The sequence below is a fragment of the Shewanella acanthi genome (assembly GCF_019457475.1).
Classification (GTDB): Bacteria; Pseudomonadota; Gammaproteobacteria; order Enterobacterales; family Shewanellaceae; genus Shewanella; species Shewanella acanthi.
The window spans coordinates 3,748,649-3,806,319 of record NZ_CP080413.1 but is presented as its reverse complement, the minus strand read 5'-3'; the positions used below and the strand labels follow the sequence as shown (position 1 = coordinate 3,806,319).

The 57,671-nt window shown below is 47.4% G+C and carries 53 protein-coding genes and 1 other RNA gene (2 of these 54 running past the window's edge); 28 read left to right on the top strand and 26 right to left on the bottom strand.

What is annotated here, in order from left to right; all coding sequences use genetic code 11:
• The 5 genes from K0H61_RS16325 to K0H61_RS16305 all read left to right on the top strand — a co-directional run.
• A protein-coding gene (locus tag K0H61_RS16325; protein ID WP_220050517.1) for a type IV pilus secretin PilQ crosses the window boundary here: on the top strand, positions 1-278 show its final stretch. 1,774 nt of this gene lie to the left of the window's left edge; the window shows 278 of its 2,052 coding nt (coding positions 1,775-2,052); the start codon falls outside the window, past its left edge; its stop codon occupies positions 276-278.
• A 219-nt stretch (positions 279-497) separates the two neighbouring features.
• The gene (gene aroK / locus K0H61_RS16320; RefSeq protein ID WP_011718623.1) at positions 498-1,013 is read left to right on the top strand and encodes a shikimate kinase AroK; all 516 of its coding nucleotides are present in this window, start codon (positions 498-500) and stop codon (positions 1,011-1,013) included.
• Positions 1,014-1,018: 5 nt separating this feature from the next.
• Entirely contained in the window at positions 1,019-2,098 is a 1,080-nt protein-coding gene (gene aroB / locus K0H61_RS16315; RefSeq protein ID WP_220050516.1) for a 3-dehydroquinate synthase, read from the top strand.
• Positions 2,099-2,116: 18 nt separating this feature from the next.
• Positions 2,117-3,613, top strand: a complete 1,497-nt coding sequence (locus tag K0H61_RS16310; protein WP_220050515.1) for an AAA family ATPase — start codon at positions 2,117-2,119, stop codon at positions 3,611-3,613.
• Between the two features lie 54 nt (positions 3,614-3,667).
• Positions 3,668-4,507 carry a Dam family site-specific DNA-(adenine-N6)-methyltransferase gene (locus tag K0H61_RS16305; protein ID WP_220050514.1) on the top strand — a complete coding sequence of 280 codons (840 nt, stop codon included), beginning with the start codon at positions 3,668-3,670 and terminating at the stop codon, positions 4,505-4,507.
• A gap of 22 nt (positions 4,508-4,529) precedes the next feature.
• Here the strand turns inward: K0H61_RS16305 and K0H61_RS16300 are convergent, their stop codons facing one another.
• Both K0H61_RS16300 and K0H61_RS16295 read right to left on the bottom strand, forming a co-directional pair.
• On the bottom strand, positions 4,530-4,715 hold the full coding sequence (locus K0H61_RS16300) for a DUF2970 domain-containing protein (RefSeq protein WP_220050513.1): 186 nt from the start codon (positions 4,713-4,715) through the stop codon (positions 4,530-4,532).
• Positions 4,715-5,080: a hypothetical protein gene (locus tag K0H61_RS16295; protein WP_220050512.1), complete on the bottom strand. Its 366-nt coding sequence runs from the start codon at positions 5,078-5,080 to the stop codon at positions 4,715-4,717. The genes K0H61_RS16300 and K0H61_RS16295 overlap by 1 nt, the downstream gene beginning before the upstream one ends.
• Before the next feature lie 256 nt (positions 5,081-5,336).
• Between K0H61_RS16295 and rpe the strand changes: the two genes are divergently transcribed.
• Genes rpe through trpS form a run of 3 tightly spaced genes read left to right on the top strand, consistent with a single transcriptional unit; the run spans position 5,337 to position 7,757 of the window.
• Complete coding sequence (rpe, locus tag K0H61_RS16290; protein WP_220050511.1) at positions 5,337-6,014, top strand: ribulose-phosphate 3-epimerase; 678 nt, start codon at positions 5,337-5,339, stop codon at positions 6,012-6,014.
• Entirely contained in the window at positions 6,014-6,715 is a 702-nt protein-coding gene (locus K0H61_RS16285) for a phosphoglycolate phosphatase (protein ID WP_220050510.1), read from the top strand. The genes rpe and K0H61_RS16285 overlap by 1 nt, the downstream gene beginning before the upstream one ends.
• Before the next feature lie 43 nt (positions 6,716-6,758).
• Complete coding sequence (trpS, locus tag K0H61_RS16280) at positions 6,759-7,757, top strand: tryptophan--tRNA ligase (RefSeq protein WP_220050509.1); 999 nt, start codon at positions 6,759-6,761, stop codon at positions 7,755-7,757.
• A 79-nt stretch (positions 7,758-7,836) separates the two neighbouring features.
• Here trpS and K0H61_RS16275 read toward each other — a convergent pair whose 3' ends face one another.
• Positions 7,837-8,712: a LysR substrate-binding domain-containing protein gene (locus K0H61_RS16275; RefSeq protein WP_220050508.1), complete on the bottom strand. Its 876-nt coding sequence runs from the start codon at positions 8,710-8,712 to the stop codon at positions 7,837-7,839.
• 117 nt (positions 8,713-8,829) lie between these two features.
• Here K0H61_RS16275 and K0H61_RS16270 point away from each other — a divergent pair, with 117 nt between their 5' ends.
• Positions 8,830-9,738: a DMT family transporter gene (locus tag K0H61_RS16270; protein WP_220050507.1), complete on the top strand. Its 909-nt coding sequence runs from the start codon at positions 8,830-8,832 to the stop codon at positions 9,736-9,738.
• A 58-nt stretch (positions 9,739-9,796) separates the two neighbouring features.
• On the opposite strand, the gene dolP is transcribed toward K0H61_RS16270, so the two are convergent.
• From dolP to K0H61_RS16250, 4 genes are all read right to left on the bottom strand, one after another.
• A complete protein-coding gene (gene dolP, locus K0H61_RS16265; protein WP_220050506.1) occupies positions 9,797-10,363 on the bottom strand; it encodes a division/outer membrane stress-associated lipid-binding lipoprotein in 567 nt (188 codons plus the stop codon).
• The gene (locus K0H61_RS16260) at positions 10,360-10,953 is read right to left on the bottom strand and encodes a phosphoheptose isomerase (RefSeq protein WP_011070670.1); all 594 of its coding nucleotides are present in this window, start codon (positions 10,951-10,953) and stop codon (positions 10,360-10,362) included. The genes dolP and K0H61_RS16260 overlap by 4 nt, the downstream gene beginning before the upstream one ends.
• A 105-nt stretch (positions 10,954-11,058) precedes the next feature.
• On the bottom strand, positions 11,059-11,385 hold the full coding sequence (locus K0H61_RS16255) for a YraN family protein (RefSeq protein ID WP_220050505.1): 327 nt from the start codon (positions 11,383-11,385) through the stop codon (positions 11,059-11,061).
• Positions 11,382-13,238, bottom strand: a complete 1,857-nt coding sequence (locus K0H61_RS16250) for a penicillin-binding protein activator (protein WP_220050504.1) — start codon at positions 13,236-13,238, stop codon at positions 11,382-11,384. The genes K0H61_RS16255 and K0H61_RS16250 overlap by 4 nt, the downstream gene beginning before the upstream one ends.
• Before the next feature lie 88 nt (positions 13,239-13,326).
• On the opposite strand from K0H61_RS16250, the gene rsmI reads away from it, so the two are divergent.
• The 4 genes from rsmI to K0H61_RS16235 all read left to right on the top strand — a co-directional run bounded on the left by rsmI (position 13,327) and on the right by K0H61_RS16235 (position 16,662).
• A complete protein-coding gene (gene rsmI / locus K0H61_RS16245; RefSeq protein WP_220050503.1) occupies positions 13,327-14,172 on the top strand; it encodes a 16S rRNA (cytidine(1402)-2'-O)-methyltransferase in 846 nt (281 codons plus the stop codon).
• Positions 14,173-14,281: 109 nt separating this feature from the next.
• An RNA gene (gene rnpB / locus K0H61_RS16240) (RNase P RNA component class A) lies at positions 14,282-14,635 on the top strand.
• 72 nt (positions 14,636-14,707) lie between these two features.
• Positions 14,708-14,821, top strand: coding sequence for a DUF6538 domain-containing protein (locus tag K0H61_RS17930; RefSeq protein WP_350355033.1), 114 nt, complete (start codon positions 14,708-14,710; stop codon positions 14,819-14,821).
• A 338-nt stretch (positions 14,822-15,159) separates the two neighbouring features.
• On the top strand, positions 15,160-16,662 hold the full coding sequence (locus K0H61_RS16235) for a hypothetical protein (protein WP_220050502.1): 1,503 nt from the start codon (positions 15,160-15,162) through the stop codon (positions 16,660-16,662).
• Positions 16,663-16,755: 93 nt separating this feature from the next.
• Here the strand turns inward: K0H61_RS16235 and K0H61_RS16230 are convergent, their stop codons facing one another.
• The 3 genes from K0H61_RS16230 to K0H61_RS16220 all read right to left on the bottom strand — a co-directional run bounded on the left by K0H61_RS16230 (position 16,756) and on the right by K0H61_RS16220 (position 20,325).
• Positions 16,756-17,253 carry a hypothetical protein gene (locus K0H61_RS16230; RefSeq protein ID WP_220050501.1) on the bottom strand — a complete coding sequence of 166 codons (498 nt, stop codon included), beginning with the start codon at positions 17,251-17,253 and terminating at the stop codon, positions 16,756-16,758.
• Between the two features lie 31 nt (positions 17,254-17,284).
• Entirely contained in the window at positions 17,285-18,931 is a 1,647-nt protein-coding gene (locus tag K0H61_RS16225; RefSeq protein WP_220050500.1) for a BamA/TamA family outer membrane protein, read from the bottom strand.
• A 173-nt stretch (positions 18,932-19,104) separates the two neighbouring features.
• The gene (locus tag K0H61_RS16220) at positions 19,105-20,325 is read right to left on the bottom strand and encodes a threonine/serine exporter family protein (protein WP_220050499.1); all 1,221 of its coding nucleotides are present in this window, start codon (positions 20,323-20,325) and stop codon (positions 19,105-19,107) included.
• Positions 20,326-20,484: 159 nt separating this feature from the next.
• Between K0H61_RS16220 and K0H61_RS16215 the strand changes: the two genes are divergently transcribed.
• From K0H61_RS16215 to K0H61_RS16195, 5 genes are all read left to right on the top strand, one after another.
• Complete coding sequence (locus tag K0H61_RS16215) at positions 20,485-20,883, top strand: MAPEG family protein (RefSeq protein ID WP_220050498.1); 399 nt, start codon at positions 20,485-20,487, stop codon at positions 20,881-20,883.
• Positions 20,884-21,083: 200 nt separating this feature from the next.
• Positions 21,084-23,369, top strand: coding sequence for a YgiQ family radical SAM protein (locus K0H61_RS16210; RefSeq protein WP_220050497.1), 2,286 nt, complete (start codon positions 21,084-21,086; stop codon positions 23,367-23,369).
• Positions 23,370-23,557: 188 nt separating this feature from the next.
• Positions 23,558-23,926: a YkvA family protein gene (locus K0H61_RS16205; RefSeq protein ID WP_220050496.1), complete on the top strand. Its 369-nt coding sequence runs from the start codon at positions 23,558-23,560 to the stop codon at positions 23,924-23,926.
• Positions 23,927-24,091: 165 nt separating this feature from the next.
• The gene (locus K0H61_RS16200; RefSeq protein ID WP_220050495.1) at positions 24,092-25,489 is read left to right on the top strand and encodes a hypothetical protein; all 1,398 of its coding nucleotides are present in this window, start codon (positions 24,092-24,094) and stop codon (positions 25,487-25,489) included.
• 2 nt (positions 25,490-25,491) lie between these two features.
• On the top strand, positions 25,492-26,529 hold the full coding sequence (locus K0H61_RS16195) for an acyltransferase family protein (RefSeq protein ID WP_220050494.1): 1,038 nt from the start codon (positions 25,492-25,494) through the stop codon (positions 26,527-26,529).
• Positions 26,530-26,630: 101 nt separating this feature from the next.
• Here K0H61_RS16195 and K0H61_RS16190 read toward each other — a convergent pair whose 3' ends face one another.
• The 3 genes from K0H61_RS16190 to K0H61_RS16180 form a co-directional block, all read right to left on the bottom strand.
• The gene (locus K0H61_RS16190; protein ID WP_220050493.1) at positions 26,631-27,215 is read right to left on the bottom strand and encodes a YSC84-related protein; all 585 of its coding nucleotides are present in this window, start codon (positions 27,213-27,215) and stop codon (positions 26,631-26,633) included.
• A gap of 132 nt (positions 27,216-27,347) precedes the next feature.
• Entirely contained in the window at positions 27,348-28,274 is a 927-nt protein-coding gene (locus K0H61_RS16185; protein WP_220050492.1) for a hypothetical protein, read from the bottom strand.
• A gap of 50 nt (positions 28,275-28,324) precedes the next feature.
• Complete coding sequence (locus tag K0H61_RS16180; RefSeq protein WP_220050491.1) at positions 28,325-28,729, bottom strand: nitrous oxide-stimulated promoter family protein; 405 nt, start codon at positions 28,727-28,729, stop codon at positions 28,325-28,327.
• A 374-nt stretch (positions 28,730-29,103) separates the two neighbouring features.
• Between K0H61_RS16180 and K0H61_RS16175 the strand changes: the two genes are divergently transcribed.
• The 7 genes from K0H61_RS16175 (at position 29,104) to K0H61_RS16145 (ending at position 34,543) form a co-directional block, all read left to right on the top strand.
• Positions 29,104-29,913, top strand: coding sequence for a hypothetical protein (locus tag K0H61_RS16175; RefSeq protein WP_220050490.1), 810 nt, complete (start codon positions 29,104-29,106; stop codon positions 29,911-29,913).
• 144 nt (positions 29,914-30,057) lie between these two features.
• Entirely contained in the window at positions 30,058-30,369 is a 312-nt protein-coding gene (locus K0H61_RS16170) for a hypothetical protein (protein WP_220050489.1), read from the top strand.
• Positions 30,370-30,379: 10 nt separating this feature from the next.
• Positions 30,380-31,834: a protein adenylyltransferase SelO gene (locus K0H61_RS16165; RefSeq protein WP_220050488.1), complete on the top strand. Its 1,455-nt coding sequence runs from the start codon at positions 30,380-30,382 to the stop codon at positions 31,832-31,834.
• A 13-nt stretch (positions 31,835-31,847) separates the two neighbouring features.
• Positions 31,848-32,141 carry a DUF3630 family protein gene (locus K0H61_RS16160; protein ID WP_220050487.1) on the top strand — a complete coding sequence of 98 codons (294 nt, stop codon included), beginning with the start codon at positions 31,848-31,850 and terminating at the stop codon, positions 32,139-32,141.
• Between the two features lie 10 nt (positions 32,142-32,151).
• Positions 32,152-33,150 (top strand): serine/threonine protein kinase, encoded by a 999-nt coding sequence (locus K0H61_RS16155; RefSeq protein ID WP_220050486.1) that lies wholly within the window; start codon positions 32,152-32,154, stop codon positions 33,148-33,150.
• Positions 33,151-33,274: 124 nt separating this feature from the next.
• Complete coding sequence (locus K0H61_RS16150) at positions 33,275-33,883, top strand: thiol:disulfide interchange protein DsbA/DsbL (RefSeq protein ID WP_220050485.1); 609 nt, start codon at positions 33,275-33,277, stop codon at positions 33,881-33,883.
• Between the two features lie 447 nt (positions 33,884-34,330).
• Positions 34,331-34,543, top strand: coding sequence for a DUF1107 domain-containing protein (locus K0H61_RS16145; RefSeq protein ID WP_220050484.1), 213 nt, complete (start codon positions 34,331-34,333; stop codon positions 34,541-34,543).
• On the opposite strand, the gene K0H61_RS16140 is transcribed toward K0H61_RS16145, so the two are convergent.
• A complete protein-coding gene (locus K0H61_RS16140) occupies positions 34,540-34,761 on the bottom strand; it encodes a cell division protein ZapB (protein WP_220050483.1) in 222 nt (73 codons plus the stop codon). The genes K0H61_RS16145 and K0H61_RS16140 overlap by 4 nt on opposite strands.
• Before the next feature lie 178 nt (positions 34,762-34,939).
• Here K0H61_RS16140 and K0H61_RS16135 point away from each other — a divergent pair, with 178 nt between their 5' ends.
• From K0H61_RS16135 to K0H61_RS16125, 3 genes are all read left to right on the top strand, one after another.
• A complete protein-coding gene (locus tag K0H61_RS16135) occupies positions 34,940-36,442 on the top strand; it encodes a Na+/H+ antiporter NhaC family protein (RefSeq protein ID WP_220050482.1) in 1,503 nt (500 codons plus the stop codon).
• Between the two features lie 53 nt (positions 36,443-36,495).
• A complete protein-coding gene (locus K0H61_RS16130; RefSeq protein WP_220050481.1) occupies positions 36,496-36,855 on the top strand; it encodes a RidA family protein in 360 nt (119 codons plus the stop codon).
• A gap of 377 nt (positions 36,856-37,232) precedes the next feature.
• Positions 37,233-38,327, top strand: a complete 1,095-nt coding sequence (locus tag K0H61_RS16125) for a branched-chain amino acid aminotransferase (RefSeq protein WP_220050480.1) — start codon at positions 37,233-37,235, stop codon at positions 38,325-38,327.
• 79 nt (positions 38,328-38,406) lie between these two features.
• On the opposite strand, the gene K0H61_RS16120 is transcribed toward K0H61_RS16125, so the two are convergent.
• From K0H61_RS16120 to K0H61_RS16065, 12 genes are all read right to left on the bottom strand, one after another.
• Positions 38,407-42,924, bottom strand: a complete 4,518-nt coding sequence (locus K0H61_RS16120; RefSeq protein WP_220050479.1) for an EAL domain-containing protein — start codon at positions 42,922-42,924, stop codon at positions 38,407-38,409.
• A 271-nt stretch (positions 42,925-43,195) separates the two neighbouring features.
• Complete coding sequence (prpF, locus tag K0H61_RS16115; RefSeq protein ID WP_220050478.1) at positions 43,196-44,389, bottom strand: 2-methylaconitate cis-trans isomerase PrpF; 1,194 nt, start codon at positions 44,387-44,389, stop codon at positions 43,196-43,198.
• A 130-nt stretch (positions 44,390-44,519) separates the two neighbouring features.
• Entirely contained in the window at positions 44,520-47,123 is a 2,604-nt protein-coding gene (gene acnD / locus K0H61_RS16110) for a Fe/S-dependent 2-methylisocitrate dehydratase AcnD (RefSeq protein WP_220050477.1), read from the bottom strand.
• Between the two features lie 120 nt (positions 47,124-47,243).
• Positions 47,244-48,371: a bifunctional 2-methylcitrate synthase/citrate synthase gene (prpC, locus tag K0H61_RS16105; protein WP_220050476.1), complete on the bottom strand. Its 1,128-nt coding sequence runs from the start codon at positions 48,369-48,371 to the stop codon at positions 47,244-47,246.
• A 261-nt stretch (positions 48,372-48,632) separates the two neighbouring features.
• On the bottom strand, positions 48,633-49,511 hold the full coding sequence (gene prpB, locus K0H61_RS16100; RefSeq protein WP_220050475.1) for a methylisocitrate lyase: 879 nt from the start codon (positions 49,509-49,511) through the stop codon (positions 48,633-48,635).
• 72 nt (positions 49,512-49,583) lie between these two features.
• Complete coding sequence (locus tag K0H61_RS16095) at positions 49,584-50,330, bottom strand: GntR family transcriptional regulator (protein ID WP_220050474.1); 747 nt, start codon at positions 50,328-50,330, stop codon at positions 49,584-49,586.
• Positions 50,331-50,774: 444 nt separating this feature from the next.
• The gene (gene yihG / locus K0H61_RS16090; protein ID WP_220050473.1) at positions 50,775-51,719 is read right to left on the bottom strand and encodes a 1-acylglycerol-3-phosphate O-acyltransferase, YihG family; all 945 of its coding nucleotides are present in this window, start codon (positions 51,717-51,719) and stop codon (positions 50,775-50,777) included.
• Positions 51,720-51,730: 11 nt separating this feature from the next.
• Positions 51,731-52,627: a 1-acylglycerol-3-phosphate O-acyltransferase, YihG family gene (gene yihG / locus K0H61_RS16085; RefSeq protein WP_220050472.1), complete on the bottom strand. Its 897-nt coding sequence runs from the start codon at positions 52,625-52,627 to the stop codon at positions 51,731-51,733.
• 98 nt (positions 52,628-52,725) lie between these two features.
• Positions 52,726-54,252: a YifB family Mg chelatase-like AAA ATPase gene (locus K0H61_RS16080; protein ID WP_220050471.1), complete on the bottom strand. Its 1,527-nt coding sequence runs from the start codon at positions 54,250-54,252 to the stop codon at positions 52,726-52,728.
• A 166-nt stretch (positions 54,253-54,418) separates the two neighbouring features.
• Positions 54,419-55,369 (bottom strand): calcium/sodium antiporter, encoded by a 951-nt coding sequence (locus tag K0H61_RS16075; protein ID WP_220052771.1) that lies wholly within the window; start codon positions 55,367-55,369, stop codon positions 54,419-54,421.
• 177 nt (positions 55,370-55,546) lie between these two features.
• On the bottom strand, positions 55,547-57,211 hold the full coding sequence (locus K0H61_RS16070; RefSeq protein ID WP_220050470.1) for an AMP-binding protein: 1,665 nt from the start codon (positions 57,209-57,211) through the stop codon (positions 55,547-55,549).
• Positions 57,212-57,452: 241 nt separating this feature from the next.
• Positions 57,453-57,671, bottom strand: partial view of a RidA family protein gene (locus K0H61_RS16065; RefSeq protein WP_220050469.1) — the 3' portion only. 165 nt of this gene lie beyond the right edge of the window; the window shows 219 of its 384 coding nt (coding positions 166-384); its start codon lies beyond the right edge, outside the window; the stop codon is at positions 57,453-57,455.

The window sequence follows — 57,671 nt, the reverse complement described above, 5'->3', positions numbered from 1 at the left end:
TTACCCAAGACTCTCAGGGCACTACGGTTGATACCCCAACAGGTCCTGCGGTAGCCATCGATACCCAGCGTATCGGAACTCAAGTGCTGGTGGATAATGGTGAAACCATCGTTCTTGGGGGGATTTACCAACAAAATCTCATTAGTCGAGTGAGTAAAGTGCCTGTGCTGGGGGATATACCATTAGTGGGGTTCCTATTCCGCAACTCTACCGACAGTAATGAACGCCAAGAGTTGTTGATTTTCGTTACCCCTAAAATTGTTAACGAGAAACTCTAAAACCTCGTCCTAAACAAAATAAAGCCAGCAATACTTGCTGGCTTTATTGTCTCTACCATACAATTCTAACTAATAATTGTACTCACGACTTGCCAGACAAGACAGTAAACTGAGATAATCCACGGTCAAGTCTCTATAGAGCAAGGTAACATACAGTAGGTCGGCTCGATTTTGGGTCGATATAGGCATACTTTCAAATAAGATTCAGACGTACAAGAAATGGCTGAAAAACGTAATATTTTTCTGGTAGGCCCGATGGGCGCAGGTAAAAGCACAATTGGTCGCCATCTGGCGCAAATGCTGCATTTAGAATTCCACGATTCAGATCAAGAGATTGAGCAACGCACAGGCGCAGATATTGCTTGGGTGTTTGACGTTGAAGGCGAAGAAGGTTTCCGTCGTCGTGAGGCTCAAGTTATTGCCGATCTGTCTGAAAAACAAGGTATTGTTCTTGCAACTGGTGGTGGTTCAGTTCAGAGCAAAGACATCCGTAATCATTTATCTGCTCGCGGTATTGTGGTGTATCTCGAAACTACAATCGACAAGCAGGTTGCTCGTACTCAAAGGGATAAACGTCGCCCGTTATTACAGGTGGATGATCCTCGCGAAGTGTTAGAAAATCTTGCAGAAATTCGCAACCCTCTCTACGAAGAAATTGCCGACGTGATCGTGAAGACCGATGATCAAAGCGCGAAGGTCGTTGCAAATCAAATCATTGAGCAATTAGGTTTCTAAGCAGAATGACAAAACAAATTCAGGTTGATTTAGGTGAACGTAGTTATCCCATTTATATTGGCCAGAATTTGATGAGTGATGGCGAGACTTTGTCTCGCTACCTGCTTAAAAAGCGCATTCTCATCGTTACTAATGAAACCATCGCCCCATTGTATCTACAGCAGATGCAAGCGACGATGGCTTCATTTGGTGAAGTTGCCTGCGTGACCCTGCCCGATGGTGAGCAATTCAAAGATCTAACTCACTTAGATCATATTTTCAGTGCACTGCTGGAACGTAACTTTGGCCGAGACACTCTACTGGTGGCCTTAGGTGGTGGCGTCATTGGCGATATGACGGGTTTTGCCGCAGCCTGTTATCAACGCGGGGTCGATTTTATTCAAATCCCAACTACGCTCCTGTCCCAAGTCGACTCTTCGGTTGGCGGAAAAACGGCTGTAAATCATCCCCTTGGTAAAAACATGATTGGCGCCTTTTATCAGCCGCAACTTGTGTTGATTGATACCCAATGCCTAAAAACCTTGCCTGCGCGTGAATTTGCAGCAGGGATGGCAGAAGTCATCAAGTATGGCATTATGTGGGATAGTGAATTCTTTCAATGGCTTGAAGATAATGTCGAGCCGCTAAAAAATCTCGATAACCAAGCCTTGGTCTATGCTATTTCCCGTTGCTGCGAGATTAAAGCCGATGTCGTGAGCCAAGATGAGACGGAGCAGGGCGTTCGTGCCCTTCTGAACTTAGGTCATACATTCGGTCATGCGATTGAGGCTGAAATGGGATATGGCAACTGGTTACACGGTGAAGCAGTGGCTGCTGGCACAGTCCTTGCTGCTCAAACGGCTCTGTTATTGGGATACATTGATGAGTCAATTGTTCGACGTATCATTGCGTTATTAGCAGCATTTGACCTGCCGGTTACCAAACCTGCAACGATGGATTTCGACAGTTTTATTAAACACATGCGTCGCGATAAAAAAGTGTTAGCTGGTCAGATTAGGCTAGTACTGCCGACTGCGATTGGTCGAGCAGATGTTTTTAGCCAAGTATCCGAATCTACCCTCGAACAGGTTATCCGCTACGCATAAACCTTGTGTGGTGGATGAGTGACATTTCAGGGGCAACTCTTGCTTCCCTCACAGGAAGCCCTCATAGAAAGATTGCATCACGTTGCCAGTTATAGCGACCAATTACTGGTACTTTCTGGCGCGTCAGGTTCAGGTAAGACGACACTTGCCACTGCGCTGGCGACCGATGTCGATGATGCGAATGTCGCCTTAGTCATTTGCCCAATGCATGCCGAAGATGCCGAAATTCGTCGTAAAATTCTGGTTCAATTGGTGTCATCTCCTATCTTTGACGATGAAACACCACTTGCAGAAACCATTCTTAGAGTCGCGCCCAATCAAAGCAAGCCACTGCATATCATCATTGATGATGCGCATTTGCTCTCTAAAGAGTTGTGGGCCGAATGTATTATCCTCAACCAAATTCAATGTGCAGGCAGGCGGATTGCGTTAACCCTAACGGTGCCACCGGCATTTTTAGCGGAGCTATTACCCCAGTTACCCGATTCATTAAGACGTCAGCTGTTGCCCGTCAATGTAGAGCCGTTGACACTTCCCGAGCGTGAAGCGCTTTATCAAACCTTACTGCGTTATAGCGATCAAAATCCTTTTACTCCAAGGGATATAGTGCGAGGTCTGCTAGAAAAGCAGAAAGGTACACCGAGGGAAGTTGTCGAGTTGCTTGAACTCGCACTGCATGGCAGCGAAGCGGCGCCTTCGTTTTGGCAGCGTTACCGCTTCGCCTTTGTTGGCGCAGCAAGTTTGCTGGTAACACTGATAATTTGGTTGTTGTTGGCGAGCCCTGAAGCAGACAAGCAAATATCTGAGCAGGTAACTTACCCCGCATTGGATTCGCCCCAATTTTTACGCCATGGTGAGCAAATTTTGCAGCCTTACTTTAGTGAGCGTGAAGTTGCATTCGCTAAAGCGCTGGCGGATGAAGCTGCACTTAAGGAAGATCCCTTAGCTAATTTCCATGGTGAGGAGCCACAATCAGAGGGGGATGTTGCAACCGCGGCAATTATTGGTGAGGCAAGCCTTAAAGGTGACAGTGCTGAGCAGACTCAGATCGAAGAGGTAAACACCAATAGCGCTCAAACTGACAATACTCAAACCCAAAAGGTTCAAGCCGAAAGTACACAAATAGAAAAGGCAGATGAAAATGCCATTTCATCTAGCGACGTTGTAAGTACGATGACTCAAGCACAAGGCGATGAACTGTCAAGTGTACATCCTCTAACCGTCACATTATCAGATAAGCCGTCAGTGGGGTATGCCATTCAAGTGTCGACAGTACAAAAGCTTTCGACGGCTCAGGCCCTAGCGAAAAAAATTAATACAGTCGCCGATGTGCGAATTACTAAATATAAGCAGTTTTGGGTTGTATTTGTGGGGCAATACAGCGATAAGCAGAGCGCTGAAAAGGCCGCGACGGAATTAGATACACGTTATCACTTAAGCCAACCTTTAATTAAAAATTGGGCCGACCTTGGGAATTATGCGTTAGAAGAAACATTCCCGCATCGTGAAATCTAAGAATAAACAGAGTACAATCATGACCTTTCTTTTTGTCGGTATTCATCAAGTTAAATGATAAAAAAACATAGAGCCTTCCTGAAATGGGCGGGTGGAAAATTTAAATTGGTGGATGAGTTGGCTAACTACTTACCTGCGGGCGAGCGTTTAGTGGAGCCCTTTGTGGGGGCGGGTTCGGTTTTTCTTAACACGGATTATCCGAGCTATTTGCTCTGCGACATCAATCAGGATCTCATCAATCTCTATAATATCGTTAAAGAAAGACCGAGTGAGTATATCGCTGCTGCCAAAAAGCTGTTCGTCGATGAGATGAATCAGAAAGATGCCTACTACCGCGTCCGTACTGATTTTAATAAATCCCGCGATCCTTTCCAGCGCTCAGTGTATTTCTTGTATTTAAATCGTCATGGTTTCAATGGGTTATGCCGTTATAACCGTAAGGGTGGATTTAACGTACCCTTTGGTTCGTACAAAAAGCCCTATTTCCCTGAAAAGGAAATTTTAGCCTTTTCGGAAAAGGCTCAGTACGCCGAGTTTAAGTGCATTGGCTATGAGAAGGCCTTCGAGCAAATTCAAGCGGGGGATGTTATCTACTGCGATCCTCCCTATGCACCTTTGTCCACTACTGCTAGTTTCACGACCTATGTGGGGGCGGGGTTTAGTCTCGATGACCAAGCGCTGCTTGCCCGTTATTCACGCCATATGGCGATAGAACAGGGGATTCCTGTCATTATCAGTAACCATGATATTCCGCTCACACGTGAGCTCTACCGTGGTGCCCATCTTGCGAAAATCCAAGTGCAACGCAATATTAGCCAAAATGGCAGTGGTCGTAATAAGGTTGATGAGTTAATTGCGGTTTATGATGAGAACTACGATCCCCAAGAGGATTAAGTTGCTTGGCCTGTGTTTAGGCTTAGTTCACAACTCGACTGACTAAAAAGATCAAACTCAAGACTAGTGCGATTGCTAGTACAATTCCCATTAGGATATAGGGCATGGGAGAATCAGTCGCAAAATCTCGACGGCGATTTTTATCTGACTGCACCCCAAAAAAGGCGGCTATGGTACTGTGAAATATCTGCCAAATGCGCCCTAACATTAATAGGACATATTGGAGTTGGTTGGTTTAAGGTCATCAATGGGTTTATCTTTATGACCGTGAAGCAGTTCGAGCAAATCGACAAAATGGAACTGGCTGGAACGATTTTTACCTGTAAGCCAAGTCTTCCAGCTGAGGGTTTGCGCTTGGGTCGCACAGCGATTATTAGGATGGCTGCTCGGGAGGCTATTGTTGTAGCTTACATCATTACTACAACTACAGGCTGTGGTCTCATCATTCTGGGTTAGCTTTTCCATACCATAGGCTAATGAAGCGACAACAACCGCAGTGAATGTCAACATCATAGCGGATTTAAAGGTCACCGAACCTAATATATGTGAAACCTGAGTTAACCGTCCCTTCATGCTACGACCCTTGAAATGACTTAATAAGATTGCGACGCGATTATAACAAACTCGCTCAGTTTATGAACAATAATTTATCAATCCTTGGTAAAGTTTTTCCAATCTATAGATTATAAAGACCTTTGGGCAAAGTTGTTTACAGGCCACGCGGTATTAATCTGACTTTTACAGGTGATAAATGTGGTCATGGCTATAGAGGCAGGGCAAGGCTCGGGGTAAAATAAGGCACTTTTTATCCAATAGTTGCGAGTGTCCCATGCGCCCATTTCTTATTGCTCCATCAATTTTATCCGCTGATTTCGCCCGTTTAGGTGACGATGTTAAAGCCGTATTAGATGCGGGTGCTGACGTAGTGCACTTTGATGTGATGGATAATCACTATGTGCCCAACCTGACCTTTGGCCCTATGGTGTGTAAAGCGCTGCGCGATTACGGCATCACCGCCGAAATCGATGTGCATTTAATGGTAAAACCCGTCGATCGCATTATTCCTGACTTTGCTAAAGCCGGTGCTTCGATTATCACCTTCCACCCTGAAGCCTCAGAGCACTTAGACCGTTCACTACAACTGATTAAAGAGTCAGGTTGTAAGGCAGGCTTAGTGTTTAACCCTGCAACACCACTGCATTACCTTGACTACGTGATGGATAAGTTAGATGTGATCCTGCTGATGTCGGTAAACCCAGGATTTGGCGGTCAGTCTTTCATTCCATCGACCTTAGATAAACTGCGTGAAGTGCGTGCCCGAATCGACGCCAGCGGTTTTGATATTCGCTTAGAAGTCGATGGTGGCGTTAAGGTCGATAACATCGCCGAAATCGCTGCCGCGGGTGCCGATATGTTTGTGGCAGGCTCGGCTATCTTTGGCAAGCCAGATTACAAAGCGGTCGTCGATGAAATGCGTGCCGAACTTGCTAAGGTTGAGTCTAACTAATGTCACAGGGTGTGCAACAGCAAAGCAATTGGGGACAAATTAAAGCGATCGCCTTTGATCTTGACGGTACACTCATCGACAGTGTGCCCGACCTTGCGGTTGCTACCCAAGCTACCTTGAGTAAGCTTGGTTTAGTAAATTGCACAGAGGCCCAAGTGAGGACCTGGGTGGGGAATGGCGCGAAAATGCTGATGCGACGCGCCATGACCCATGCCCTTGGCCGAGATGTGGAAGAAGCTGCACTCGATGCTGCCATGCCAACCTTTATGCAGCAATACCAAGAAAACCTAGAGAAGCACAGCGCGCTTTATGCTGATGTGCATCGCGTGTTGCAGGCCTTGTTTGATGCAGGCTATCAGTTAGCTGTGGTCACTAACAAACCCTATCGATTTACCCTGCCATTACTCGAAGCCTTTAAGTTGAGTGAATTTTTTACTGTGGTACTTGGTGGTGACACCCTCGAGAAGATGAAGCCAGATCCCTTGCCATTAACTCACCTTCTCAACGAGTGGCAGTTAGAACCGTCGCAGTTATTGATGGTAGGTGATTCAAAAAATGACATTTTCGCGGCGAAAGCGGCGGGTGTTGCATCAATCGGCTTGACCTATGGCTACAACTACGGTGAAGATATTGGCCTTGCAGGCCCTAATGCCGTGTGTCAGCAGTTTGCTGAGATTTTAAACTGGGTATCAATTGCCTAGTTAGCTTAATCGATTCTTATATTTAATGTGGAGCAATGACGTAATGACTAAACCCATAGTACTCAGCGGTGCACAGCCGTCCGGCGAATTAACCATAGGTAACTACATGGGTGCATTGCGTCAATGGGTTGCGATGCAAGATAGCCACGACTGCCTGTATTGCGTGGTCGATTTACATGCTATTACTGTACGTCAGGATCCACAGGCGCTGCGTGAGGCCTGTTTAGATACCTTAGCCCTGTATTTAGCCTGCGGCGTTGACCCGAAAAAGAGCACTGTATTTATTCAGTCTCAAGTGCCACAACACACTCAGTTAGGTTGGGCCTTAAACTGCTACACCCAAATGGGTGAGCTAAGCCGTATGACCCAGTTTAAGGACAAGTCGCAAAAGCACGCTAATAACATCAACGTGGGTCTGTTCGGTTACCCTGTGCTGATGGCGGCCGATATTCTGCTTTATCAAGCGAATGCGATTCCAGTGGGCCAAGATCAGAAGCAGCACTTAGAACTGACCCGTGATATTGCGACGCGCTTTAACAATGCTTATGGCGAGACCTTCACAATTCCTGAGCCATTTATTCCTGAGCATGGCGCTAAAGTGATGTCGCTGCAGGATCCTCTGAAGAAGATGTCTAAATCAGACGATAACCGTAACAACGTGATTGGTCTGCTTGAAGATCCAAAAGCGGTCATGAAGAAACTCAAGAAAGCCATGACCGACAGCGATGAGCCGCCAGTCGTGCGTTTCGATATGGAAAACAAGCCTGGTGTATCTAACCTGCTAAGCCTAATGTCGGGTATCACAGGTCAAAGCATTGCCAGCCTCGAAGCCGAGTTTGAAGGCAAAATGTATGGTCATTTAAAAGGTGCTGCGGGTGAAGCCGTCGTTGGCATGTTAGAGCCACTGCAGGAGCGTTACCGTGCGCTACGTGCAGATCGCGCTTATCTTGACCAAGTGATGAAAGCCGGCGCTGAAAACGCACAGGCACGCGCCGAAGTGACCCTGAAAAAGGTATACGAAAAGATTGGTCTGTTAGTCTAATCTAACAACAAGAGAATTGAATAAAACCGCCGCTAACCTGCGTTAGTGGCGGTTTTTTATTCTCAAGCAGATGCTATTTCTATGAGGCTTGGGTTTTAAGCCAAGAAGAAAAGGCGGCAATGGCGGGCTCAGATAAACGCCGCTGCTTACACAGAAAATTAAACTCAAATCCCGTATGCACGTCAGGAAGATTAACCGCTACCAGTCGACCTGTATCTATATCTCCAGTGACCATAAAGTCAGGCACGAGTGCGAGCCCTTGTCCGGCAATCGCCGCTTCAATCGCCATAACCACATGGCTAAAAATATGTTGCTGCTCGTTATTTAGCTGTATTTGATGCGCCGCCGACCACTTATGCCAATCCAGCCCGAGCGGCCCTTCATCTACAATGATTAATGCCTGCTGCTGAAAATTGCTTAAGTTAATATCACGCCACTTAGGGTAAAAACTGGGGCTGCAGACTGGGATAAGTCTTTCCTTGTGTAATAACTGCTGCCAGTAGCCCCGTTGATTTAGCTTCCCCGCAATAAAAATGTCCGCCGTATTGGTACTGAGATCGGGATCTTGAGTGATCATTTCGAGGCGAATTTTGACACTAGGATATTGACGCCTAAAGTCTGCCAGACGCGGTATCAGCCATTTCACGGCGAACGAGCTGTAAACCGCGAGGCTTATCTGCTGATTGGGGGTATCACGGAGTTTAAGATTCAGATCGCCTAGTTCATTGAAGATGCGCTCTAATTCCACGAACAAGTTTTGCCCTTTAGGGGTCAGTTGTAGTTTGCGTCCTTGGCGATCAAACAGTTGTTCGCCAAAGTATTCTTCTAATACGCGTACTTGGTGTGAGACGGCGCTCTGAGTAACAAATAACTCCTCAGCAGCTTTGGAAAAATGCTGTTGGCGCGCGGCAGCCTCAAACACCTGCAGTGCCCTCAGTGGTGGAAGCTTTCTCATAGGGACTCGATATTCACAATTTAATATGAATCTAATTCATCTATCATTAGAAAGCATCATTTCAGTTTGTACAAAGCTCACATTATCATGCCGCCATTCGGATTTTGGGATATTAAAATGCAGCGCCCTGTAGTCATTGGTTTGGTTTTATTGGTAGTGGGCAACCTCTTTAGTGCTTTTTATGACGTGTCGGTTAAGTGGTTACCCGAAGACGCTCAAGCGGGCACTTTTCTATTGGTACGCCAACTCACATCGATGTTGATGTTATTGCCAATTTGGTTGTATGTAGGTCGGCCAACTACTTCGAATGTTACTATTCATCTATGGCGCGCCAATATTGGTTCAATAGGTGCTGTGTGTTTGATTATCGGCTTGATGGCTTTGCCATTGGCGACGGTTAGCTCGTTGTTTTATACCGCACCGTTAATGATCATCCTGATGGGATTTTGGTTTTTACGTGAGCGTATTAGCGCGGGGCAAATTGCCTGTACTGTTCTGGGGTTTATCGGGGTGCTGATTATTTTGCGCCCTAGTGAGATGAATTGGTTTGGTATTGCGGTGTTATTTGCTGCTTTCACCTTTGCGGTAAATCAACTGAGTCTGAAGAAACTCCCCTATGCCGAGCATCCTGTTATGCCATTGATGCTTTATAACCTGCTTGGGATCCCTGCGACGTTAATGATTGTGTGGATTCAAGGCCTAGGTGAGCTAAGTTGGGGGCTTTTAGCGGTTGCACTGCTAAGTAATCTTTGTTTACTCAGCTATCACTGGCTGTGCGTATTGGCCTACCGTAAAGCGCAGGCGAGTGATATCGCCATTGCGGAGTATGCGGGTCTCCTGTTTATTGTGTTTTTGGGTTGGCTGTTATTTGACGAGTGGCTCGACGACTTAAGTTGGTTAGGCGCAGCAATGATTGTATTGCCGTCATTACTTTTGCCTTGGATTGGGGTAATCGTTGCGAGATTTTCAAGGGGGAACGCTAAAACATCAAAGGCGATGGTGCAGCTGCGGGGTGACAACGGATAAATAGAAGCTGAAAATGAGCCTAAATCAAAACACTTCGGTTAATTTAGGCTCTAGGAACTTACTCGATATATTCGAATACACGAACTACTTTGCGGACACCAGCGGTATTACGCGCAATTTCCACGGCTAAATCCGCTTGATTACGATTGATTAACCCAAGCAAAAAGACTTCGCCATTTTCGGTGATCACTTTAATACGGGTGATATCCAAATCCTTTTCGTTCAGCATGCGTCCCTTTACCTTAGTCGTGACCCAAGTGTCGTTACTACGGGTCGTAAATGAAGTGGGGTTGCCGATACGGATTTGGTTGTGGATCTTGCCGCCAAGCTTAAGATCTTGAACGACCTTAATCGCCTTGTCCCTCAACATAGAACTCGGCGCCTGACCGATCATCAGTACGTTACCATTTACTGACACACCTGTGATGTTGGTTTGCTTCTTAAGATCTTCTTGCTCAAGCAGCGCACTAGTAATTACAAAGTCGGTATTGGTGTCGTCGAGTTGAGTTTTAACCGAGCGCTCGTCATTGGCCATCTTAGCGCCACTGACTGCGCCCACCATAACGGCGCCAGCACAACCTTGTAGCAACATGCAAACCATTAATAGTGGGGCGGCTAATCTCATTGTTGCTCGTCCTGCGGGAAGAGGGTGCGGTCAATGTTGTCGCACAGGCAATGGATAACCAGTAAATGCACCTCTTGAATACGGGCAGTGACGTTTGACGGTACGCGGATTTCAACATCGCCAACGCTCAACAGGCCTGCCATTGCGCCGCCATCCTTACCCGTTAGGGCAACGATAGTCATATCGCGGCTTAGTGCAGCCTCCATTGCCTTAATCACGTTGCCAGAGTTACCACTGGTCGAAATGGCTAATAAAATGTCACCAGGTTGGCCTAACGCTAGGATTTGTTTTGAGAAAATCTCATCGTAACTATAGTCATTAGCAATTGCTGTGATGGTTGAAGTGTCGGTTGACAGGGCGATTGCTGGTAATGGCGGACGCTCAATTTCATAGCGGTTTAATAACTCGGCAGAAAAATGCTGCGCATCGCCGGCGCTGCCACCGTTACCACAGGCAAGAATTTTATTGCCGCCTAAAAGACATTGCACCATCATCTCGGCCGCTTTGGCGATGGACTCAGGTAGCGCTTCGGCTGCATCGATTTTAGTCTGGATAGACTCAGTAAAACTGTCTTTAATGCGTTCTAACATGGATACATCCTTCAGGATAAAGTGCTGCTATGATGCCATATTTCCCCGAGGGAGTTGAGGCATTAGCGTTAAAAATAATTCGATTGGCTTTGTCTTACAATTCGTTTAAAAGGCATCGACTAGCCATTGGATTTGTGTGCCATCAATGGCGACGACATCGAACCGACAGGGTACGTCAAGCTTATGCTGCTGCAGATAATGGCTGGCGGCCATCCGAACCCTACCAATTTGTGCCTTGCTAAGTGCTTGTAATGCTCCGCCAAACTGATTTGATGAGCGATATTTAACTTCAACAAATATCCATTGGCGCGCTTGGCGCATCACTAAGTCGATTTCTCCAAAGGGATAGCGGACATTACGTTCGACAAAGCTTAAGCCTTGTTGTTCCAAGTAATGTTGGGCGAGTGTTTCAGCCTGCTGTCCAAGTGTCATAGCTGACGGAAACTGCCCCTTTGATAACGTCCCCAGCTCAGTTGACGGTTGATTACGCCATCTGGGTAGACCGAGAGCACCCCGCTGCGGCCATCGAACTGATAGCCACTAAAGGAGCGCATTTGAACGAGTTTATTCACCAGATCCATGGCGTCATAGCCCATGGCAAACAGGCGTTTTTGTCCGTTATTCCAGTTAGGCCAGAGGTTATTCACCATCAGGTTCTCTTCACTGTTTTGCATCAGCCATGGGGCATCACTCATGGTCAGGTTATTTAAATCCTGAGCAGTCTGGCTTGACTCGTTATCAATACGACTGCGGCTTGAGGTGTATAGCGGTACTGGTTGGGTAAATACGCTGAAGTTAACGTCGATAAACGCTTTCAGCAGGGTTAACTCTTGTGGCGTTGAAATCATATAAATTGCATCAATATCTTGGCGCGAACGGAAATCCGCCTGCACATTATTACCGAGCAGCTCTTTAATACGGGCTATACGCGCCTGACTATCGCGAACGCCAAGGGCATCCTGCACTGTCGTCTTCATTTTATCGCCACCATCGTAGTAATAGACTTCGACGGGGGTATCGCTTTTCTTTTTCCAAGCTTGGATAAAGCTTTCGGCCATACGTTTACCGATGGCATCATTACTGGCGAGTAATAGCGGTATGGTTACACCATCTTGGTACATACGAGTTGCTGCATCCGCCGCTTCTTGAGCGGGAGAAAGTGCAAAGTAGAATTTATTGAAATCGGGTGTGATTTTATCTGTCTGATTCAAAAATAGCTGCGGAATCGAGGTTACTGGTGCACTCGGCGCTGTCGTGCTGGCACTCGTGTTCATTGCCTGTAATTGCTCGATTTCGTTCGGCAATAAAGGGCCAATGATAAATTCGGCTCCCGCATTAACCGCTTGTTGATAGGCAGAAACGGCACCATTTGCAGTATCGAAAAAGTTTACCGACACTTGATCGCTCTGCTTAGCCATATAGCTTGCCAGTATACCCTGGCGAATTGCATTGGCTGCACTGGCACGACTACCACTTAGAGGTAACAAAACTGCAATGTTTTTAGGTGTATAGGGCTTGGAGTTCAGCGCTCTGTCTAAATCAGCGGGTAATTTTGCCGCGGCAGGGTGATAGGGATTTTGTTTCTGCCATTCACCTAAATAACGCACGAGCTGACTTGGGTCGACGGCATAATGCTTAGCGATATAGGCCAATTGCAACCAACCGGCAAAGACTGGATTGCTAGCTTCACGGGTATAGGTTTGTACCGTTTGCTCTGACATAGGTTGTAACACCTGCCAGATTTGATTGTTAACTTCATTGGCCTGCGCAGGGGGAAGATAAGTTGTTAATAAGCTTAGCTCTCGCGCCTGCTCCATCGGTTGCTTACTCAGTTGGAATAAGCGGGCTCTTTGTTGATGATATGCGGCCATTTGCCAGCCAGGTAATACCCAAGACCTTGGGTAAGTGAGTACATTCAGCGCAGCTTGATATTCCGCAGTGTGCTCTAGTACACGAGACGTTAAATATCTGTGCTCGGCCTGCAGCGTCGGCGTCTGGCTTAAATTCGCTTGCATTGATTTAAGTAGTTTTTGCGCCGAGGCAAAATCCTTACCATTGATATAGGAATGGGCCGCCAGCAATAAATAAGTATCCCGCTGCTCGGGATCTTTGCTATTTGCTGCTTGGGATAAATAGACATTAGGCGCCAGCGGCGCAGTCGCTAATGAGGTTGCCACTGTGGGGGCAGTATCTTTGGTGGTGGGCGTAGAACTGCCGCAACCCGCCAACACTGCGGATAAAATGGCCACGGAAATAAACTTAGTTGTATTCAGGCTTTTTAACACTGGGCTTCACTCTGGTAAGATGCTGTATCTAGTTTAACCTTCTCTTGCGCTTGACGAAAGTCTTGGCACTGTCATTACAGAGGTATATATGGACCAAAGCGTCGCACTCTACATCGTTCCCACTCCCATTGGTAATTTGGGGGACATGAGCCCGCGGGCCATAGAAGTGCTCAGTCAGGTCGCATTGATCGCCTGTGAAGACACGCGCCATAGCGGCAAGTTACTCAGTCATTTTGGCATTGCGACGAAAACCATCGCACTGCATGACCATAACGAACGCGCACGCGCCCAATGGATTGTAGACCAATTAGCGGCAGGTCAATCGATTGCCTTGATTTCAGATGCGGGCACGCCGCTGATTTCTGACCCTGGTTATCACTTAGTCTTACACGTGCGTCAGTCGGGTTATCGTGTGGTGCCGTTACCTGGCCCATGCGCCGCGATTACGGCGTTAAGTGCATCGGGTTTACCTTCAGATCGTTTCTCCTTCGAAGGCTTTTTGCCATCGAAGGAAAAGGCGCGTGCCGACAAACTTTTAGAATTGAAAGAAGATCCGCGCACATTGATTTTTTACGAATCACCACACCGCATCGAGCACAGTCTGACAACTATGGTCGAGGTTTTAGGTAATGATCGTCAGGTAGTGATGGCGCGTGAAGTCACTAAAACCTTCGAAACCTTCCTCTCAGGCCCAGCGGCTGACGTATTGGCAGCTGTGAGTAGCGATCCAAATCAGCAAAAGGGTGAGATAGTGCTAATGGTGCATGGTCACCGAGCTGCAGACGATGACGAGGCCATTCCTACCGTGGCTATCAATACCCTAAAGCTTTTGTGTGAAGAATTACCTTTGAAAAAGGCTGCGGCCATTGCCGCACAAATCCACGGCCTGAAGAAGAATGCCCTCTACAAGTTCGGTTTAGAAGCGGATTTATAGAGAGCAATTAGGCGAACGATGAGCGGATTTTTCAACTAATGGCGGGTCTTCGGCGTATTCAAGCCTATTAACTGTGGTGTGCCAAGGACGCTTAGGCTATAATCCGCGCCGAGTTGGCCAGACAGTCGCTGCGCTCGCAAGAGCGGGGAGGAAAGTCCGGGCTTCAAAGAGCAGGGTGCCAGGTAACGCCTGGGCGGTGTGAACCGACGACAAGTGCAACAGAGAGGAGACCGCCATCCTAGCCTCGGCTAAGGTGGTAAGGGTGAAAGGGTGCGGTAAGAGCGCACCGTGCGGCTAGCAATAGTCCGTAGCAAGGTAAACTCCACCCGAAGCAAGACCAAATAGGGTTCCGTATGGCGTGGCTCGCGTTGGAACCGGGTAGGTCGCTTGAGCCTGTGAGCGATTGCAGGCCTAGATGAATGACTGTCCAAGACAGGACCCGGCTTATCGGCCAACTCACCAAATCAACCTAAAGCGCTGTTTTTACATTGTTTTTTATTTTATTTGATACCGCTGAAGCTTAAGTGGTACACAAATGAGACATTTACAATGCAGAAATGGCGTTTTTTATTTTCGTCAGAGACGTCCTCATCATCTTGTAGCTATCCTTGCAAACACAGAGATTAAGTATTCTCTTTTAACCAATTGAGCTTAAGATTGTCCTGTTTCAACGCAACAGTTCTGCCCTCCTATTATTTGGCTATCTCCTTCGATAATTCCCCAAATTAACTCTAAAATTCGCTTAAAACGATAGTCCAATTTCATCGTTTTAAATTTTTATCTATAAATTCAAGCACTAAAAAACTTGTATATCTCGCCATTACCGACAACACTGTAAAAACTTCATTACATTTAAGGAGATGGATTTACGCCAATCTAGCGCATGAATCAGTGTTGCTAGACGTTAGTGGTCAATTCATGTTGAACACTAAAATGCGAACAAATGAAACTTACAATATTCTTAAAAACAATCACAAGGAGGTGTAGATGACTACTCATCTTACATTCAAATCAATCCTAACTTATCCAGTAATGGCAGCCGTGTTTTTATCCACTTTAGTTGGTTGCGGTGGTGGCGGTGGTGATGACTCGGAAGAAGTAGATCAAGTTACAGTCGGGGGGAAAGTCGTCAATTTGAATAGTACGCTCAGTATACAGTTCATTAAAAATGGCCAAGATTGGGAAACTATTTCTGTAACAGCCAGTGGCCAAGATGTGCCATTTAAATTTGTTCAAGCGCAGGATGTTGGGACAAATTTTGGTATTAGAATTCAAAGTATCACCCCAGAAAACGTTCAAACATGTTCAATCACCTCTGGCGGAAGTGGAGTCTTAACTGAAGCGAATGCTCAATCTACCGTGATCACTTGTACCGACATGGCCGCTAAGGTGGGGGTTTTTGTTGATAGTGAAGTGGGTAATATAGAATATTCAACCGAAACATTAGCGGGTTTTACAAATGAGCAAGGAGAGTTTTCCTATTTAGAGGGTGAAACCGTGACCTTTAAATTGGGCGAGGCTAAATTACCCCCAGCGAAAGCCAAACCCGTTCTAACACCACTTGATTTAGCGTCGACAGACAGTGTTGATGATCCTAAAGTCGTGAACTTAGTTCGTCTTCTGATGACATTAGATACGAATGGCGATCCTAGTGATGGTCTTTATTTGGATAGCGCTTTAAGTACGAATATTCATCAGTTAGATTTTGGATTATCGATTGATGCATTTGCTTCGTCTGCCGCGATTAAAGATATCCTAGCTATGGCTAACTTACAGCAAACGAAGACGGATTTAGTCAGCATCGAAGAGGCAAAAAACCATATTATACAAACGCTGATAGAGCAAGGTTTATGGCCAGATCCTAATGATACCTGTAACGAAGATTTAGTCTTCAATCTTTTAGGCCATGACATAATTACCCAACCTAACGGCGAAATGCAGCAAACGCCACTCACTGGCACCTTAACTGTTACACCGACATTAGGGTGTACGCTCGCGGTAAATGAAGGTTATAGTGGCGGTTGTGTGATTGATGGCGATGCATTTAGCGCCTTCAATGGTGCTATGTTGGGCACGGTCAGCAATAAGCAGGCGACGCTAGTGGTTAAAAACCATAGTTCAGATGGTGAGGATGTTGCTGTTTATTTACGCGGTGATGCGCAGAATAACTGTTCTGCGAAAACCATTAACGATGGTCAATACAGTATCTCAGGTACCGAAGCTGTTATCACAACCGATAATATGCTAAAGACCTACAAGAAATATCGCGTTAATGCGACATTGACGATTAATAATGGTGAATGCTCAGTGGTGTCCAGCGAAGGTGCTTTTAGCTGCTCTGTCAATGCTAATAGTTTTCAAGGGCTTGGTGACGCCTCTTATTTACAGGGGACGATTAATGAGCAATCGGTAAGTTACTTTTTACCCGTCGTCAGCGATGAAGCTGAGACCTTTTATGGCCAATATCACGGTCGTCGCGATAGCGAGTAAACGCTCAGTCACTTCAAATAAAAGCCCGCTTATCAAAAGATAAGCGGGCTTTTTATTGTCTGCCCCTGCAATTTAATGACGGCTCTGTAGCTTTTATTGAAGTGGCTCAAGTTTTTCTTCAGCAAGTACTTGGGCTATGTTCATTAGGTTTTGCGCCAGCTCTTTGGCCTTATCTTCAGGAAATTTGCCCGCCAGTGAGGTCTGCAGTGTTTCCCTGAGGTTGTTAATGGCTGTTTCCCTATCGAAATCTGAAGCGGCCTGTTTCAGGTTCGCTATACCGCTTGCTAGCGTTTGAAGCTCAGGGAATAACTGGGCATTTTTAAGTGGGGCGAGCAGTGCTAAATCCTTGAGGTCGACATCCTTTAAGCTGGCGTTATCCACTTTGTCGTCTAAGGTCACTAAAAGATGGTCGACTTTATCGAAGGTCTGTTCGCTGCGCTCAATGAGAGGGGCTATAGCGCTATCATCGATGAGTCCTGTGAGTTTCGCGACCGAGGCATAGAGTAGGGCTGCGACGAGGATTATCGGCAGCATAATGCCTGAAATAAAACCGACCCAATAGTTGTTAAACCCTGCACCGAAGTTTTTCATACTCATCCCTTAAAAACGTTAAATCCTTTGACTAGAAGCTGTTTTTGACTAATACCCGCCATTCCCAATCGCTTACAGAGTTACCACCCGTAAGAGGAACTGAAAAGTCGATATGGGCAATATTGCCGTAACTCGAGCGTGATGAGTAAAGCCTTGCGCCAATACCAACACTTGAGAGCACGCCTTGGTATTCATTGTTGTCGGCAATCGGCCCGCCAGTGGCCTGGCCCACATCCGCAAACACCGCCCAACCGAGTTCGGCGAGTTGATAGAGGTTAATGTTTGGATAGTTACGGATCTCAGCAGTCATGCTCCATTGGTTATCCCCTTGTTGGTACTCGTTGGGATAGCCTCGCACGCCGGTTTCATCCCCAAGGCCCTTTTTAAGATCCAGATAGGTGTTGTTCGAAAAACTGGCCCATGCTTTGGTATAGGCAGTCCATTTTCGATTGATTTGATAAAAAAACTCACTTTGGATAGAAGCTTTGTAAGTATCTTTCTGGGTTGTGCTTAAGTTACTGCCCGCCCCCATTTCCAGTAACCACAGGTGTTCGTCGAACTGAAACCCTTTAGTGGTTAACCAGTTAAAATGGTAACCCATGGGGCTATTGTCGCGGATATCCTTAGTCTCTACACCGAGTTTAACGAAATGGTGCCAACCTAGGTTAAAATCTTCGTGGTTCGCAATCAGGTGCACATTCCTCAATACCTTAAAATTATCTTCGATAAATTCATAGACTATCCAGGGGTACATAAAATCCCTGTCATCGGGCAACTCGCTGGTGGGGAAGCTGTCTGAATTGGCGAACTCGCTTTTATCTTGGGTGAAACCGGCGATGATGCGTGACAGGTTTTGGCGGTTTTTATTGATTAACCAGCCGTACTGTAAGTCGAGGTAATCGACAGTATGCTCGAACTCATTTACGTCGCTACCGTTTTGCCTAATGATGTCGGTGCGGGTATCGTCTAAAAATTCTACCGTATACATGGATGTAGTATCGAGCGCGTAAAAGGGTTTACTTAGGTAGGCATGCTTGGCTTGGCCGTCACTGTTATCGTAAAACTCCGCCGCGACAATACCGTGGTCAATGAGGCTTATCGGTGCCTCGAAGGCGAACTTGTAACCGGTGCGGGATTCATCGGATTGGTATTTCACTCGGGTGCGAATCCCCGTACCAAACAGGTTGTCTTCCTTCATCCCAACTGAATACCGCGAGTCACCTCCTGAATGGCTAAAACTGGCGGTAGGCAGCAATGACCAGTTATCCCAAGTTTCGATGATGACCGATTGATCCTGCAAATTGGTATCAGCCTCGGGATCCTTCTCGCCGACATAGACCTTAGCATCACGAATATAGGGTTCAGCTCTGAGCAGGCGTTGTGATTCATCAAGATCCTTTTGGCTGACGGTTTCCTTCTCATCGAAGGTGAGCCTATCGAGAATCACATAATCTTTGGTGTTGACGTGAAGGTAGTTGGCCCAGCGGTGAATGAAAAAAGCGTCGGGGTCGGATTCATCGAAAATAGGATTGCTGATAACAACAATCTTGTTCACTTTGATGTTTGCCTCGTCCGTTGAGGCAGGTGTTGCTGTCGCAGTATCGTCGGCTCTGGCAATACCTAAAGAACTACTGAGGCAGCAAGCTAGAATCGATGCATACTGGGTAAACTTCTGCATAAACCACTCCCGCAAATTAGATGAAACAGCTTTATTATTTTGCTTAGCTTCACAATTTAATAACACACGGGAAGTGCTGAATAGTCAAGGCGACTTTTGAATAAGATTTTGATTTAGCTTAAGGTTAACTTAAGAATAAGCTGGATTTTGGTTCCCGCTTATTCTTAAAAATATTACAGTGTGCGGCGTGGCGGTACTACGACGTTAGCAAAGATAAGTCCTGCGATCAGCGACATAAAAATTAAAAAAATTTGCGAGCCGATGTGAGATTGATTCAGCATGGTCTCACCCGAAATGAGCGTGTTAAGGCCGATATAGGTTTTACTGCCAGGGACCAAGATAACAATCCCCTGTAGCAGGGCGATGGAGGCGGGAGCCTTCATCCAGCGAGCAAAGAGGTTCGAGTAAACTCCTACTGCCAAGGCGCCAAAGAAGATCCCAACCGAATCCCCAAAAAAGTGACCTCCTAGCATAGCGGAAAAAAACGCTACAATCCCCGCAAGTACTCCCCAAGGCGAGTCCTGCATGCGTGCCTTAAAGATAAACACTAACGCCATAGATAGAATAGGCACTGCCGACCAAATCGCCCATTTAGGCAAGCCTTCGGGCTCGATATGAATGGCTTCACCGAAGAAGGCTTTGCCAATCGCCATCCCTAAAACGGCGCCAAAATACAATTTAAACAGTAACATACTGGCATCCATAATCCGCGCAGTACCTGAAATCAAATCCCGAGCCGCGAGTTCTGCCAAACCTAAGGTCAGGGCAAGGCCTGGGATAAAGATGATGATCGCCGAGAGGATCACCACAGGGATATTGATATTGGGGTCGAAGCGAGCAATTAGGCATGCCGCAATCGCGCAGACAATGGTTGCAAAGGGTTCGAGGACTTCGGCCATCCGGCTCGAACGCTCAGCGCGGTAAACAAAGCCATAAACCATGAGCCCTAGCAGCCCTGACCAAAAAACATCGTGCCAACCTGTACCCATTAACATGGCGAAGGCTGCTGCTGAAGCGCCAAAGGAGAAGCAGGTTAAAAGTGGGCCATAGGGATTGGGCTTATTGGCAATTTCTTCGAGGCGGTCTAGGGCTTCGGCAAGGGTACGTTTACCCGAACTCAGTTCATCGACTAATTCATCGGTTCGCGCAAGCGAACCTAAATCCAGCTCCCCGGGTTTCACCCTTGCCACATGGTTATACTCCTGATCGGTATCGTGCTGAAGCACAAAGGTCATCGAGGTTGGGGAAATGAGAAAATACCCTTCTATCCCTAGGGTGCGGGACACGGTTTGTAGATGGGTTTCAAGACGGTAAGCGGGGGTGCCAAATTTATGTAATGCTTTACCTAGCTTAATGATAAATTTACGCTTTTCTAGAAACTGTTCGTTGTCCAATCGGGGTATTCGCTGTTATAAAAAACGGTGGATGAAATGACGCGCGCATATTAACCTAACTTGCTGTTAAAAGGTTAATGGCTTTTAAGTTTAATACAAATAAATTGCAGATTTTTTGCGGTAGTTAACAACCTAGGTTGGGATTATGGGGAGAGTGTTATGTCGTTAATGGTGACAGGCTTTTACGCCAGTTTGACTGCGTTGTTGATGATAGTGCTGGCCTATCGCGTGGTGAAGATTCGTCGCCGTGAAAAAATTGGCATTGGTGATGGCGGCAATAAGGAGCTGGTGTTGGCAGGGAGAGTGCATGCTAACTTGATTGAAAACGCACCTATTGTCTTGATCTTATTGGCTCTGGCCGAGGCTAATGGTTTAGCACCTTTGTATTTGCATTGCCTAGGTACTCTGTGGATTGTCGCCCGATTACTCCATGCCATTGGCTTAACACTTGGCCGTGGTGGATATCATTTTGGACGGTTTTTTGGGGTATTGTTCTCTTGGTTGGTGAGTTTAATCTTGGCGTTAATTAACCTTGGGCATTTTGTCTCGGGTCTTTAACGTAATATTGGCGCTAAACCATATCCTTAGCCAATTTAAGGGTATTGGAGCTTTGCTTTAAATACCCCTAAAAATACCGCAATTGGTGATTTTTTAATCGCACATCTACCCGATTGCCTGCTATACTCCGCGTCCCTAAATCGGCGCGGCTCTTTTTCTTCTGCGCCTTTGTTTGACAATACGCTTTTGGGTCACAATCGATGCAAGTTGAATCCACACTGTTTAGCCATCCCAAATATTGGGCCGAGTGCTTTGGCACCGCGCCTTTCCTGCCGATGTCCCGCAAGGAGATGGAAAAGTTAGGCTGGGATAGCTGTGACATTATTATCGTCACCGGTGATGCCTATGTGGACCATCCAAGTTTTGGCATGGCGGTTATTGGCCGTATGTTAGAAGCCCAAGGCTATCGTGTGGGGATTATCTCCCAGCCCGATTGGTCAAGCAAAGACGCCTTTATGCAGCTCGGCCGCCCGAATCTGTTTTTCGGTGTTACTGCGGGTAATATGGATTCTATGATTAACCGCTACACTGCCGATCGCCGTATCCGCAGCGACGACGCCTATTCTCCAGACGATATTGGTGGCAAGCGTCCTGATCGTGCTGTCACTGTATACACCCAGCGCTGTAAAGAAGCCTATAAAGACGTGCCAGTGATTATCGGTGGTATCGAGGCGAGTCTGCGCCGTATCGCCCACTACGATTACTGGTCAGATAAAGTGCGCCGCAGTGTGATTTTCGATGCTAAGGCTGACATTCTAATGTACGGCAACGCCGAGCGTCCACTGGCCGAAGTGGCCCGTCGTTTAGCCGCAGGCGAAGCGATTGCCGACATTCAAGATGTGCGTGGTACCGCCGTTATCCGTAAGGAGCCAATGCCAGAATGGCGTGGTATGGATTCACGAAAAATCGACCAACTGCACAAAATTGACCCGATTCCAAATCCCTACGGCGCCGACGATGTCGGTTGCGCTAATTTGTCGGGACCGTCGGATGTTAAGATTTTCGACAACGAGGCGCCTAAACCGATTAGTGTGCAGCCGCCGCGTCCAAAGCCGTGGGAAAAAACCTACGTGCTGTTGCCTGCCTTTGAGAAGGTCTCGGAAGACAAATATTTATACGCCCATGCTTCGCGGATTTTGCACCAAGAGCAAAACCCAGGTTGCGCTCGTGCGATTTTTCAGCCCCACGGTGACCGCGGTGTGTGGGTGAACCCGCCGGCATGGCCGCTCAATACCGATGAGATGGATGCGGTATTCGATCTGCCGTACAAAAGGGTGCCGCACCCTGTCTATGGCAAGGCTAAAATCCCTGCCTATGACATGATCAAAACTTCGATCAACATCATGCGTGGCTGTTTTGGTGGCTGTTCTTTCTGCTCGATTACCGAGCATGAAGGCCGCATCATTCAGAGCCGTTCGCAAGAGTCGATCATTAAAGAAATCAAAGATATTCAAGATAAAGTCCCAGGCTTTACCGGCGTTATCTCGGATCTTGGTGGTCCAACGGCCAACATGTATCGCCTAGGTTGTACCAGCGAGAAAGCGGAGAAAACCTGTCGCCGTTTGTCCTGTGTGTATCCATCGATTTGCGGCCATTTAGGCACAGATCATAAGCACACTATCGATTTATACCGTGCCGCTCGCGCCGTGCCTGGCATCAAGAAAATTCTGATTGCATCGGGCGTGCGTTACGACTTAGCGATTGAAGATCCTGCCTATATTAAAGAGTTAGTGCAGCACCATGTCGGTGGTTACCTCAAGATTGCCCCAGAGCATACCGAAGAAGGGCCTCTCAGCAAGATGATGAAACCTGGCATGGGCACCTATGAGAAGTTCAAGGAACTGTTTGACAAGTTCTCGAAAGAGGCGGGTAAAGAACAGTACCTGATCCCCTACTTTATTTCGGCCCACCCAGGCACGACCGATGAAGATATGGTGAACTTAGCACTCTGGCTTAAGGAGCGTAAGTTTAAGCTCGACCAAGTGCAAAACTTCTATCCATCACCGATGGCAAACGCAACCACGATTTACCACACTGAGCTGAACTCGCTGAAAAATGTGAAACACAGCAGCGAAGTGGTTCCAGTACCGAAAAAGGGTCGTCAGCGCCGTCTGCATAAGGCATTGCTGCGTTACCACGACCCAGCGGGTTGGCCAATCATCCGTGAAGGCTTAATCGCCATGGGTCGTGAAGACCTAATTGGTAATAGTCCAAATCAACTCGTGCCGCCTGAAGGCCGTAATGAGCGTGCTCCTAAGTGGATCAAGGATGCAAACCAAGGTCAGAAGGCGGTCACTCGCTTCTCTAACAATCAGTTTGATGACCGCAAGGGGAAAGCGGGGACTAAGCCTTCGGGAAGTAAACCGAATCGCCTTGGTGCCAAAGCGCCGTTTGGTCAAGCGGTCTCGAAGGCTGGTGGCAATGGTGGAAAAGGCTCTGCGCCATCCCGTGGTGGTAAACCATCTTCTGCACGTAAACCTGCTTAATTAGCTGTTTTATGAGTTTTTATCAAAGGCCATTCCAGTAGCTGGAGTGGCCTTTTTGTTCATGCACTTCAATTATCCTTTTCCGCAGGATGCGCTTTTCGTACTTATCCCCGCCTGACACTTAAGATTTTGCGAATTACACTCTAGATAACTCGAAAGCTTGCCTAACGACTTGATGGGGTAAACGGATGGTGGAAGACGAATATACCGAAACGGGCTTTTGGAACAAGATTAAGCTCTTTGGCAAACAGGCGGGGCGCGATGTAGTTGAGCGAGCCCTTTGGCTTTATTATGCGGCGCAGCAACCTAATACGCCCGCTTGGGCAAAGTCTGTCATCCTCGGAGCCTTGGCCTATTTTATTTCACCAATCGATGCGATTCCCGATCTCACACCGCTGGTGGGGTTTACCGACGACCTAGGCGCACTCGCTGCGGCCATCACTATGGTGACACTCTACATCGATGATGGGGTGAAAACCCTTGCGAAGGAAAAGTTAGTGCTTTGGTTTGGCGATGATGCACAAAGCTCAAAAAACGATTCGTCACGACCCGAGTAACAAGTGTAAATTGAAAGTTAAAGTGCTAATTTTGTTGCTAGTTTTCCATTGAAAAATAAGCAGTGAGTGGGCGGTTGAAAATATTTTTTTGTAGGCGTTCCCTATTGCCGATTTGCGCTATATGCTAGCGCTGTTTTGTGGACCCTTTGTGTGTTTAGGCAAAAAATGAAAAATCTTTTGGCGGTGTTCCTTGGCCTTTTCGGGTTCTTAACCGCCGTACCTGTGTTCGCCGATAAAGCCTCTGCCGAACAGCTCGCCCGCCTGTATCTCGATTATATGGTTCAAAGTAGTCGCCAGAGTGAATCCCTATGGCCGGGATTTCGCCTCGACGACAAAGTTCACCTGTTCAGTGTCGATGGTAACGTGTGGCTCCGCCAACCTGGGGGAGAGATTATCCAAGATAACAGTGTGTTAGAATTTGTTAACTTGCACTCTGGTTTTACTGTTAACTTCGGCTTTCCCCAATATCAGGGGCAGGCGGGAGTGTTAATTCAGCTAGAATCCCCCCATATCCCATTTTCTAGCGAGGTCAAAACCTCGGATCTGCCCTTTTTAATTTGGGCCGGTAACGGAGTGCATGAGGCGTTTCACTTCTATGCGCAGTCTGAGTGGCGGGTATTAGAAGAAGCGATGCACTTCGAGGGTGAGGTGTATCCGCTTAACCTTGAAGCCCGTTTTTATCGATTACAACTGTTTAATGCGCTCATGGCGGCGTTATTGCAGCCTGAACAACAGTCACTCCAATTAAGCTATGCCGCCTATTGGTTACAACTTTGGCGCCTCGAGGCTCCTAACGAGGATAAAGTTGGCTATGTGAATGATTTAGTCGAGGGCAGCGCTAGGTATATCGAGTTGATTGCTGGCGCGCGATACTTAAGCCAGAATCAAACCTTCCTCGGTTACCAGCAAATCCTATTGCAGTATGTGCGTGATTATTATCAGCAACAACAAATGCAAGGCGGTTGGACAGCGGAGGCAGAAAACATTGGCGCCTTAGCAGGAATATTGCTCGATAGCTTGCAGGAGCCGAGTGTTTGGAAGGAGTCCGTTATGTCGGGCATGCTGCCGGTAGATATCCTTTTAAACCAAGTGAAACCCGTTGTGCCACCACAGGCAACGCACAATGCTGAACGTAATCGATTGCAGCAATTATTGGCCTACTATCCAGCCACTCAACAGAAACTCGCCAAGCTGCTGCAGGATGTGCAGGATCCTAAGGTGCCTTTGTTAGTGATGCCAAGCCTCAGTGATGGCAGCAGCTTTATTGATGTGGGTGATGTACGCTCAGGGTTTTATGTGGTGCCCTTTCAGGAAGAACTGACTCAAGCCTATTTAGGAATGAGTTCGCAATTCAGTAACTTGAATGTTAATGGCATACCGTTACTGGATGTGTCCTTACAAAATTATTGTGAGGGTATTGAGGCTGCAACCCTGTTACCTCTGGGGTTTACTTTCCAACGTGAAGGGCAGTATTTGGTATTCAACGAACCTGAGATCCACGGGACTATCAGAGTTTCTGCGAGTGTTGTTGAGGGAAGAACCCTCTACTGTGCGATGAATTAATCATGAGAAAAAATCAGCTCGAATTTACTTACATGCGTGGCATAGCGATTATTTTTATCGTACTGGGCCACAGTATTTATAACTCCGGTGAAGGCTTCCCTCTGCTGCTCGAAAACCTATTGCGAGGTGGTACGGCACTGTTCGTGTTTATCTCGGGCTATTTTTTTCATCGAATATTTTATAAGGATTTCGACTACGGCAAGTTTATGAAGAATAAGGTGCAAAACGTGCTTTATCCCTTCCTGATCGTGTCCTTTGTCGGGTTATTTTGTTTTGTTTTGCGCTGGATATTCCTTGAGCATCAGCCAGTTGAAAAAGTGCTGCTCTATATCTATTACACAGTACGTAACGGCTATATTTTATATCCGCACTGGTATATTCCCTTCATCATGGCGGTGTTTCTGTTTTCGCCAATTTTTTTATGGTTTATTCGCTGCTCACAGCAGATGCGCTGGACGCTGTTTATCATAAGTTGTGTGGTGGCGATTTTAATGCACCGCCCTATAGGTAACGTCAACTTCATACACTCGCTTGTTTACTTTATGCCTTTCTATTTAATTGGTATTTTGTATTCCCAAGACGAGCATGTGGTGTCGCGTTATGGTTCAATTTTCAGTGCCATCGCCGCGATTTTAGTGTTGGTGAGCCTAGTTGAACAGAGCTATATCTCGGTTCATATCGGTAACTATCATAAAGCTCCATTTGAATATAACGGCATCGATTGGCAGTTTATTCAGAAGCTTGGCCTGTGTATTCTCGTGCTGAATTTCTGTGAGTGGCTATCGACCCGAAGTCGCTTACCTTGGCTGGTTGAAACGGCGGAAATGAGTTTTGCGATCTTCTTCATTCATCCACTGTTCGATCTATTATTTAACTCGACAATGACAGCGATACGTTACCGCTTACCGCCAGGCTCTTGGGTAACGAGCATACTGTTTTCGGCTGGGATTTTTATCTTTTTGATGGTGGGAAGTATTTTAACTGCCAAGTACCTCAAAAAGCGTTTAGGTAATCGTTCGCGTATGGTTATCGGCTGGTAGACATAACGTGTAATTGCATTTTCAATAAAAAACCTCTTCCACGAATGTGTGAAGAGGTTTTATGTTTAAGGCTTAGTCACTTAACATTTCGCTATTGTCGTTTATTTACCTAAAGGCTCGAAGGAGAATGCCTGACCCGCAAGCGACGCCTCATACATCAAGCCGCCCTTTGCAGCGGTAAATACCGCCATGCCATTTACATAGGATCCTTTGGCTTTTTGGCTACCGCCTGATTGCCCTGCACCAGCAGAATTGCCAGTTGTCCCTGTTTGCGCATTCACCCCCATATTGATGGCAACGGCAGAAGCTTGGGCACCAAATTCAAACGTGCCACTGGTGAAGTCCTTGAAGGATTTTTCGTCTTCGAAGAAAATAATTTCGCTGTAGGCTTGCCCACCGAGTTGCAGGCCGATAGAGAGTTGTTTTAGGCTCGATTCACCCACAGCCCGTCCATCTTTAAAGACTTTGCCTTTGCCATAGGCACCACCGATACCTATGCCGCCTTTACCCACAGTGGGGAATAGCGCGTAACCATAGGATTCATCGAAAAATTTGGCTGTTTCTTCAGCGTGTTTGAAATTGTTTAGCGCTTCTTCATAGCTTTCTTCACTGGCCATTGCAGTGGGAATGATTAAGCTGGCAATCAGGTAACTTGATACAGCAAGCATAAATAACAACGATTTCATGACTTTGACTCCTTAAGTCTGCGTTCATAGGGGCGCAATGGCTGCTAGATACACCCGAGCTACCCCTGTCTAGGTTCCGTTTATTGACGAAGCTATCAGTATGGCAGCTGAGCGGAGTAGTGCCAGATAGGCCTAAGGTTTTACGCTGTTTTTACTAGGTACTTTTTTGGAGGATTCTTTAGGTTCTATTTGTATTTGTTGAATAAAGTCGAGCTCTTCAGAGGTGAGAATATCTCCCTGCGAAGGCGCAGTTTTACTCGGGGCAGACAAATGCCCTCTGATAAAGGCCGCATGGGTAATTTGTTTGAGCCCAAATGCGGCAAGTACATAAAAGCTGAGCATCAAACTTAAATGTGGCAGTGCGAGTGATAGCATGGATAGTGAATCGCCAAAATAAAAGGGCAATACGACCAAAAATACCCTGAGTAACCAATTAAGTAACATGACAATTGTCAGCATTAACAGCCATTGGAAACGGAGAGATTGCAGGGTTGTAATATCCTTATTGACAGCAGTTGTTGACCTGAGTTTATAGGGTCTTAATAGCATAATCAGTGCGACAAAATAGCTGGCGGTTTGAATGAGCAGTAATAGGGGTAATATCAGACTCCAGTGGCTGACATCAATATGTTGTCGAAATTCAAAGAACTTTTGGACAAACTCGCTGGCATGAATGTGCAAATTAAAGCGCAGCATGATATCGAGTAGTGCAAATCCTAGGCAGATTAATGACAGCAAAAAATGCTTTGAAAATCCAATGGGTGTTTTGCGCTCTTCCAAGGTGCTCTTACAGTAGAGGTAAAGCAGGGGCATCACTAAAAAATAAATGGGATTGAGTAGATTAAATATCAGATGCATTGGTATCGGAGCATTGTCACGATTAACCATACCCGTGAAAAAATACAATGCGATAAGAGCCAAAAAAGCAGCGAGCAGGCGCTGATTAATGTCGGCACGAAAGCGGATGCGAATATAAAGTGCCAGCCCAAGGCTGTGCAGGCCACCGAATAACGACAGCCACCAATAGGCTTGAGTGAAAAACGAATTAAATTGATCCATTTCGGCACCTCAATCCTTGTTATAACAGGGAATTGAAGGGCACAAAAGCACTACACAGGTTTTTTCTGAGTACACGCCAAACGCTGATGGCGATTCGAAGCGGCTTCTGGGACGGTATCAGGAACAGGACTTCGCTCAGCCAGTAAGTGTTTGATTGCACGAATTGGGTGCGTCAACAACATCCGCGGTCCTGCAAAGATCATCATCTCTTTAACCTGTTGCTTTTGATTAGGTTTGTAGCAATGAACTGGGCATTTGTTGCAGGTGGGTTTGTTCTGGCCATAGGGGCAGCGGTCTAATCGCAGCGCCGCGTATTCCAAGAGCGCTAAACACTCAGAACACAAGCCTGCCTCAGTTTGGCCTTGATGATTTGCTTTGCAAAAAATCTTTGCCATGGCGCTAATGGTCTGGTGCTCGTATTTCAGTTTGCCGCTAAGCAGTGTCGCGGAATCCATGAAAATACCTTACTAAGTGACTCGGATATCCCATGATATGCAGTGATGATGGCAGGTTCAAAACTGATACGCGAATTTTTGAACATGCGCACAATATGTGGCTTTGCAATACCCATTGCAAATAATTTGAATGTCGTTGGTCATTGGCGAAGCGAAAATCACGATATCCTCCTTAAGGTTTAACCGATATAACGAATTGCGCGCAAGATCCGATAAAAAAGTATAAAAACTTGATTTATACAGACGCAATAGACTTTAATAGCGGTTAATATCTGCCCAATTAATTGTAACTCATTGCTGGTCATGCATATTGTCTTGACTTAGCACCCGTTGACATTGCTTCTGTTTGGAAGCCACATCAAAGGTGATAGAGAATGAAGGTCATTGTCGTTCTAGTACTGCTTGCTATCGGAGTGTTTTTGTTTCGCCGCGCCCAGCGCTTAGCGAAGGAAGAGCAAGATGCAATGATGGCGCAAAGAACAACGGAAAAAACGGTTGCAGAGTCTGCATCAAAGGCTGCGGAAGTTAATGAGGCTAAAAGTGTTGAACCCGCCCCTAGTCCAGAGATGGATACGGTAAAGGAGGTTGAGGCAGAATTGATGCCGAGGGAGTCGGAGTCTCAGCCAAGTGTCGATATCAGTGACGATATTATTGAAGTCGATGTTGAAACGACAAAAACTGAGGCTGAGGTCGAATTTCAAACTACCCCTGTATCGGTTGATGTTGTGGCCGTTGAAGAGGTGACACCAGCGCCTGCCATAGTAGCGAGTGCTCCTTCTGTGAGTCATGTAATTGAAGCACCGGGTTTATGGGCAAACGACACCTTGAATCAGATTTTTTCAAGTTATCAACAGGCAACCTTTGCCGTCGAGCGTTATAACGCGGTGCAAAACTTGATTGCCGAATGTTACAAGCAGCGTAAAACACCTGACTATCTTCACTATGGCGCCAACTTAAGCTCCCAGTATTTAGCATTATTTCATGATGTAAGTGCTGAGGCCGAGTTAAAAACCACCGGCTTTATGCACCTTGCGACTCTGCTGAACGATACTCATGCTTTTGATAAGGCAATTGCATTGTGTAAACAAGCGCTTGCGTTAGGTTTAACCGACGGAACTGTGACAGGATTTGAGGGCCGCATCAACCGCATCGAAAAAGCTCAGGCAAAGGCGGCAGCGGTTTAATCTGCAAGTTCAGGTAGTTTAGGAAGCCCTAGGGCTAAAAGCGGTTATCTAACTGGCATAAGCCGTGTAAAATCTCATTACTTAATACGCAGAAGGCGAACTAAGGTTCGCCTTTTTTATGGGTGATAACTTTGGGTGATAACAATGAAACGATGTTTGGCCATCCGGCCAGTTTTGCTCATGCTTGGCATATTGAGCTTAAGCGGCTGCTTCAAAACCCCTGAGTGGACCCTGTTCTATTATCCCGATGTGAGCGCCTTGCCGTTGACTCCTTTGCAAACCAAAGACATTAATGGCTATTTCGACACCCTTGAACAGTGCCAGAGCAAGGCCCATGGCTTGCAGCGCTTGAGTAGCTCAGGCGTGAGCGGTTTTGGTCTTGGGGTGTATCAGTGCGGGCAGCAATGTCAGTTCGATGACCAATCTGTGTTGCAGTGTAAGGCATTAAGCCAATAGGCGGTTTTTGATGAAGTTAAAGCAGGATTTTTTTACTGAGCTGCCGGGATTTTATTCCCAAGTTTACCCTCAAGGTTTAAGCAACCCCCATTGGCTTGCGTGGAGTGACGATGCGGCGCAGCTGATTGGTCTGACTAAACCAACCGATGAGTTGTTACTTGGTCTGTCGGGCAATGCTGCTGTCGAGGGAGCAAGTTACTATGCCCAAGTCTATAGCGGTCACCAGTTTGGCGGTTATACCCCGCGACTTGGGGATGGCCGCTCAATCATCTTAGGCGAAGCCTTAGGCCCCAATGGTGCTTGGGACGTGGCGCTTAAAGGTGGCGGCCCAACGCCTTATTCCCGCCATGGCGATGGCCGCGCAGTTATGCGCTCAGCCGTAAGGGAGTTTTTAGTTTCAGAAGCCTTGCATCATTTACACATTCCGACCACCCGTGCCTTGGCCGTAATTGGCTCCGACACGCCGGTTTGGCGTGAGAGTGAAGAAACCGGTGCGATTACCGTTCGTTTGGCGCGCAGCCATATTCGTTTCGGCCATTTTGAGTATTTCTGCCATAGCGAGCGTGGACAGGCCGATAAGCTCACCCAATTACTTAATTTCACAATTTGCCAGCATTATCCCCACCTAAGTTGCGATCTCGCAGGTTACAAAGCTTGGTTTCTGCAGGTGGTAAAAGACACCGCGCAGATGATTGCCCATTGGCAGGCCGTCGGCTTTGCCCACGGGGTGATGAATACTGACAATATGTCAATTCTGGGGGACAGTTTTGATTTTGGGCCTTTTGCCTTCCTCGATACCTTCCAAGAGGACTTTATCTGCAATCATTCGGATCCTGAGGGGCGCTATGCTTTTGGTCAGCAGCCGGGGATTGGTCTGTGGAACCTACAGCGCTTAGCGCAGGCCTTAACGCCGATTATCCCGTCCGATGACTTGATTGCCGCCCTGAATCAATATCAAGGGGCATTAGTGCAGCCATACCTTAAATTAATGCGCGCTAAATTGGGTTTACCCGAGAGAGTATCACCTACGCCAGATCAGGATCAGCAGGACTTAGAGCTGATTGGTCAGTTCACTGTGCTGATGGAAAAAAATCAGCTGGACTACACCCAAACCTGGCGCCGATTTGGCAAGCTGGACCCAAGCGCTAAGCATTCGAGCCTGCGGGATGACTTTATCGATATCGCGGCTTTTGATAGTTGGTATCAGGCCTATCAAAGTCGTTTAGGCCAAGTGGCCGATATCGAGCGCTGGCAAACAGAACGTAATCAGATAAACCCTAAGTATATTTTGCGTAACTACCTCGCCCAAGAGGCGATAGTGGCGGTTGAAGAAGGGAATTTAGCGCCGCTGGAACGCTTACAACTAGTGCTGCGTAATCCCTTCGATGAGCAAGTTGAACATGAAGACTTGGCCAAGCGTCCACCGGACTGGGGTCAGGGACTGATTATGTCATGCAGTAGTTAATGGAGCGGTACGGATGAAACTACAAGCAATTCATTTAGATAAAAACGCGCTAAGTTTAAGCTTGAGTGCGGATATCGATTTCGACCACTTTGAGGCATTTGCTGAACCATTAGCCAAGGCACTGGATTGCCGCGTGCGAGAGCGTCAATGGGGCGCAGATCGTCACCAATGGTTGCTGGAGTTTGAAGGCTGTCAGCTTTGGCTTAACTTCGAGTTTTACGGCAATATCTGCTGGTTGAGTGTCGAGCGCGAAGCTGATTTCGAGGTGCTCGAGTACCTTGCGACGTTACTGAAATCTTACCTTTAGGTGAATCCTTATGAGTCAAGATAGCCATTCGGCCTTTGATTTCCATAGCCTAACGCCCGATTTAATCCTCGATGCAATTGAGAGTCTCGGCATCTATCCCGAGACAGGGCTATTAGCACTCAATAGCTACGAGAATCGCGTTTATCAGTTTCGTAGTGATGAGGGCAAACGCTATGTGGTGAAGTTTTATCGTCCCGAGCGTTGGAGCGATGCGCAAATTCAGGAAGAGCACGATTATGCCCTCGCCTTAGCGGCGGAGGATATCCCCATGGCGGTTCCCGCCATTATCGATGGACATACACTGCATCATTATCAAGGGTTTAGATTTGCATTATTTCCTTCCATTGGTGGCCGCGCATTTGAAGTCGATAATCTGGAGCAATTAGAATATGTCGGCCGTTTTATTGGCCGCATGCATCAATATGGAGCTGAGGTTGGCTTTAAAGAGCGCGAGCCGCTGAACCCACAAATTTTGGGCGATGAGTCATTCGCTTGGCTCAAGCAGTCGGGCCTAGTGCCAAAGTCACTTGAAAACGCTTTTTTTATCGTGGCAGAACAGGTGCTCGCAAAGGTCAAAAGTATTTGGTCGCAGCATAAGTTTAAATCGATTCGTCTGCATGGGGATTTACACCCTGGCAATATCCTTTGGACACCGGATGGCCCAGGTTTTGTGGATTTGGATGATGCCCGTATGGGGCCTGCCATTCAGGATATCTGGATGATGCTAACCGGCGACAGGGCGCAGCAGTTATTGCAACTGGAAATTTTGCTCGAAGGTTATGAAGAGTTCTGCGAATTTGACTCGCGCCAATTAGTGTTAATCGAGCCGCTTAGGGCACTACGGATGCTGCATTACAATGCATGGCTTGGCAGGCGTTGGCAGGATCCGGCTTTTCCGATGCATTTCCCTTGGTTTGGGGACGAAAAATACTGGGGGCAGCAAATTTTAGCCTTTAAAGAACAACTGGCATTGCTGGATGAACCCCCATTAAGCCTGATACCCTATTAGCCTAAAATGTGTAATCGGACTTTGCCAAGTGAGATAGGATTGAACTCTTTGGTGGCAATTACACTCAAAAAACGAAATATGTTAGGCTCCAGCTAGTTTTTTATAATTGATTTAAGGATTTTTCATGAAAAAAGCATTACTTATGGCGGCTGCGCTATTACTGGCACCATTAACCTTATCGGCGGCAGAATACAAAGAGGGCGTACATTACACAGTGATTAACGACGGTCCTGCGACCGCTAAGCCAGAAATCACGGAGTTTTTCTCTTTCTACTGCCCACACTGCTACAACTTCTCTAAAACTATCGTGCCAAAAATTTTGGCAGAAAAGCCTGCTGATGTCGCTTTCAACCAAACCCATGTCGATTTTATCGGTAAGGAAATGGGCGTTGAAATGTCACGTGCCTTCGCAGTCGCGCACCAATTGAACGTGGATGACAAAGTTGATGCAGCCCTGTTTGCTGCCATTCATGATAAGAAACAACACTTCACCAGCCGTGATGATATCCGCGCACTATTTATTGCGAATGGTGTAGACGGTAAAACCTTCGATGCTGCTGCGGATTCTTTTATGGTGAAAGCGCAAATGGCTAAGATGAAACGCGATACTGAGAACGCAAAAATCTCTGGTGTGCCATCACTGGTGGTTAACGGTAAATACCGTATCGAAAACGGTTCAATCAAGTCATACGACGAATTATTAGCGATCGCTTATTATTTGGCCAAAATGTAAGCGATTCAGCTGGATAGACCTCTGGATTATCATATTCGTGTAACTTAAGCCGATGATAATCCTCGACCATCAAAGGAGGAGCCTAGCGCTCCTTTTTTGTTGTCTGCTGTTAGTAGGACTGACCAAAAAGGGATGTGGGCAGTGAAAATCGTCTTGAAGATGGCTAAAAAAAAACCGTACCTTTGTTGAACAAAAGTACGGACTTGAGCCAGAGGACTCATTTTTACCCTGAGTAACATGTTAAATTTAACATTTGGTCAAAAAAATGACAATCGATGTTAATTTGACGAGTGTAAATATCGCGTAAATTTATGCAAATATTTTCATTGGCTTAGATAGTGTTTGTTCGCTATTGCGAAAAAAATAGCCGAATGATGAAACTCAAGCGCAGGGTTTTCTGTCAAACATCTGTAACCAAAAACAACAATAAAAGAGGTAGGGGGTTATATGCGAGTTTTTCCTGTTTATGCACCTAAGCTAATCGCGAAACATGCGCGTATTTTTCTCACTGGCGTGATCTGGGTGAAGGATCTGGGTCGATTAGAATTTGAGAAGGGGCGTTTTTTACTGCCAAGAAAAAGCCTGCCCAAAGTGAAGCAGGCTATCCTAGAACTGAATGAATTGATTGAATCGCAAAATTATCAATCCAAAGCAGTTTAGATTTCGCTGTTAAGCAGGCCAACCAGTCCGGTGACTTTTTCGTTCCAAGAGGCGAGCTCTTGTTGCATTTGTTGGTTTTGCTCATTGAGCTGTTGATTGTGCTCATTTAGCGAAGTGGTCTTTTGTTTCTCTTCTTCTAGCTCCATTTTGAGAAGCTCGATCGTTTCGAGAGCAGTCTGGATTTTGCTTTCCAGTTTGGACAGTAATTCAAGGCTCATCTGGAGAGTCCTATAGTTTCTGGATGGAACAGTGATTCTAACAGTGCCAAGGGCATAGGGAATAGCGATGGCTGTCGTTTGAGCAAAAAACACCCTATATCTGTGAGCTTATTGAAGTTTTTTTGCACTTGTTATTGAGTTGTTAGTATTCTGGGCTTTATTTCCATTGGAATAGCCTATGCTGCCGAGCATTGTAACCCTTTTACCCCTGTTACTAACTTTGGTATTGGCCCTGTGGCTAAGGCGAACCTTAGTCGCCCTCGGCGCCGGAATTGTCTTCGGGGCATTACTCTTATCCCATTTTAATCCGCTACAAACTTTTAGTTATCTCACCCAAGGCGCTATTAAACAGTTCTATCAGCAAGATGCTTGGCAATGGTGGCATTTGAATGTGCTGTTTGCCATGTTATTGCTCGGCAGCATGACCCAGCTATTGGCCCGCAGTGGTGCGGTAGGGCAGTTTGGTGATTGGTTATTCCTGCGTATTCGCAGTGGACGACAGGCGAGGGTTGGTGTGGTGCTGCTTGGTTGGTTTGTGTTTATCGATGGGATTTTCAGTTGTCTTGCAGTGGGGCATGTGTGTCAGCCCTTGAGTCGCCGCTATGGTATCAGCCATGCACAACTTGCCTATTTGGTTGATGCTAATGCATCGCCATTGTGCTCCTTATTGCCCTTTTCCAGTTGGGGGCCCTATGTGATGGCGCTGATCGCTGGGTTAAGTTTTTTACCCGTGTCACCCCTTGAAGCCTTTATCGAGGTCGCTTGGTGGAATTTTTATGCCATTATGACCCTTGGTATTTCACTGATCGCCGCCTGGTTTGGGATGGGATTTAGACCCATGAATAAACTGGAGCTTAGGATCGAGGCGCAGGCGTCACATTCCTCGGTGCAGGGGAGCCCTTGGTTGTTAGCACTGCCTATGTTAACGCTGTTATGCGCTTCGGTGGGATTCACCCTCTGGTCGGGCGCACAGCAAGTACAAGGTTGGGATCTCTCGCTCTGGTTGGCGAAGTCCGATATCGGTGCTGCGATGCGTGACGCTTGTCTGCTTGCCACCTTAGTAACTGTGGTCATGCTAAAACGTTCCGGTCGAACTTCACTGATGCTTGCGGCGGATTTTTCTCATGGTCTTCGCTTGATTGCTTTTGCCATCGCCATTTTGCTGTGCACTTGGATGATAGGCGCCGTTATTGCAGATCTTGGGGTGGCAAGCTTGTTGGCCTCATGGGCAAACCTGTATTTATCCTCAAAATTGCTGGTGGCAGGGATGTTCGTACTCTGCGCGTTAATGGCCTTTGCTACGGGTTCTAGCTGGGGCACTTTTGCGATTATGATCCCGATTGGTGGCGAGATTGCCCAAAATATTGAGCCCGCGTTATTGTTACCGACGTTAAGCGCTGTGATGGCCGGTTCGGTATTTGGCGACCACTGCTCGCCCATCTCTGATACTAGTGTGTTAAGCGCGACGAGTTCAGGTTGTTTGCCCCATGAGCATGTTGTGACTCAGCTGCCTTTTGCTTTGATTGGCGCCTTAGCCGCTTTGGTGGGCTTTCAGTTAGTGAATTTAGGTTTGAGTGGCCCGATAGTCTGGTGTGGGGTAATAGGTTCTGCCGTGGGATTGTTGCTTGCCGCTACACGTTTATATTCGCCTTGGCGCAAAGCTGCCGCGCAGACAAACTAAGTTGTTATGGTTAGAATGGCTCTCAAAGTGTATGGCTTAGAAGAGAAAACCCTATGAGTATTACCCGTTTAGATGTCGGCACCCGCATGAGCAGTATCGTTATCCACCAAGGCACGGTTTACCTTTGCGGACAAGTGGCTAAGGATAAGTTCCAGAACATTACCGAGCAGACAATCACTATGCTCGAAGAGGTCGATACCCTATTAGCCCAGGCGGGGAGCTCCCGTGAGCATCTGTTATCTGCCACTATCTACTTGAAAGATATGCAGGATTACGATGCCATGAACGCGATATGGGATGCTTGGGTGCCAACAGGGCATGCGCCTGCGCGCGCATGTGTTCAGGCTGCGATTGCCGAACCTGAGTATTTGGTTGAGATTTCGGTGGTCGCAGCGGTTGCCCAGCCAATTTAGCATTAAGGAGGTTTAACCTCCTTGTGGCACGATTTTAGTCTGAGCTTCATGTTAATTTTGGCCCCAGATAAATCACGCTTTGACATAACCTTGGTGTAACGTTGGGCCATTTGGTTAGCTATAACCTCCTAGGCTTGTTTCGTAAGATGTTATGTCACATGTGAAAAGTCACATGAGAAAATATCAAGCGCGGTTAGGGGGGCGAAATGTTGGAGTCAATAGCGGAGAAAAAACTTGCAAGGACTGTATGCGGCAAGGATAGGTGACAAGTTTAAAACCGCTATGCGCCTAGGGCAGTGTGTTAAGTTAAGCAGCGGCTATTGACTTTATTCTTGCCGCTACCTAGTCTGCTTGTTCAGTAATCAAGGTGGTATGCAATGGACATAAAATACGATTTAAAACCTGCGTCAGAGCGCCGTACTGAGCAATTCAAGCCTGAAGGAAATGTGGGTTTTGGTAGCCTCAGAACCGATCATATGTTTTTAATGGATTATCGCGATGGGCAGTGGTGCGATCCACGAATTGTGCCCTATGGCCCGTTTGAAATGGCGCCAGGCGCGATGGCTCTTCACTATGGTCAGTCAATCTTCGAAGGCGCTAAGGCCTTTATGCACGAAGACGGTGAGATTTATACTTTCCGAATCAATAAAAACGCCGAGCGTATGAACCGTTCTGCGGATATCGTTTGTATTCCTAATATCGATGAGCAGATGCAAGTCGATGCGATCAACGCCTTGATCGATGTCGATCGTCTCTGGTTTCCAATGCAAGAAGGCGCGTGTCTATACGTTCGTCCATTTATTTTTGCGACCGAAGACCGACTCTCGGTAAGCCCAAGTTCTCGTTACACTTTCTGTGTGGTATTGAGCCCAAGCGGTGCTTATTACGCAGCGGGTGTTAATAAAGGTATCCGTTTACTGATCAGCAAAACCTACCACCGAGCGGTATCGGGGGGCACTGGTGCTTCTAAGGCAGCTGGTAACTATGCTGCATCTTTGCGTGCTGGCAAAGCGGCGGCGCAATTTGGTGCATCGCAGGTGTTGTACCTTGATTCTACTAACCAACAGATTGAAGAAGCGGGTGCGATGAACCACTTTCACATTCTGAAGGATGGCACCATCATTATTCCTACCTTTACCGATACCATCTTAAAATCCATCACCTCGCAATCCATTATGGAGTTGGGTGAGATGCTAGGTTGTGAAGTACGCCAAGAGACAGTGATGCTCGACAAATTTATCGCCGATATTGAATCCGGTGAGATTATCGAAGCAGGCGGTTTCGGTACTGCTGCTGTGGTATCTGCCGTTGGCGAGTACATTTTTGAAGACGGTAAAATCGTGACTGTTGGTAATGGTGGCGTGGGTGAGCACATTCAGCGCATCTACAAACTCTATACCGACATCCAAAAAGGCCATATTCAAGGACCTGCTGGCTGGGTAAAACGCGTCGAACGTATTGCACCGCTGTAAGAGATAAATTGTCAAATTGAGGCTCCTAAATAGGAGCCTTTTTATATCCTTAAGGTGAGGGATTCACAGGTCAAGCAATCTATTTGAATCTGGTCTGTAACAGCTTTAGGCAATCATTCGCATCTAAGGGCTTACTGAGCAAAAAGCCCTGTACCTGATCGCAGCCCTGTAGTCCTAAAAAGTTAAGTTGTTCTTGGCTTTCCACTCCTTCGGCGATGACGTTCAAATCTAAGCTGTGGGCGAGGGCGATGATGGCGCTGGTTATGGCTGCATCATCAGGATCGTTGATAATATCGCGCACAAATTCTCGGTCAATTTTAAGCGTGTCGATCGGAAAGCGCTTAAGATAACTCAGGCTCGAATAGCCAGTGCCGAAGTCATCAATGGCAATAGACAGGCCGAGTGCTTTAAGCTGGGATAGGATGCTCGCGGTTTCCTGTGGGTTTTCCATGATCATGGACTCGGTCAGCTCTAGCTCTAAATGATTTGCTGAAAGTCCCGAGTGTTTTAGTGCAGCCTCTATGGTGGAAATAATATTCGTTTTTAGTTGCTTAGCGGATAAGTTGACTGCAATACTGATATTTTCAATCCCAACTTCTCGCCAATTAGCCATTTGTTCGCAGGCCTGATTGATTACCCAATGGCCAATCCGATCGATAATGCCGGTTTCCTCCGCGAGCGGGATAAATTCTACCGGCGAAATTGGGCCTAATTCGTTATGGTGCCAGCGCAAAAGAGCTTCGAGTCCCGTGAGCGAACCATCACGCAGACTGAACTTAGGTTGATACACTAGGCTCAATTCATTGCGCGAAATTGCCTGTTTAAGACCACTTTCGAGCAACACATGACGAGTCGCCACTTCGTTTAATTCATTGGTATAAAATTGGAAGTTATTTCTTCCCAGTGCTTTGGCGTGGTACATGGCCGCATCGGCAAATTTAATTAGCGAGTCGACATCTTCAGCATCATTTGGATAGAGGCTAATCCCAATTGAGGTCGAGATAATGAAGGACTTATTGTCGAGGATAAAGGGAGTCTGAAAGGCATCGAGCACTTTTTCTGATATTAAGGTAGCGGCTTGGGTTTTCGCAACACCTTCTAAAATAATGGTAAATTCATCGCCTCCCAAGCGGGCAACTGTATCGCCTTCACGTACAGCCGTTTGTAGCCGTTCTGCCACCTCCTTAAGCAATAAGTCGCCGATATGATGCCCCATGGAATCGTTAATATGTTTGAACCTGTCGAGATCTAAAAACAACAGAGCAACGATATCTTGCGATCGATGGGCTTGGGAAATGGCATGAGTTAACCTGTCTTGGAATAGGGTACGATTTGGTAGGCCCGTAAGTATGTCGAAACTGGCTAGGAAGCGTAATTCCTCCTCTACTTTTTTACGTTCTGTGATGTCGGTAAATACCGCCACAAAGTGACTGGTTTCACCTTTTATATCAATAACCTGGTTAATTTCGAGCCACGCTAGTATGGGTTGTCCTTGGCGATTTCTGATTTGTATTTCACCCGCCCAGTGTTTATGGCGCAGTAATTGCTGTTCGACCCCACTAAACAAATCTTTTTGTTTACGGCGAAAGGCAATTTGGATCAGCGGCTTATTGATGATCATTCTGTCGCTATAGCCTGTGATAGCGGTGAAGGCTGGGTTTACAGAACGAATTCGATAGTCTAACCCCGCGACCACGACCGCCTCGTTCATGCTATTGAGTACTTGAGAGGAAAGAATAAGTTCATTCTCAATCAATTTACGCGACGTGATATTACGACTGGTGCCTGTCATCCGTATTGCTTGTCGCTGGGGGGTACTCTCGACCACTTTTCCACGGTCCAACATCCAGATCCAGTTTCCTGGTGAGGTTTCAATTCGATATTCCACCTCAAAGAAGGGGCTACGCCCTTGTATATGTTCTGTGAGTTCATGTTTGAACTTCTCGCGATCCTCAGGGTGGGTTTTATCGTGGAGTAAGCTGTTGTGATTCCATTGGGATACTGCCGTATCCATATTGGTGCGATACACGAGGTTTTCTTTGATATTCCAATCCCACAGTCCATCACCCGTTGCCCAAAGTGCGAGCTTGAGGCGCTCCTCCGAGGCGCGAATGCTGTCGTTATGCTCAGCTTGTAGTTGGCGTTCTTGTTTGCGTTTTAGAATGAACCAAGCAAGCAACGCCATTATCAACATGTAATAAATAACATAGGCAAATGTCGTGCGATAGAAGGGAGCTCGCACCTTTAGGCTGACTTCAAGCGCATAAGTACCTTCGCTGTTGTACTGCAGAGCATGGCGCACACGGAGTAAGTAGTCGCCAGGTGGAATATTGGTAAAGGTGATCTCGTTACCCGATGGCAAATCGTGCCAGTGATTGTCAAAACCCTCTAGAAAATAGCTGAACCGGTTTTTACCCGTATAGCTAAAATCCAAAGAGGTAACATCGAAACTAACCAACTGATCCGTATAGTTCATCACAATTTCTGGAGGGTGAGCTAAATCCAGAATAGTATGATTGTTACCTGCTATTTTATAACCCGTGAGTGCGACCCTTGCTTCGCTGCGTTGTGCAGGAATGTTCTGTGGGTTGAAGCGATTGATCCCATTTATGCCGCCAAACCAAAGATCGCCATCGTCATCGGTCAGCTTGACGCCGCCGTTAAATTCAAGAGCCTGAACTCCTTCCTGCTCATTAAAATTAATCACTTTACCGCTCGTAGGATTAAGTTTGCCAATGCCAGCATTACTGCTAAACCAGATGTTGTGTTCCTTATCTTCGAGCAGGGCATAAATGGTGTCACTGGGTAGCCCGTTAGCCTTAGTAAAGTGGCTAAATCCAAGCTCTGGCTGGGCGGTTGAGAGTTTACTAATCCCGCCATGGGTGGCAAACCAAGCATCGCCGGAGTCGGAAATTAAAATGTCTCGAATTCGGTTATTGATAATGCTGTTATTATCTTGTGGCTGATGCACATAAACCTGCCCCTGCTGTCTAGTCATGTCATATTTGATTAGGCCATCTAGGGTGCCAATCCATAGGTTGTCTCTATCTGGGAGCAGGGTAAGTAAAAGATTTTTTACTGGATTAAATCCAGGTATATCTACCAAGGGCACAGGGGTAAATTCGTCTACCCCATCTGTTTTGACATAAAGAGCATGGGACGTCGCTAACCAAAGTCTATCTTTGTCATCAATCTTCAAACTGCGGATATGATTGGCTTCAGTGTCGCGAACTATGCTGGCGGCTAGCCGTATTAAGCTCAAATCCCCCCTTTGGGATATTCGCCCAAGGCCATAGTTAGTGGCAATCCAGAGCACTCCCTGTTTATCCTGAATAATGTCTCTAACGATAAGATTGAGATGCCTAGGGTCAAGTGCGAGTGCTTTAGCAAATTGCGCTGTGTAGTGCTCATATTGTCCAGTATTAAAGTCTAAGCGTTTGACTCCGGCACCATCTGTGCCTATCCAAAGTGACTTATCCTGGCTGCGGTATAGGGCGCGGATATTGTTGTTCTGTTGACGGACATCCTTCGCGAATTCATAAAGATGCTGAAAGTATTGCCTGCGGGTGTTGATTTTGTTCAGGCCTGAGTAACTTGCTCCTATCCAAAGGTTACCAAAAGGGTCCTGAAGTAAACTTAAAATATTGTTTTCACTAATACTATTTGAACGGCCTGGATCGTAAGTGTGGTTTGTTACCGTATATTGTTTATCCTTTTGATCTAGCTGGATCAATCCCGCCTCGGGGCCGACAATCCAAATGCGGCCTAAGGGCGTTTGAATAAATTCTCGAATAAATGACAGACTGTCAGGAGCTTGCCAAAATATCTCACCTTCCTGAGACATCAAATCGTATTGCCATAGCTGATTGCCAAGTGCCAAGGTGATTGCACGGATAGACTTGGCTTGAATATGGTGGGCGGTTAAATCCTGCGGCACGTTAAGCCGAGTGATGGCATTGGGGCTAACGACAAAAGTACCGCTGCCCAAGGTGCCTGCAATAAGATGGGTATTTTCGACATTGGCAAGGCTAGTGATCTGAGGCTCGGTATTGCTGCCTAAACTGATTGCTGTGATTCGCTTGGTTTTTAATGACAGGGAAAATAATCCACCTTGAGTACCAATCCAGAGCGTATTGCCAACAACGCTAAGTTTAGTGACTCTAGGGTCTGTGAGCCCCTGTTCTAGGTTAAATTGTTCAAAAACTCCAGTTTTTAAATCCAGTCGATTCAGCCCTTGGCTAAAAGTGCCAATCCAAAGATAACCCTTATTGTCCTCAATAATGTCTGTGATGTAGCTTTCTGAAATACTGCTGGAATCGTTTGGTGAGTGTAAAAACAGGTTAAAACTGTAGCCATTATAGCTGTGCAGTCCATCCTGAGTACCAATCCATAGCATTCCCGCATTGTCCATAAATAGGCTGGTAATAGTGTTTTGATTGAGTCCATCTTCGCTGCGAATATGTTCAAATTTGAGTTGGGTGTTGACAGCATTCAGAGGCAGGCAGTAGCCAACTATGGGCAGCCAAAGGCTGCCGAAGAGGCAAATTAACATTTTAAATAGCCTATGGAATGGATAACTCAAATTTGCCCCTATCAAAAATTGACTCAGCCCCTAAGGAGCTTAAATATTAAAAAATGATTTATGGTGAGTCCGGATTAAGTATTTGAATAATGCAAAATCAATGTAATTTTTGGGTCTAATACTCAGTATATTCACTGATTTTTGGGCTGCAAAATGCCGATTAAACATCCCGCCGCATTGAAGCTTAGCAGTTTTAGTCGGCCCTAAGAGGGCTAAGTTATTAAAACAAAAAGACCCCGCTAATTGGCGGGGTCAGATGTTGAAATTGAGTTTTATCTAGCTTGAATTATTGCGCAGGGACTCGGACAAAGCCTTCCATCAACACACGCGCACTGCGACTCATAATGGCTTTTACCACTGTCCACTCACCATTTTCTTGTGTGGCCTGTGCGCCGACGCGAAGGGTGCCTGAAGGATGTCCAAAACGCACAGCTTCCTTCTCGCCACCACCCGCGGCCAGGTTGACTAAAGTACCCGGGATTGCGGCTGCAGTGCCAATGGCTACGGCGGCGGTACCCATCATCGCATGGTGTAATTTACCCATTGAAAGAGCGCGCACGAGAAGATCGATTTCTTCTGCCGCGACGGCTTTTCCACTCGATGACACATAACTCTTCGGCTTCGCAACAAAGGCCACTTTAGGCGTATGTTGGCGTGATGCGGCTTCATCAATATGCTTGATAAGCCCCATACGCACCGCGCCGTGGGCGCGAATGGTTTCGAACTTGGCAAGGGCGGCGTTATCGCTGTTGATATCATCCTGCAGCTCAGTGCCCGTGTAGCCTAGGTCTTCGGCATTGATAAAGATGGTCGGGATGCCTGCGTTAATCATGGTCGCATTAAAGCTGCCAATGCCTGGCACCTCGAGCACATCCACTAAATTCCCCGTGGGGAACATGCTGCCACCGTCGCCGTCTTCATCGGCGGCAGGATTCATAAATTCGATTTGTACTTCGGCGGCGGGAAAGGTCACGCCATCGAGCTCAAAATCACCTGTCTCCTGCACCATGCCATTGGTAATGGGCACATGGGCGATAATGGTTTTAGCAATATTAGCCTGCCAAATACGCACCGTGCAGATACCATTTTGAGGAATGCGCTCTGCATCAATCAGTCCATTGCTGATGGCAAAGGCGCCGACGGCGGCTGTTAAGTTGCCACAGTTACCGCTCCAATCCACAAAGGGTTTGTCGATAGACACTTGGCCGAACAGATAGTCAACATCGTGGTCGGCTTGTTTGCTTTTAGACAGGATCACGGTTTTGCTGGTGCTTGAGGTGGCGCCGCCCATACCGTCAATCTGTTTACCATAGGGATCTGGGCTGCCAATCACACGAAGGAGCAGCGCATCGCGTGCAGGGCCAGGCACTTGGGCTGCTTCGGGTAAATCCAATAGATTGAAAAACACCCCTTTACTGGTACCGCCGCGCATATAGGTGGCGGCTACTTTAATCTGGGGCGGGAAAAGATGATTACTCATGCTATTAACTCCAAGGGGAATAGCGATTTGTTAAACGCTGCGTTAGTCGCAAAGTGCGGCGCCTCGGTGTCGAGTCGCCGCCCATTGTGCGATGTTACTGGTTTTGCGAGTGTTATTTGTTTTGCGAAAACTACTTCAGGTTTGACTCTAAAAAGTCCTGCGCAAAACGCTGTAATACGCCGCCAGCAGAGTAGATAGACACTTCTTCTGCGGTATCTAAACGACAGGTCACAGGCACTTCGACGCGCTCACCATTTTTACGGGTGATGATAACGGTCAGATCTGCACGTGGCGCGATGTCACCATAGACATCAAACACTTCAGTACCATCGATGCCATAGGTCGCGCGATTCTCGCCCGCTTTAAATTCCAGCGGTAGCACACCCATACCCACTAGGTTAGTGCGGTGAATACGCTCGAAGCCTTCGGCAACAATCGCCTCAACGCCCGCTAAACGCACGCCCTTGGCGGCCCAATCACGGGATGAACCCTGACCGTAGTCGGCGCCAGCGATAATGATCAGCGGCTGCTTGCGATCCATATAGGTTTCAATGGCTTCCCACATGCGGGTCACTTGGCCTTCGGGTTCGATACGCGCCAGAGAGCCTTGCTTCACCTTGCCATCGACAATCGCCATTTCGTTTTTGAGTTTAGGGTTGGCAAAGGTCGCGCGCTGCGCGGTTAAGTGGTCGCCCCTGTGGGTGGCATAGGAGTTAAAATCTTCCTCGGGCAGACCCATTTTGTGCAGGTATTCGCCCGCCGCGCTGTCCATCATAATCGCGTTCGATGGCGATAAATGGTCGGTGGTGATGTTGTCGCCTAATACCGCGAGTGGACGCATGCCCTTGAGGGTACGCTCGCCCGCTAATGCGCCTTCCCAGTAAGGTGGGCGGCGGATATAGGTCGATTGTGGGCGCCAGTCGTACAGTGGCGTGACCTTATCGCCGTAGTCGACGCTTAAATCAAACATCGGCTCGTAGACTTTACGGAACTGCTCAGGCTTAACGCTTTTTGCAATCACGGCATCAATTTCGGCATCACTTGGCCAAATGTCGATAAGGCGAACTGGGTTGCCGTCTTTATCGTGACCTAACACATCCTTCTCGATATCGAAGCGGATGGTACCTGCGATCGCATAGGCCACCACTAATGGCGGTGATGCGAGGAAGGCTTGCTTAGCGTAAGGGTGAATGCGGCCGTCGAAGTTACGGTTACCGGATAATACGGCGGTGGCGTAAAGGTCGCGATCAATCACTTCCTGCTGGATAACAGGGTCGAGGGCGCCGCTCATGCCGTTACAGGTAGTGCAGGCAAAACCGACGATACCAAAGCCTAGGGATTCAAGCTCTGGTAACAGACTGGCTTCTTCTAAATACAGTTGCACTGCCTTAGAGCCGGGTGCGAGTGAGGTTTTCACCCAAGGTTTACGGCTTAAGCCCTTGGCATTGGCATTGCGCGCAAGAAGGCCCGCCGCAATCACGTTGCGTGGGTTACTGGTGTTGGTGCAACTTGTGATGGCCGCGATAATCACGGCGCCATCAGGCATTAAGCCTGGCTCGTTTTCAACGATGCCGCTGATGCCGCGCGCGGCAAGCTCTGAGGTTGGCACGCGCGCATGTGGGTTCGATGGGCCTGCAATGGTGCGCACAACCGATGATAGGTCAAAGTGCAGGGTACGTGGGTACTCGGCATGCTTGAGGTCATCGCTCCATAAACCTGTGGTCTTAGCGTAGGTCTCAACCAATTTCACTTGCTCGTCACTGCGGCCCGTGAGGGTTAAGTAGTCCAGCGTTTGTTGGTCGATGTAGAACATGGCGGCGGTGGCACCAAACTCTGGCGTCATGTTGGAGATGGTTGCACGGTCGCCGAGTGTTAGGGCCTCAGCGCCTTCGCCGAAGAACTCAAGGTAAGACGAAACCACTTTTTCCTTTCGCAGGAATTCGGTCAGGGCTAAAACGATATCGGTTGCGGTAATGCCAGGCTGTGGTTTACCCGTTAACTCAACACCGATAATGTCCGGCAGACGCATATAAGATGCGCGGCCTAACATCACGCTTTCGGCCTCAAGACCACCCACACCGATGGCGATAACGCCCAGTGCATCTACATGTGGCGTGTGACTGTCGGTGCCCACTAAGGTATCAGGGAAGGCAACGCCGTCACGGGCATGCACCACAGGCGACATACGTTCTAGGTTAATCTGGTGCATGATGCCGTTACCCTGTGGGATAACATCGATGTTTTTAAAGGCTTTTTGCGTCCAGTTGATGAAGTGGAATCTGTCTTCGTTGCGTCTGTCTTCGATGGCGCGGTTTTTCGCAAAGGCGTCCTTATCGAAGCCGCCATATTCCACTGCCAGCGAGTGGTCAACAATCAGCTGCGTTGGCACGACGGGATTCACCTGCGCAGGATCGCCACCCTTAGCGGCAATTGCATCACGCAGACCCGCAAGGTCAACCAGCGCGGTTTGGCCCAAAATATCGTGGCACACTACGCGGGCGGGGAACCAAGGGAAATCCAGTTCTTGTTTTGATTCAATAATTTGATTTAGTGAGGCGGTAAGCGCCTCTGGCTCGCAGCGACGGACTAAGTTTTCAGCCAGAACGCGAGAGGTGTAGGGCAGTTTCACGTAGGCGCCGGGGGCAATAGCTTCAACGGCTTCACGGGTGTCGAAATAGTCGAGCGCAGTGCCCGGTAAGGGCTTGCGATATAAGGTATTCATGGCTGTGGTCATAACCTAACCTATTACTTCAGTTTTTATTGCTTCAGCGAGTAAGTATCTGTGTTTGCAAATCATTTACGCCAGGGTCTTATATTGAAACTGACGCCTAGGCGCCAGTTTCTGTTGTGTCGATTAGCGGTCCGAAATTGGCACGACTTTACGTAACGCCACGCCCACATAATCAGCACTTGGACGAATAATGCGGTTGTTTGAACGTTGTTCCATCACGTGCGCCGTCCAACCCGATACACGCGAACATACGAAGATCGGGGTAAATAACTTAGTTGGAATGCCCATGAAGTGGTAAGCGCTGGCGTGGAAGAAGTCAGCGTTACAGAAGAGTTTTTTCTGTTCCCACATCAGTTCTTCACAGGCGACCGATACGCGGTAGAGGCGATCGTCACCAAAGTCGGCAGCCAGTTTCTCAGACCATTCTTTGATGATGGCGTTACGTGGATCCGATTCACGGTAGATGGCGTGGCCAAAGCCCATGATCTTCTCTTTACGCTCGAGTTTACCCATCAGCACATCGCGGGCATCGGCTTCATCTTTCATGTCTTGGATCAGTTCCATCGCCGCTTCGTTAGCGCCGCCGTGCAGCGGGCCGCGCAGTGAGCCAATAGCACCAGTCACACATGAATGCATATCCGACAGGGTCGATGCACACACACGGGCAGTAAAGGTTGATGCGTTAAACTCATGCTCTGCATACAGAATTAACGATACGTCCATTACCTTAGCGTGCAGTGCCGATGGCGCTTTGCCATGCAGCAGGTGCAGGAAGTGGGCACCGATTTGCTCGTCGTTAGTTTCGGTTTCGATACGCACGCCATCGTGGCTAAAGCGATACCAGTAGCAGATGATCGATGGGAATGCCGCCAGTAAACGGTCGGCAATGGCGCTTTGCTCGTTAAAGCTGTGCTCGGCTTCGAGGTTGCCCAGCATTGAACAACCGGTACGCATCACATCCATTGGATGGGCATCGGCTGGAATGCGCTCTAACACTTCTTTTAATGCTTGTGGCAGGCCACGCATGCCTTTTAATTTGGTTTTATAGGCGGTCAGTTGTGCCGTGGTTGGCAGTTCACCGTAAAGGATGAGGTGAGCGACTTCTTCGAAGGTCGCGTTTTCAGCCAGATCTTTAACATCGTAACCGCGGTAGGTCAGGCCGCTGCCCGATACACCTACGGTACTTAATGCGGTTTCACCCGCGCTTTGTCCACGTAAACCTGCGCCTGATAATTTTTTTGCGTCTGACATAATCCTTCCCTTCCGTTAACTCTATGTGATTATTACGGGCAAGCGCGTTTACGCTTGCCTTCTTTATGGGTTAAAGCTGCAATCTGGGCGGGTGTTCCTGCCTCTGTAGGGTTGCAGCATTGCGGTGATGGTTGCTCGTCCTTTGAGGTCATTAAGACGAGTTGTTTAACAACAGTGGCAATCCATCTGGGTATCAGTAACTTCATGAAGCTTGAGCTTCTACTGACCATCCATTGTCTCTTGCTTAACGCGTTAGCCGCCTTACTTATCTTGGCTAAATAGTTGATCTAACTTGTCTTCAAAGGCGTGGTAGCCTAAGTATTGGTACAGCTCTTTACGGGTCTGCATGGTGTCGACCACGTTGCGTTGATGACCGTCATTCATCAAGGCTTGCATCACTTTCAGCGCAGCTTGGTTAGCCGCGCGGAAGGTACTTAATGGGTACAGCACCATATCTGCCCCAGCTTCGGCTAGCTCTTCTTTATTGAACAGTTGGGTTTGGCCAAACTCTGTCATGTTTGCCAGAATCGGCGCGTTTACATGGGCTTTAAAGTGGCGATATTGGTCAAGTTCAGTTAAGGCTTCGGCGAAAATCATATCCGCGCCGGCGGCGATATAGGCCTTAGCACGCTCGATACCCGCTTCTAAGCCTTCAACGGCCACCGCATCGGTACGCGCCATGATCACAAAGTTAGGATCGGTACGGGCATCGACGGCGGCTTTGATACGGTCAACCATTTCTTCGGTGCTCACCACGGCCTTGTTCGGTCTGTGGCCGCAGCGTTTTTGCGACACTTGGTCTTCCATGTGAACGGCGGCAACGCCAACTTTTTCAAACTCTTTAATAGTGCGTGCTATGTTAAACGCGCCACCCCAACCCGTGTCGATATCGACCAGTAATGGCAGCTTAGTTGCAGAGGTAATACGGCCCGCATCGATTAGCACGTCGTTCATTGATGTCATGCCTAAATCCGGTAAACCGTAGGAGGCGTTTGCCACGCCAGCGCCCGATAAGTACAGGGCTTGAACACCGGTTTGCTCCGCCATCAGGGCGAAATAGGCGTTAGTGGTACCCACGATTTGCAGGGGTTTTGAATTGGCTAGGGCTTGGCGAAAACGGAGTCCGGCGCTTTGAGTCATGGTCTTGTCCTTGTCTTTATCAGTATTTGTGTCGAGGCTCAGTGAGCATAGTTAGTTGGCCTTTGCCGCTTATCAGCTATGGCTGGCGGCATTGGCTTGTAATTCAATCAATCGTAATTCGGTATTTTTACGGCCTTGCTCGATATGGCGGCGCATCAACAGCCCGGCTAATTCGCCGTCGCGTTGGGCGATGGCTTCGACGATACGTCTATGTTCAGCAATGGCTTTTACTGGGCGATTTTGGTTAGTGCATTGGTAGCGGTACATCCGCAGCAGGTGGTAGAGACCACCTATCAGGGTTTCCTGCAGGTGTTTATTGCCGCTGGCCTGAATGATTTGATAGTGGAAGTCGACATCGCCTTCCTCTTGGAAATAGGTGTCGCCATTGGCTAAGGCGGCTTCTTGCACGGCGAGCAGGTCCTGTAATTTCGCAAGTTGTTCAGGGGTGATGCGGCTTGCGGCAAGTTCACAGGCCATGCCTTCGAGTACACTGCGCAATTGGTAAAGATCGTTAAGTTCACTCACTGTGAGCTGGGCAACGCGGGCGCCCACATGGGGAACGCGTACGACTAAGCGTTGTCTCTCAAGGGTTTGCAGTGCTTCGCGGGTAGGACCACGGCTGATGCCGTATTTCTCGGCCAGCGTTTGCTCGTTGATTTTACTTCCTGCGGGGAGTTCACCCTTGATGATGCTGGTTTGAATTTGCACCAAAATTTGGTCGGCTAAAGTGGTCGACGATTTTTCACCTCCGATTGGCTTCAGTTGGCTCACTGAAGACGGGGGGTTATCGTTGGGGAGTGTGGTCTCTTGCTTTAGCATCTTGCAAATCACTTTCTGCGGATTGTCGACAATGCAGAAAAATAGTCCTGTTTAACTATATTGTCAACAATCCGTTTGGGTGGTGTTTTAGTCTGTTAAATGGTGATTTTGATTTAGTTGGTTGTATTTGTTTGCTTATTTTTGTTTATTTAAACGATTTCGAGAAAATTTTGAATATAGTAAAAATAATAATTGTCGACAATATTGGTTTTTAAGGTAATTTTTGGGGTGTTTTTAAGGTGTGAGTAATGGCAGGTTTTGCTAGAAGGCGGCATTAAACTCATTGCTGAAATACTCGAGGGGATTAATTGAGGAAGCTTAACGGGATAAACAACGTGGCTGGATGTTTGCTGAAGGCTAATAAGCAGCTTTGTGAAGCGCTGAGCGGTAACAACGATAAGGGATAGAGGTGAGGGCAAAGGTATGTCTCTGCCCTCGATAGTATTAGTCTGCCTGAGGATGATTGTCGCTAGCGCCGCGATTTGGGAACTGTTGATGTTGCTGCAAAAGAGCGTGAATTTGCTCATCCTTGTCGGCCCAAAGTTGGTTTAACCAACGCTGGAACTCAACTCGATAGTCGGATTCGGCAAAGTAACGGTCGGCGTCGACTTCTGGCACGGGCAGGGCGCGTACGCGCACTACAATCTTGTGCACCTTACCGTTCATTACCGCGCTTAACACATCCTCTGGCGCATCTGGATACACTAAGGTCACATCGAGTACATTGGTAAACTGCTCACCCATGGCCGACAGGGTAAAGGCAATCCCGCCCGCCTTTGGGCGAAGCAAATGGCGGTAAGGTGAGTCCTGACGCTGGCGTTTATCCTCGGTAAAACGACTGCCCTCAACATAGTTGATGATAGAGGTTGGGATGTTTTTAAACTTCTCACAGGCGCGGCGTGTGGTCGCTAAATCCTTACCCTTAAGTTTTGGGTTCTTCTTCAGTTTGGCGGGGCTGGTTCTGTCCATAAAGGGCATATCGAGTGCCCAGCAGCCCAGTCCCATAATGGGCACATAGATGAGCTCTTTCTTGAGGAAGAATTTCAGCATAGGGATATGATTGCGCAGTAAATAGGTTTGCGCCGCGATATCAAAGCCACTCAAATGGTTACTGATCAGTAAATACCAGCCGTTTTTATCTAAGTCTTCAATGCCTTGAACGTCCCATTCGATTTTGGCAATCAAAAATAAAATGCCGCCGTTACAGGTCGCCCAAGCCCACATAAAGCGATTCATGACCGATGTGACCGCATTGCGTGCGCCCTGCGCTGGCATCAGCATTTTTACTAGACCACCGAGACACACTAGGCTGCCCCAAAGTGCGGTGTTGATGATAAGCAGCGTTAGGCTAAGGACAAACAGTACTGGACCGGGAAGAAAATTCAACATAGCTGTTCCTGTTATTCCTTATCCGTCTGGTCTGCCAGCTGACTGATGACGTTATCTTTTTCAACCCAGATATCGTTCAGTTTCTCTTGGAAGCGGATCTTAAATTCGCGGTCAGCCATATAATCGCCGCGCATGCTTGGCTCGATATCACTGACTTTAATATGCACTTTCACCTTTGGCAGTTTACCTGTGAGTAAGTCCCAAAAACTAGGTACCTTGCCTGGGTAATAGATCGCGACATCTACTAACTTATGGATTTGTTCTCCCATGGCTGAGAGCGCAAAGGCCATGCCGCCCGCCTTGGGTTTTAATAAGTGCTGGAAAGGTGAATTTTGCTTGTGGAATTTTTGTTGGGTAAAGCGGGTGCCTTCGACAAAGTTCATCACACTGACGGGTTTGGTCTTAAATTTGGCGCAGGCTTTACGGGTAATTTCAATATCTTTGCCTTTAAGCTTAGGGTTTTTCTTCAGCTGTTCCGTGCTATATCGGCGCATAAAGGGAAAATCGAGCGCCCACCAGGCAAGACCGAGCACTGGTACGTAAATCAATTCCTGTTTTAAGAAGAATTTTAAGAAAGGAATTTTACGATTAAAGACGCGCTGCAGAATTAAAATATCTACCCAAGATTGGTGGTTGGCGATCACCATGTACCATTCCTTTGTGGAAAATTGGGTATCACCCGATAGCTCAATCTTTACGGGATGTAAGACGCGCTCAATGACGCCGTTTACGCTAATCCAAGCGCTGGCAAAAAAGTCGAGAAGATGAGTGCAGCCGGTGCGAAGCGGGGCGAAGGGGATAAGTTTTACCAAGCTGAAGACCATGATGGGGATAACCCAAAATAGGGTATTTACCACATAACCTAGGAAAGCAATGCAGCCTTTTAACTGTGAAAACAACGTCCTCATTAGATCCCCCTGATAAAAATTGGAGGCCTATGTTACTCGGTGTCGGCCTTTGGCTCAATCACCCCTAAGCTGGTCGGGGCATTTGTGCAGGCTTTCAGTTAAAACTGCAGGTTGAGCCGCGCTAATAATCTATCCATAGCTCGGTAGCCTAGGGCTTGGGCGAGGTGTCGGCGTTCAGTATTGCGGGATTGCTCAAGATCGGCAATTGTGCGGGCGACCCGCTGAATACGGTGAAAGCTGCGAACAGATAAGCCTAACTTCACCACGCTTTGTTCTAAAAACACTAAATCCTCCTGTTTAAGGCCGCTGTAATGGCCTAGTTGCTTACCCGATAGTTCGCTATTCAATATGCCAGCTCGGGCGAATTGAGTTTCTCTAGCTTGTTTAACGCGTTTGGCTATCTCTTGGCTTTTTTCACTTGGTGCCGTTTGCTGGGTGAGTGTGCCTGCGGGCAGTTTTGGCACTTCGATGGTGAGATCAAATCTATCGAGAAAGGGGCCAGAGAGACGAGATAAATAGCGCTGTACTTGGTCGGGAGTGGACCTATTATTGGCATCAATGTCGCCACTAGGGCTAGGATTCATGGCGGCAATAAGTTGAAAGCGGCTTAAAAATGTAAGTTTTGCGGCTGCGCGGGAGATGACAACTTCACCTGTTTCCATTGGCTCTCGCAGGCAATCCAATACTTTGCGGGGGAATTCTGCCACTTCATCTAAAAACAAAACGCCCCGGTGTGCCAACGAAATTTCGCCGGGCTTTGGGATACTGCCACCGCCGACTAGGGAGATGGATGAGCTGGTATGGTGCGGCGCGCGAAAGGGGCGTTTTAAGAAGTGCTGCGGCTTGATATCGATACCGGCTACGGAGTGAATGGCAGCTACTTCGAGCGCTTCTTGGTAATTGAGTTGAGGCAGTATCGACATCATCCGACTCGCAAGCATGGTTTTACCTGTTCCCGGTGGGCCTAACATCAATAGGTTATGGCCCCCTGCAGCGGCTATTTCGAGCGCCTGTTTTGCTTGATATTGACCTATCACATCACTTAGACAGGGCTCGGTTTCGGTATTGTCATCTCTATGCCACTGGGTTTGGATATCGAGTCCTGGCAGCTGATTTTGACCGTGGAGGAAGGCTGCGAGGGTTTGCAAATGCGAACCGAAAAACACCTTCGAATAGCCGACAAGTTCGGCATCATGGCGATTGTCGAGGGGCAGAATTAAGGTTTTATCTTCACGCTGGCTAGCAATGATCGCGGGCAGTAGCCCTTGGCAATAACGGATTTCACCTGAAAGAGCGAGTTCGCCAACAAACTCAGTCTGTTGCAAACTTGAAGCAGGGATTTGCTCCGAGGCGGCTAAGATGCCTACAGCGATGGGAAGATCGTAACGCCCACCCTGTTTGGGAAGATCGGCAGGTGCGAGATTGACAGTGATGCGGCGCATCGGGAATTCAAACCCTGCATTAATCAGTGCGCTGCGAACTCGCTCGCGGGCTTCTTTAACTGAAGCTTCGGGTAGACCAACAAGATTGAAGGCAGGAAGCCCGTTACTTAAATGAACTTCGACGGTGACAGCGGGGGCTTCCACGCCGCAACTGGCTCGGGTGTGCACGCAGGCAATCGCCATAAACAAATCCTTTTGTTATTGATTTTGCGTTAGTGTTTTACGCAGGATTTGAGTGTAGCAGTTATTCGATTAAAGAAAATGCTGGAGCCACACACTGGGCGAGGTGGGTCAAAAGCATGGGTGAAACGCTATTGCCTGAGCGTTTCACCCATAGAGTTATTTCTTATCAGACTAAGGCTTGGGTACTAGCTTGGTTTACCAGATAGCCCATATAACCTAAATAGCTTAATAACAGCACTGTACCTTCACGGCGACCAATACGCAGGCCAGTCCAAGCAAATGGCAAGATTAATATTGCTAAAGCTAACATCACGGTAAAGTCAAAGTTTTGTAACCCAAATGCAGACACTGGGTGCACGATAGCAGTAACACCAAGAATGCCTAATATATTGAATAGGTTAGATCCGACGACATTACCTATCGCGATATCGCTTTCACCCTTAAGCGCCGCAATCACTGAAGTGACTAACTCAGGCATACTGGTACCGATAGCGACTATCGTTAAGCCAATAATGACTTCGCTTACACCAAAAGCCTTAGCTAATTCGACGGCACCATCAACGAATAGGATGCCACCGCCTACTAGCATGCTAATGCCGGCGATGATAAATAACACCGATAACAGTGGGTTTTTAGGCCCTTCTTCAATGATTTCGCCTTCTTCCTCATTGGAGTTTTTCGAACTGAGGTAACTGTAAACCAAGTAGATGATCAGTAAAGATAATAAAATTACACCGTCAATAAGGCTGAGATCACCGTCTAACAGCAATCCCCAAAACAGCATTGAAGCGAGGATCATCAACGGGATATCGCGTTTCACGATTTGAGATTGAACTTGGATTGGGCGAATGAGTGCTGTGATTGCCAAGATTAGGCCGATGTTGGCAATGTTTGAACCAATCACATTACCTAGGGCAATACCGCTGTTACCTGCGAGGGCGGATTTCACGCTTACCGCTAGCTCTGGTGCGCTAGTACCAAAGGCCACAATAGTTAAACCAATGATAAGCGGTGTGATCCCAAGGCGTAGGGCAATTGAACTTGCACCGCGGACGAGGGCCTCAGCGCCTAAGGTTAAAATTAAAAAGCCACCGATGATGGAGAGTGCAATAAGCATTTTGACGTTTTCAACCTGATTGAGTGGATGAATCAAGGCGCTGGCGCCTTAAGTGAACAGCGGCACATGATACGTGCTTTTTATTGATTTTGACAGAATATGTCATAAAAAAGCACACCCTAAGGTGTGCTTAATCCGAGGCCGAAACGTCTATTTATAGAGGGCTGTTTTCGATGGTTATTTTTTAGGTAACTCATCTTCCCAGCAAATTTGTCCGCCACGAATGCCATCTACTCGTGCACTAAAGGCTTTTTCGAGGACGTGACGTTTAATTTTAAGCGTTGGTGTTAGCACGTCATTTTCAATCGTCCAAGGCTCTTTAACGACGACAATCGCATCTACATGTTCGTGGGATTCTAAATGCGGGTTGACGCTCCCTAAAGTGGTCTTAAGCGAGGTGCGAACTTCTTCGCGGGCCTGCAGGTTTGCGCCTTCAGATAGCTGAACTAGGGCGATAGGATGGGGCAGCCCTGATCCAATCACACATATTAGTTCGACATGGGGATCTTGGGCGAGTTTTCGCTCAATAGGCACTGGTGCCACATACTTACCCTTAGCGGTTTTGAAGTTGTCCTTCACCCGGCCAGTAATCGTAATGTAGCCATCCTCATCGATAGAGCACAAATCGCCGGTATGAAAAAAACCATCTAGATCGAATGCGGCCGCAGTGGCTTCTGGCTGTTGATAATAACCCGTCATCAGGCCAGGGCTCTTAATGAGCAGTTCGCCATCTTCGCCTTGACGAACATAGCAATCCTGAATCGGACGACCGACAGTACCAATTTTGGCTGCGTTAAAGGGATGGTTAATCAAGGAATAGGCACAGTTTTCAGTCATTCCCCAGGCTTCACTAATATCTAAGCCGATACTGTGGTACCACTGGATAAGCGAAGGTGGAATGGGGGCTGAACCAGACCCTAACACGCGGCATTGACTGAGGCCTAACCCCTTGTGGATCTTACGTTTTACTAAGTGGCTAATCAGTGGGATTTTAAGTAGCAGATTGAGTTTACCTAGTCCAATCTTGTCGATGATATTCTTCTGGAACAGACTCCATAGGCGTGGCACGGAGAAGAAGAAAGTGGGTTGGGCTCGTTGTACGTCGGTCACAAAGGAATCTAAGCTTTCGACAAAGGCAACGGTGGCACCCGCATAGAATGAAGAGCCTTCAATGGCGACACGTTCGGTAATATGCGCAAGCGGTAAGTAGGAGAGAAGTCGATCGTTGCCGTTGGTTTGTAGGTCGCGCACCACTGCATTGCAGGTCCAAGAGAAACTCGCAAAGGTTTGAATTGCGCCCTTAGGTTGACCCGTCGAGCCTGAGGTATAGATCAAGGTCATGGTTTGATCCGGTGTTGGCATCGGCGTTTCTAAAAGAGGATGACCCATTTTTAGTAGCTGATCCCACTGATATTGAGCGGGCATAGTGTCGTAGGGCATAGCAAGGCGCAGTAATTCGCCACCGACGCCCGCTTCCTGTTCCGCCCAATGGTCGAGTTTACCTAAGAAAATGGCTTTAGCACCGCTGTGCTGTAACACATAGCGAATGGTATCGGTATTGGCTGTGGGGTAAATTGGAACGCTGATATAGCCGCCGTACATGAGGGCTAAATCGGTAATAAACCATTCGGCGCAGTTTTTAGAAAGGATGGCAATTTTATCGCCGGGCTCTAGTCCCAAATGTCTTAACGTACCTGCGAGTTGCTGGACTTTCTCTAGTACCTCATTCCAAGTGTAATCTTGAAATTGGCCTTGAATGGGTTGGCGTAGGTAGACTCTATCCCTATGAGTCTTCGCCCAGTGAAAAAGCATCTCAACCGGTGTCTTAATTACTGTTTCCATTGGTAATTCCCTGTTCATTATTGTTATTTTAACCCCATCACATAAGGTTTTCAGTATGGCGAGTTTCGTGAGACCGCGCAAATAGTTTGCAAGAATGTAAAACTTTTCAAATCAGTCCATCGAGACTAGGCCTTGAGTATGAAATAAAGATGAAGTTTAAGTCAGGTCAGAGCAGGGCTGTGAATAGTCACAAAAATAAAAAAGGCGCCATTGGCGCCTTTGAATACGAGTGTATTAGGGCTTACAGCTCCATTACACCGTCCATTTCAACTAACGAATCCTTAGGTAATTGCTTCACACCAATCGCCGCGCGGGCAGGGTAAGGTTGGCTGAAGTAGCGGCTCATAATTTCGTTCACTTTGGCAAAGTGACTTAAATCAGTCAGGAAGATATTCAGTTTAACGATATCGTTTATAGTGCCGCCAGCCGCAGTACAAACCGCAGTCAAGTTTTCAAATAC

Excerpts from the sequence above, each read along its gene's own strand:
- aroB (WP_220050516.1), top strand. The coding sequence starts at position 1,019 with ATGACAAAACAAATTCAGGTTGATTTAGGTGAACGTAGTTATCCCATT.
- prpF (WP_220050478.1), bottom strand. The coding sequence starts at position 44,389 with ATGAGTAATCATCTTTTCCCGCCCCAGATTAAAGTAGCCGCCACCTAT.
- K0H61_RS16170 (WP_220050489.1), top strand. The coding sequence starts at position 30,058 with ATGAAACGATGTTTGGCCATCCGGCCAGTTTTGCTCATGCTTGGCATA.
- rpe (WP_220050511.1), top strand. The coding sequence starts at position 5,337 with ATGCGCCCATTTCTTATTGCTCCATCAATTTTATCCGCTGATTTCGCC.
- K0H61_RS16180 (WP_220050491.1), bottom strand. The coding sequence starts at position 28,729 with ATGGATTCCGCGACACTGCTTAGCGGCAAACTGAAATACGAGCACCAG.
- K0H61_RS17930 (WP_350355033.1), top strand. The coding sequence starts at position 14,708 with ATGAGACATTTACAATGCAGAAATGGCGTTTTTTATTTTCGTCAGAGA.
- rsmI (WP_220050503.1), top strand. The coding sequence starts at position 13,327 with ATGGACCAAAGCGTCGCACTCTACATCGTTCCCACTCCCATTGGTAAT.
- K0H61_RS16175 (WP_220050490.1), top strand. The coding sequence starts at position 29,104 with ATGAAGGTCATTGTCGTTCTAGTACTGCTTGCTATCGGAGTGTTTTTG.
- dolP (WP_220050506.1), bottom strand. The coding sequence starts at position 10,363 with ATGAGATTAGCCGCCCCACTATTAATGGTTTGCATGTTGCTACAAGGT.
- K0H61_RS16300 (WP_220050513.1), bottom strand. The coding sequence starts at position 4,715 with ATGTTAGGGCGCATTTGGCAGATATTTCACAGTACCATAGCCGCCTTT.
- K0H61_RS16140 (WP_220050483.1), bottom strand. The coding sequence starts at position 34,761 with ATGAGCCTTGAATTACTGTCCAAACTGGAAAGCAAAATCCAGACTGCT.
- prpB (WP_220050475.1), bottom strand. The coding sequence starts at position 49,511 with ATGACTCAAAGCGCCGGACTCCGTTTTCGCCAAGCCCTAGCCAATTCA.
- K0H61_RS16195 (WP_220050494.1), top strand. The coding sequence starts at position 25,492 with ATGAGAAAAAATCAGCTCGAATTTACTTACATGCGTGGCATAGCGATT.
- K0H61_RS16270 (WP_220050507.1), top strand. The coding sequence starts at position 8,830 with ATGCAGCGCCCTGTAGTCATTGGTTTGGTTTTATTGGTAGTGGGCAAC.
- K0H61_RS16095 (WP_220050474.1), bottom strand. The coding sequence starts at position 50,330 with ATGCTAAAGCAAGAGACCACACTCCCCAACGATAACCCCCCGTCTTCA.
- K0H61_RS16150 (WP_220050485.1), top strand. The coding sequence starts at position 33,275 with ATGAAAAAAGCATTACTTATGGCGGCTGCGCTATTACTGGCACCATTA.
- trpS (WP_220050509.1), top strand. The coding sequence starts at position 6,759 with ATGACTAAACCCATAGTACTCAGCGGTGCACAGCCGTCCGGCGAATTA.
- K0H61_RS16260 (WP_011070670.1), bottom strand. The coding sequence starts at position 10,953 with ATGTTAGAACGCATTAAAGACAGTTTTACTGAGTCTATCCAGACTAAA.
- K0H61_RS16235 (WP_220050502.1), top strand. The coding sequence starts at position 15,160 with ATGACTACTCATCTTACATTCAAATCAATCCTAACTTATCCAGTAATG.
- K0H61_RS16145 (WP_220050484.1), top strand. The coding sequence starts at position 34,331 with ATGCGAGTTTTTCCTGTTTATGCACCTAAGCTAATCGCGAAACATGCG.
- prpC (WP_220050476.1), bottom strand. The coding sequence starts at position 48,371 with ATGTCAGACGCAAAAAAATTATCAGGCGCAGGTTTACGTGGACAAAGC.
- yihG (WP_220050473.1), bottom strand. The coding sequence starts at position 51,719 with ATGTTGAATTTTCTTCCCGGTCCAGTACTGTTTGTCCTTAGCCTAACG.
- K0H61_RS16210 (WP_220050497.1), top strand. The coding sequence starts at position 21,084 with ATGCAAGTTGAATCCACACTGTTTAGCCATCCCAAATATTGGGCCGAG.
- K0H61_RS16255 (WP_220050505.1), bottom strand. The coding sequence starts at position 11,385 with ATGACACTTGGACAGCAGGCTGAAACACTCGCCCAACATTACTTGGAA.
- K0H61_RS16230 (WP_220050501.1), bottom strand. The coding sequence starts at position 17,253 with ATGAAAAACTTCGGTGCAGGGTTTAACAACTATTGGGTCGGTTTTATT.
- K0H61_RS16070 (WP_220050470.1), bottom strand. The coding sequence starts at position 57,211 with ATGGAAACAGTAATTAAGACACCGGTTGAGATGCTTTTTCACTGGGCG.
- K0H61_RS16080 (WP_220050471.1), bottom strand. The coding sequence starts at position 54,252 with ATGGCGATTGCCTGCGTGCACACCCGAGCCAGTTGCGGCGTGGAAGCC.
- aroK (WP_011718623.1), top strand. The coding sequence starts at position 498 with ATGGCTGAAAAACGTAATATTTTTCTGGTAGGCCCGATGGGCGCAGGT.
- K0H61_RS16205 (WP_220050496.1), top strand. The coding sequence starts at position 23,558 with ATGGTGGAAGACGAATATACCGAAACGGGCTTTTGGAACAAGATTAAG.
- K0H61_RS16075 (WP_220052771.1), bottom strand. The coding sequence starts at position 55,369 with ATGCTTATTGCACTCTCCATCATCGGTGGCTTTTTAATTTTAACCTTA.
- K0H61_RS16155 (WP_220050486.1), top strand. The coding sequence starts at position 32,152 with ATGAGTCAAGATAGCCATTCGGCCTTTGATTTCCATAGCCTAACGCCC.
- K0H61_RS16135 (WP_220050482.1), top strand. The coding sequence starts at position 34,940 with ATGCTGCCGAGCATTGTAACCCTTTTACCCCTGTTACTAACTTTGGTA.
- acnD (WP_220050477.1), bottom strand. The coding sequence starts at position 47,123 with ATGACCACAGCCATGAATACCTTATATCGCAAGCCCTTACCGGGCACT.
- K0H61_RS16185 (WP_220050492.1), bottom strand. The coding sequence starts at position 28,274 with ATGGATCAATTTAATTCGTTTTTCACTCAAGCCTATTGGTGGCTGTCG.
- K0H61_RS16165 (WP_220050488.1), top strand. The coding sequence starts at position 30,380 with ATGAAGTTAAAGCAGGATTTTTTTACTGAGCTGCCGGGATTTTATTCC.
- K0H61_RS16285 (WP_220050510.1), top strand. The coding sequence starts at position 6,014 with ATGTCACAGGGTGTGCAACAGCAAAGCAATTGGGGACAAATTAAAGCG.
- K0H61_RS16225 (WP_220050500.1), bottom strand. The coding sequence starts at position 18,931 with ATGCAGAAGTTTACCCAGTATGCATCGATTCTAGCTTGCTGCCTCAGT.
- K0H61_RS16305 (WP_220050514.1), top strand. The coding sequence starts at position 3,668 with ATGATAAAAAAACATAGAGCCTTCCTGAAATGGGCGGGTGGAAAATTT.
- K0H61_RS16160 (WP_220050487.1), top strand. The coding sequence starts at position 31,848 with ATGAAACTACAAGCAATTCATTTAGATAAAAACGCGCTAAGTTTAAGC.
- K0H61_RS16215 (WP_220050498.1), top strand. The coding sequence starts at position 20,485 with ATGTCGTTAATGGTGACAGGCTTTTACGCCAGTTTGACTGCGTTGTTG.
- K0H61_RS16190 (WP_220050493.1), bottom strand. The coding sequence starts at position 27,215 with ATGAAATCGTTGTTATTTATGCTTGCTGTATCAAGTTACCTGATTGCC.
- K0H61_RS16275 (WP_220050508.1), bottom strand. The coding sequence starts at position 8,712 with ATGAGAAAGCTTCCACCACTGAGGGCACTGCAGGTGTTTGAGGCTGCC.
- yihG (WP_220050472.1), bottom strand. The coding sequence starts at position 52,627 with ATGAGGACGTTGTTTTCACAGTTAAAAGGCTGCATTGCTTTCCTAGGT.
- K0H61_RS16130 (WP_220050481.1), top strand. The coding sequence starts at position 36,496 with ATGAGTATTACCCGTTTAGATGTCGGCACCCGCATGAGCAGTATCGTT.
- K0H61_RS16200 (WP_220050495.1), top strand. The coding sequence starts at position 24,092 with ATGAAAAATCTTTTGGCGGTGTTCCTTGGCCTTTTCGGGTTCTTAACC.
- K0H61_RS16125 (WP_220050480.1), top strand. The coding sequence starts at position 37,233 with ATGGACATAAAATACGATTTAAAACCTGCGTCAGAGCGCCGTACTGAG.
- K0H61_RS16295 (WP_220050512.1), bottom strand. The coding sequence starts at position 5,080 with ATGAAGGGACGGTTAACTCAGGTTTCACATATATTAGGTTCGGTGACC.